Source organism: Pseudomonas putida, assembly GCF_050990305.1.
Lineage (GTDB): Bacteria > Pseudomonadota > Gammaproteobacteria > Pseudomonadales > Pseudomonadaceae > Aquipseudomonas > Aquipseudomonas putida_AH.
The window spans coordinates 6,401,031-6,458,343 of sequence record NZ_CP158817.1 but is presented as its reverse complement, the minus strand read 5'-3'; the positions used below and the strand labels follow the sequence as shown (position 1 = coordinate 6,458,343).

The window sequence follows — 57,313 nt, the reverse complement described above, 5'->3', positions numbered from 1 at the left end:
CGTCACTCATCGAGGCGCAGTCGCCCGCGAGGCACAATGCATAACGATCAGTGCCAGGCAAACCGGTCACTTGGCCGTCGGCCTGGAACTGCACGGTATTGCCTTCGCCGGGGCCATTGATGACTTTCCAGCTACCGCCCATGTAGGCCGAATACAGTGCGCGTTCGAAGCTGGCACCGATCGGTGCGCCATCCGGCACCGGGATCGACGCGCGGTGGAAGACCTGAGCGGGTTCGTTCTCGCTTGCGACCTGGCTCAACTGTTTGCCGTTGCGCTTCAGCTCACTGCCGGAACTGCCATAAAAGTCGACTTTCCAGGCGCCGGATTTTTCACCCGACAGCTTGCCATCGACATTTTCAAAACCATTGGTGTAACGGGCCTGACCGGCTTTGGTATTGACGTCCCATTCCAGGTTCGGGCCATAGGCCTGGAGCGCTTCACGCAGGGGGACGCCCTTGGATGCGGCATCGATCGCCACCTGATTGATCCAGGTGCCGCTGATATCACGGTCGGCAGGGTCGCTGGCACAACCGCCCAAAAGCAGGGCGAGCAGCGAGAGAGCAAGCGCTTTGCGCATGGTGGAATCCTTTCAAGCTTTCTTTACAGCAGAGCAGTCGGCGCAGCCCAAGGCTGCGCCGGACGCATTACTCGATGACCAGGATGGCATCCATTTCAACCTGCGAACCCTTTGGCAGGGCCGCAACGCCGATGGCGGCGCGGGCTGGGTAAGGCTGGTCGAAGTACTTGCCCATGATCTCGTTGACCTTGGCGAAATGGCTCAGGTCGGTGAGGAAGATGTTCAGCTTGACGATGTCCTTGAACGAACCGCCGGCGGCTTCAGCCACGGCTTTGAGGTTTTCGAAAACCTGGACGGTCTGGGCTTCGAAGCCTTCGACCAGTTCCATGGTTTTTGGGTCCAGAGGAATCTGACCCGACATGTAAACGGTGTTGCCAGCCTTGATCGCCTGGGAGTAAGTGCCGATGGCGGCCGGGGCCTTGTCGCTGGTGATAACAGTCTTGGTCATGTATGACTCCTTGTAAGGGATGGATGGCTACGCGCGCATGCGAGTGATGCGAATCACACCGGTCAGGGCGCGCAGTTTCTTGATCACGCGGGCCAGGTGCACGCGGTCGTGCACGCTGACCACCAGTTGGACGACGCTGATGCGACCATCGCGTTCGTCCATGCTGATTTTTTCGATGTTGCCATCGGCTGCGTTGACACTGCTGGCCAGCAGGGCGATCAGGCCGCGTTGGTGTTCCAGCTCGACGCGCAGTTCGACATTGAATTCGCCGGTGACATCCTTGGCCCAAGAGAGCTGGATGCATTTTTCCGGGTTATGGCGGATTTCGCTGATGTTGCGGCAGTTGTCCAGGTGCACAACCATGCCTTTGCCGGCGGAAAGATGGCCGACAATCGGATCGCCAGGGATCGGTGTGCAACATTTGGCGTAGCTGAGCACCAGGCCCTCGGTGCCGCGAATCGCCAATGGGCCTTCCGGGCTCGGCAACTGTTCGCCTTCGCCGAGCAGTCGGCGCGCCACCACATAAGCCATGCGATTGCCCAGACCGATGTCTTCCAGCAAGTCTTCGGTCAGTTCAAGACGATATTCGGTGAGCATGGCCTTGACGCGTTCAGCTGGAATTTTCTCCAGCGCGCTGTCGAAGCCGTTGAGGACTTTGTTCAGCAGGCGTTCGCCCAGGCTGATGGACTCTGACCGGCGTTGCAGTTTCAGCGCGTGGCGAATGTGCGTACGCGCCTTGCCGGTGACCACGAAGTTGAGCCAGGCCGGGTTCGGCCGCGCACCTGGAGCGCTGACGATCTCGACTGTGGAGCCGCTTTGCAGCGGTTCGGACAGCGGCGCGAGGCGGCGATTGATTCGACAGGCAATGCAGCTGTTGCCCACGTCGGTGTGCACCGCGTAAGCAAAGTCGACCGCCGTGGAGCCCTTGGGAAGCTCCATGATCCGGCCTTTGGGCGTGAACACATAGACCTCGTCCGGGAACAGGTCGATCTTCACGCTTTCGATGAATTCCAGCGAGTTGCCGGCGCGTTGCTGCATTTCCAGCACGCCTTTGACCCACTGGCGGGCGCGGGCGTGGGTGCCTTTTGGTTGCTCGTCGCCGCTGGATTTGTACAGCCAATGGGCGGCGATGCCGTTGTTGGCCATCTCTTCCATTTCACGGGTGCGGATCTGGATCTCGATCGGTACACCGTGCATGCCGAACAATGTGGTGTGCAGCGACTGATAGCCGTTGGCCTTGGGGATCGCGATGTAATCCTTGAAGCGCCCCGGCAACGGTTTGTACAAATTATGAACAGCACCCAGCACGCGGTAACAGGTATCGACCTTGTCGACGATGATGCGGAACGCGTAGACGTCCATGATCTCGTTGAAAGCCCGACGCTTGCCGCGCATTTTCTTGTAGATGCCGTAGAGGTGTTTCTGGCGACCGCTCACCTCGCCCTGAATGCCGTCGATGGCCAGGCAGTGGCTGAGGGATTCTTCGATTTTGTTGACGATTTCCTTGCGGTTGCCCCGGGCGCGCTTGACGGCCTGGTAGATCCGCGCGGAACGCATCGGGTGCATGGCCTTGAAGCCGAGGTCTTCGAATTCTATGCGGATAGCGTGCATGCCCAGCCGGTTGGCGATGGGCGCATAGATTTCCAGGGTTTCCTTGGCGATGCGTCGGCGTTTTTCGCCGGACAGCACTTCCAGAGTGCGCATGTTGTGCAGGCGGTCGGCCAGCTTAACCAGGATCACGCGAATGTCGCGCGCCATGGCCATGGCCATTTTCTGGAAGTTTTCAGCCTGGGCTTCGGCCTTGGTCTCGAAGTTCATCTGGGTCAGTTTGCTGACCCCGTCGACCAGTTCGGCCACGGTCTCGCCGAACTGCGCTTGCAGCGCTTCCTTGGCAATCCCGGTGTCTTCGATCACGTCATGCAGCATCGCAGCCATCAGGCTCTGATGGTCCATGTGCATGTCGGCAAGAATATTCGCCACGGCAAGAGGATGCGTGACGTACGCCTCGCCGCTACGGCGGCGTTGGCCGTCGTGGGCTTGTTCGGCGTAGAAATACGCTCGGCGGACCAGGTTGACCTGGTCTTTGCCGAGGTAGGTCGATAAGCGATCGGCGAGGGCGTCTATGCTCGGCATGATGTCTCCTGCCAAAAGCTGTGATCCCGCGCCGTGCTACGTCGACCAGGCATAGGCTTAGACGGCCTCGTTGGACTCGTCCTCGAATGCAGCGAAAAGCGGTTCATCTTCAACGATTTCGGCTTCGGCGATAGCTGCGTAGTCGATCAGGCCTTCAGCGATTTCGCGCAGGGCAACAACGGTAGGCTTGTCGTTTTCCCATGCTACTTTCGGCTCTTTGCCGCCGGTGGCCAGTTGACGGGCACGCTTGGTAGAGAGCATGACCAGCTCAAAGCGGTTATCCACGTGTTCTAGGCAGTCTTCAACGGTTACGCGGGCCATGGTCTTCCTCGTAGCAAATGCGATATGCGCGCTGCCCGGATGGGCAAGCGGACTCAACAGTTTAAAAAATCACCAGCGATTAGGGAAGCGCTGATTTTTTGATCAAGCCCTTCGACGCGCTGTAAGTGCCAATGTAAAGCCCTTGCAGCGGTTTTGGGAAGAGCGAATCAACCCAACAGTTCAGCCAGCAATTTGCCGTGACGCTGCTGCTGGCGCTTCTGAATCAGCTGATTGGCGCGGAAAATCGCCTTCAGATCGTGCAGCGCGTGGGCGAAATCGTCGTTGATGATCAGGTAGTCGTAGTCGACGTAGTGGCTCATTTCGCTGACGGCTTCACGCATCCGGCCGTCAATGATCTCGTCACTGTCCTGGCCGCGATTGGTCAGGCGCTGGTGCAAGGCTTGCAGTGACGGCGGCAAAATGAAGATCGAGCGCGCCTGGGGCATCAGTTTGCGCACTTGCTCGGCGCCTTGCCAGTCGATTTCCAGGATCAGGTCGTGGCCTTCGTCCAGGGTCTGCTGCAGGTGGCTTTGCGAGGTGCCGTAGAGATTGCCGAATACTTCGGCGCGCTCCAGGAAGTCCCCGTGTTCGATCATCTTCACGAACTCGCTGCGGTCGACGAAGTGATAGTTCACGCCATTCACTTCACCGGGACGCATGGCGCGGGTGGTGTGGGAAACCGAGACGCGGATCTCCGGATTGGCGTCGGTCAGGGCCTTGACCAGGCTGCTCTTGCCCGCGCCCGATGGGGCGGAAATGATGTACAGGGTGCCGGTGCTGTGGGTCATGTCGGGTATGCCTTACTCAATATTCTGCACTTGTTCGCGCATCTGTTCGATCAACACCTTTAGGTTGACCGCCGCCTGGGTGCTGCGCGGGTCGAAGGCTTTGGAGCCCAGTGTGTTGGCTTCGCGGTTGAGCTCCTGCATCAGAAAGTCCAGGCGTCGCCCGGCAGCGCCACCGGATTTGAGTACCCGGCGAACTTCGATGATGTGAGTGCTCAGGCGATCCAGTTCTTCGGCGACGTCGCTTTTTTGCGCGAGCATGACCATTTCCTGCTCCAGGCGCTGCGGGTCCATCTCGGCCTTCATGTCGGCAAAGCGGTCGAGCACTTTCTGGCGCTGGGTGGCGAGCATCTGTGGAACCAGTTCGCGCAGGGTCACCACGTCTTCTTCAATCGAGGTCAGGCGATCGTTGATCAACCGCGCCAGCTCCGCGCCTTCGCGCTCGCGGCCGGCCTTGAGCTCTTTCAGGCCCTGATTGAACAGCGCCAGCGCTTCGGCGTTCAAGGCTTGCGGGTCATTGGCATCGCCGACCAGCACGCCAGGCCAGGCCAGCACTTCAAGCGGGTTCAGCGCTGACGGATTTTTGATCAGCCCGGCGATGGTCTCGGCGGCGGCGACCAGTTGTGCCGCGCGGTCCTGGTCTACCTGTAACGCTTTACCGGTGTTTTCCTCGGTGAAGCGCAGGGTGCATTCGAGCTTGCCCCGGGACACGCCCTGGCGCAGCGCTTCGCGGACAGCACCTTCGAGGTCGCGAAACGACTCCGGCAGGCGCAGGTGGGGTTCCAGGTAGCGGCTGTTGACCGAGCGCAGTTCCCAGCTCAGGGTGCCCTGGACGCCGGCTTTCTCGACGCGGGCGAAGGCGGTCATGCTGTGCACCATGGAGGTACCTCGCAATGCAGATCGGCCCGGAACTGAGGTTCCGGCATTCCGATATCAATGAATATAAGCCGACTGGCAGCAAAGGCGCAGGATTGTAGCGCAGTGCGGCTAGTGCGCCCAAACACACGGTGTGACAAAGGGCGGTAGGCCGTCGGCGACGGGCAGTTCAGAGCCTTCGGTCGTCGGAGGAATTTTTTAGAAGTGCCCAGTCGTGGCCGGCGGCTCTATAATGCTCCGCAGTTTTCCGTCCCCGTACAGGTATCCCTTATGAAACGTCCAAGTGGTCGCGCTGCCGATCAGCTCCGCTCGATCCGCATCACCCGCAACTACACCAAACACGCCGAGGGTTCTGTACTGGTCGAGTTCGGTGATACCAAAGTCATCTGCACCGTCAGTGTCGAAAACGGCGTGCCGCGTTTCCTCAAGGGGCAAGGTCAAGGTTGGTTGACCGCCGAGTACGGCATGCTGCCACGCGCCACCGGCGAGCGTAACCAGCGTGAAGCGAGCCGCGGCAAGCAGGGCGGGCGCACGCTGGAGATCCAGCGTCTGATCGGTCGTTCTCTGCGCGCTGCACTGGACATGTCCAAGCTGGGTGACGTTACCCTGTACGTCGATTGTGACGTGATCCAGGCCGATGGCGGGACCCGTACCGCGTCCATCACCGGCGCCATGGTTGCGCTGGTCGATGCCCTGAAAGTGATCAAGAAGCGTGGGGGCCTGAAAGGCGGCGATCCGCTCAAGCAAATGATCGGTGCCGTTTCGGTCGGCATGTACCAGGGTGAACCAGTGCTCGACCTGGACTACTTGGAAGACTCGGCTGCCGAGACTGACCTGAACGTGGTGATGACCAGCACTGGCGGCTTCATTGAAGTCCAGGGCACCGCCGAAGGCGCGCCGTTCCAGCCTGAAGAGCTGAACGCCATGCTGGAACTGGCGAAAAAAGGCATGAACGAAATCTTCGATCTGCAAAAGGCTGCACTGGCTGACTGATTGGATGACCGCAGGCAAGGAGGGCGCCATGAGTGACGAGCAACAACTGCTTCCCACCCCGAGCAGAGAGGTTCGGCAGTGGGCGATGTTTTGTCACTTGTCCGCCTTGCTCGGGATCTGGATTCCGTTCGGTACGCTGATCGGCCCGCTGATTCTGTGGCAAATGAAGCGCGAGATGGATCCGTTCATCGATGCCCAAGGCAAGGAAGCGTTGAATTTTCAGATTACCGTCGCGATCGCTTCGGCAATCAGCCTCCTGCTGATGGTGGTGATCATCGGGTTTTTCCTGTTTGGCCTGATTGCCATTGGCGCGCTGGTGCTGACGATTATCGCTGGGGTGAAAGCCAATGAAGGTTTTCCGTACCGTTATCCTTTCACGTGGCGTTTGATCAAATAGCGTTCAATCAAAACGCTCGTGTTTGAAAAATAGTTTCGAAAATTCAAAAACTAAAAAGCCCGACTTGTCGGGCTTTTTAGCAACTAAATTAATCTTCAGAATATGTAGGATTAATCTGCCTACGACGAATGACATGGAGATATTTTGTATATATGTCGTCATTACATTTTTAGTCACAACTGTGAGGTCTTGGTGCTGCCCATATCCTTGGCAGCAAGACTTTGTGGTTGGTAAAGTCCCCGCACGAAATATTCATTCGAAAATATTTCCATATGTTCAAGCCATCGAAGGTTTTTGAATTTCACTGTAGTCAGCGTTGAGATAATCAGCCGGTTCAAATAGCGGACATAGGGAAAAGTTCGCTTACGAATATATAGTCAAGAATAATCCAAATGATTCAGCTCGATTTTTATGGCACGCTCGTGGCCGCTTCCCTGGTACTACTTCTGGGACGTGGCCTTATTGCTCGTGTTGGTGTTCTACGTAATTTCAATATCCCTGAACCTGTCGCTGGCGGCCTGCTGGTTGCTCTGGCTCTTTTGGTGTTGCGAGCGCTTGATATTGAAGTCCGTTTCGATACTTCGCTGCAAACTCCCTTGATGCTGGCGTTTTTTGCCACTATCGGTTTGAGTGCAGACTTCGCCAGCCTTAAGAAAGGCGGTCGCGTAGTAGGAATATTTCTATTGGCTGTTACAGGGCTTCTGGTGCTGCAGAACGCCATGGGCATCGGGCTGGCAACAATGCTGGGGCTCGATCCGCTGATGGGGTTGTTGACGGGCTCCATTACCCTGGCAGGCGGTCACGGAACTGGCGCTGCATGGGGAACTGTATTCAATGAGAAATACGGTCTGGCTTCCGCCTCTGAACTGGCGATGGCCTCCGCGACCTTCGGTCTGGTGTTGGGTGGATTGATCGGTGGTCCGGTTGCGCGCTTGCTCATTAAGCGTGTGGAGGTTCCCGGTTGCAACATGCAGGAGGCGCCGCGTCTGCCTAAGGGTTTTGAGCAGCCGAACAAAGAGCGCTCAATCACACCTTTTACATTTATCGAAACCCTGGCTTTGATCGCAGTCAGCCTGTTGGTTGGCAATCTTTTGAATGGCCTGCTGCACGGAACGGCGTTTGAGTTGCCGACATTCGTTTGTGTGCTTTTCGTAGGCGTATTGCTGCGCAACGGTCTTTCAGCACTTGGCTTGTATCAGGTATTCGAGCGTGAAGTCTCAGTGCTGGGAAATGTCAGTCTGTCGCTGTTTCTTGCCATCGCGCTGATGTCGCTCAAGCTGTGGGATCTGGCGGCGCTGGCTTTGCCGATTTTCATCATCCTGGCTGTGCAGGCGTTGGTCATGGCGTTTTTCGCGATTTTCGTGACGTTCAGAATGATGGGCTGCAACTACGATGCGGCGGTGTTGGCGGCAGGGCACTGTGGTTTCGGGCTGGGTGCAACGCCAACGGCTGTCGCTAACATGCAAGCGGTGACGCAACGCTATGGGCCTTCGCAGATTGCGTTTCTGGTAGTATCAATGGTGGGCGCGTTCTTTATCGACATTATCAATGTCATCGTCATCAAGTTGTACTTGGCCCTGCCGTTTATTGCTGCAGCCTAAGTCGTGTAACTGGCCCGAACCGGCGCATAAAAAATGCCCGTATCTCGCGATACGGGCATTTTTTATGGCGAAACGACGCTTAGATTGTCAGCGTCCAGTCGTAGTCCACGATCAGCGGCGCGTGTTGCGAGAATCGCGGCTGACGTGGAAGGCGTGCGCTGCGTACGAAGCGGCGCAGGCCCGGAGTCAACAACTGATAGTCGAAGCGCCAGCCGAGGTTGAGCATTTCGGCTTGCTCGTTATCCGGCCACCAGCTGTACTGGTCGCCTTCACGGCTGACTTCGCGCAGCGCGTCGACATAACCCATGTTGCCGACAATCTCGTCCATCCAGGCACGTTCAGGTGCCAGGAAGCCCGGAGATTGCTGGCTGTCGCGCCAGTTCTTGATGTCCAGCTTTTGCTGCGCCACGTACAGCGAGCCACAATAAATGTACTCGCGGCGTTTGCGCCGTTGCTTGTCCAGGTACTTGGCAAAGTCGTCCATGAGCTTGAACTTCTGGTTCAAGTCCTCATCGCCGTTCATACCCGACGGTAGCAGCAACGTTGCAATGCTGACTTTGTCGAAATCGGCTTGCAGGTAGCGCCCGTAGCGGTCGGCCGTCTCGAAACCGAGACCGCTGATGACAGCCTTCGGTTGCAACCGCGAATACAAAGCCACGCCGCCTTGGGCGGGAACTTCGGCATCGCAGGCATAAAGGAAGTATCCATCCAGTTGGAAGGCTGGATCGTCCAGTTCAAAGGCGGAGGCACGGGTGTCCTGCAGGCAGATGACGTCGGCATTCTGTGCCTGCAGCCAACTGAGCAAACCTCGCTCGACTGCAGCCTGAATACCATTGACGTTCACACTGATGATCCGCATAAATGGCCCCAAAAATCGCGTGCGTGTATGATACACGGCGTCAAGCTAATTAGCTAAATCCGTGGTATTTGGGGTTTTTTTCATGCAAGCGTATCAGCGCGATTTCATTCGTTTTGCCATCGATCGCGGCGTTTTGCGCTTCGGTGAGTTCACCCTGAAGTCCGGGCGCACCAGTCCTTACTTCTTCAATGCCGGCCTGTTCAATTCGGGTTCGGCCCTGGCGCAGCTGGGTCGTTTCTACGCTGCAGCCATTGCCGAAAGCGGCATTCCCTTCGATGTTCTGTTCGGTCCGGCCTACAAGGGCATCCCTTTGGCGGCGACCACTGCCGTGGCATTGGCCGAGCACCACAATCGTGACCTGCCATGGTGTTTCAACCGCAAGGAAGCCAAGGCCCACGGCGAAGGCGGCAGTCTGGTTGGCGCGCCGCTGACGGGCGATGTGCTGATCATTGACGACGTGATCACCGCCGGCACCGCTATCCGCGAAGTGATGCAAATCATCGCCTCCCAGGACGGCGCGAAGGCAGCCGGCGTGTTGATCGCCCTGAACCGTCAGGAGCGCGGTAACGGCGAGCTGTCGGCAATCCAGGAAGTGGAGCGCGACTTTGGCATTCCGGTGATCAGCATTGTTTCGCTGAACCAGGTGCTCGAGTTCCTGGCTGACGATCCACAGCTCAAGCAACACTTGCCTGCCGTGGAAGCGTACCGCGCCCAGTTCGGCGTTTGACATAATCCCAATGTAGGAGCTGCCGCAGGCTGCGATCTTTTGACTTTGGCTCTTGAAGCAAGATCAAAAGATCGCAGCCTGCGGCAGCTCCTACAGGGATCGCGGGCAAAAAAAGACCCCGCTCAGCCAGGCTGAGCGGGGTCTTTTTGTATGCGCTATCGCTTAGTGACGCTTGCGATTGCTGATCAAGGTGCCCACACCGGTGTCGGTGAAGATTTCCAGCAAGATTGCATTCGGCACACGACCGTCGATGATCAGCGAGCTGCCGACGCCACCCTGAACCGCTTCCAGGGCGCAGCGGATCTTCGGCAGCATGCCGCCGTAGATAGTGCCGTCGGCGATCAGGTCGTCGACCTGCTGAGTGCTCAGGCCGGTCAGGACCTTGCCCGACTTGTCCATCAGACCGGCGATGTTAGTCAGCAGCATCAGCTTTTCGGCTTTCAGCGCTTCGGCCACCTTACCGGCTACCAGGTCAGCATTGATGTTGTACGACTCGCCGTTTTCGCCAACGCCAATCGGCGCGATCACCGGGATGAAATCGCCTTTGACCAGCAGGTTCAGCAGATCGGTGTTGATCCCAACCACTTCGCCGACGTGACCGATGTCGATGATTTCCGGCTGGGTCATCTCCGGGGTCTGGCGGGTGACGGTGAGTTTCTTCGCACGAATCAGCTCGGCGTCTTTACCGGTCAGGCCGATGGCGCTGCCGCCGTGACGGTTGATCAGGTTGACGATGTCCTTGTTGACCTGGCCGCCGAGGACCATTTCCACCACGTCCATGGTCGCGGCGTCGGTGACGCGCATGCCATCGACGAAGTGGCTCTCGATCGACAGGCGCTTGAGCAGATCACCGATTTGCGGGCCGCCGCCGTGAACCACGACCGGGTTGATGCCGACGGCCTTCATCAGCACGATGTCGCGGGCGAAGCCGGTTTTCAGCTCCTCGCTTTCCATCGCGTTGCCGCCGTATTTGATCACCAGTGTCTTGCCGACATAGCGGCGAATGTAAGGCAGCGCTTCGGACAGGACCTTGGCGGTGTTGGCGGCGGCTTCGCGTTCGAGGGTCATTCAGGGCTCCGGGTGAATCAGAACGGTAGTTGGAGATCAGGTGCAACACGCTTCAACTGGACATGGAAGACGTCCTTGATGCGCGAAAGTTCTGCCTCGTCATCGGCCTCGAAACGCAGTACCAGCACCGGCGTGGTGTTGGAGGCGCGAACCAGGCCCCAGCCTTTGGCATAGTCGACTCGCACGCCGTCAATGGTGGTCAGGTCAGCGCCTGCGCCCCACTGCGCGTCATGCAATCCATCAATGATGCTGAATTTGCTCTCTTCGGTCACATGGATATTGATTTCCGGCGTAGAAATATCGTTCGGGAAGGTAGCGAACAGCTCTTCCGCACTGGATTTTTCCTTGCTGAGGATCTCCAGCAACCGTGCGGCGCTGTAAATGCCGTCGTCGAAACCGAACCAGCGCTCCTTGAAGAAGATGTGCCCGCTCATTTCGCCGGCCAACAGGGCGCCGGATTGTTTCATTTTCTTTTTGATCAACGAATGCCCGGTCTTCCACATGAGCGGACGACCGCCGTATTCCTTGATCAGTGGGATCAGGCGACGGGTGCATTTGACGTCGAAGATGATTTCCGCATCTGGGTTGCGTGCCACGACATCGCGGGCGAACAGCATCAGCAGGCGGTCTGGATAAACGATGCTGCCGGTGTTGGTTACGACGCCGACGCGGTCGCCGTCGCCGTCGAAGGCCAGGCCGATGTCGGCGTTGGTTTCCTTGACCTTGGCGATCAGGTCGACGAGGTTTTCAGGCTTGCCCGGGTCCGGGTGGTGATTCGGGAAGTTGCCGTCGACCTCGCAGAACAGCGGGATGACTTCGCAGTTCAGCGCCTCGATCAGTTGCGGGGCAATCACGCCGGCTGCGCCGTTGCCGCAGTCCACCACGACTTTCAGGCGACGGGCCAGCTTGATGTCCTGGACGATTTCGGTGGTGTAGCGGTCGAGGATCTCGACTTTGGTGATGCTGCCCTTGCCGCTGCTCAGGTTGTTGTTCTTGAGGCGGTCGTGCAGGGCCTGGATCTGTTCGTTGGCCAGGGTGTCGCCGGCAATGACGATCTTGAAGCCGTTGTAATTCGACGGGTTGTGGCTGCCGGTGAGCATCACACCGGATTTGCCGGCCAGTACGTTGGCGGCGTAATACAGGGCGGGGGTTGGCACAAGGCCAACGTCGCTGACGTGGCAGCCGCTGTCGGCCAACCCTTGAATCAATTGCTCCACCAGTTCCGGGCCGGAAAGACGGCCGTCACGGCCGACGGAAATATTCGGTTCGTTCTGGGCCAGCGTCTGGGCACCGATGGCGCGACCGAGCCAGTAAGCCGTTTCAGCATTCAGAAACTCCGGCACGGTGCCACGGATATCGTAGGCGCGGAAAATGCTGTCGGGGAACTTTGGGGCGATGCGGGTTGGGGTGCTCATCTGTGGAAATGCTCCATCTCGAAAGTGGCTGGACCTGCCGGCGAATCTTTCACCCGCAGGCTCAAACTGGAAGGTATGACGGCGTTTTTCACAGAGAGTTCGTGGTGCGAAAAGGCCATGCCAGCAAAGTCGACAGCTTTTGGACCCGTCAATGAGGCTCCCTGTAGGAGCTGCCGAAGGCTGCGATCTTTTGCTTTTAAACGATCAAGATCAAAAGATCGCAGCCTGCGGCAGCTCCTACAGGAGTGTCACATATCAGATCAATGGCTGCCGGAGTGGCCGAAGCCGCCAGTGCCGCGCTGGGTCTCGACGAACTCTTCGACCATCTCGAAATGTGCCTGTACCACCGGTACCAGCACCAGCTGCGCCAGGCGCTCGCCAACGACCATGGTGAAATCGGTCTGGCCGCGGTTCCAGCACGAAACCATCAGTGGGCCCTGGTAGTCGGAATCGATCAGGCCGACCAGGTTACCCAGCACGATCCCGTGCTTATGGCCCAGGCCCGAGCGAGGCAGAATCAGCGCCGCGAGGTTCGGGTCGCCGATATAGACCGACAGACCGGTAGGGATCAGCACGGTTTCACCCGGCTTGATCACGATGTCTTTTTCCAGCATGGCGCGCAGGTCGAGGCCGGCGGAGCCAGGGGTGGCGTACTGCGGCAGCGGGAATTCGGTACCGATGCGAGGGTCGAGGATCTTGGCTTGCAAAGCGTGCATGTAAATTAAACCTGGTTCAGTCGTTCAGCGATGAAAGTGATCAGTTGGCGAGCAATCTTGCTCTTGCTGGTCTGGGCGAAAAGTGTGGCGTGAAGGTCGCGGTCGATCACGCTGCAGGCGTTTTCTTCGCTGTTGAAGCCAATGCTCGGGTTGGCCACGTCGTTGGCGACGATCAAATCGAGATTCTTGTCTTTCAACTTGCGGGCAGCGTAGTCGAGCAGGTGTTCGGTTTCAGCGGCGAAACCGACACTGAACGGGCGGTCGGGGCGGGTGGCAATGCTGGCCAGGATGTCCGGGTTGCGCACCATTTGTAGCAACAAGCCGTCGCCGTTCGTAGGATCTTTCTTGAGTTTCTGTGGTGCAACGACTTCCGGGCGGTAATCCGCGACTGCTGCCGAAGCAATGAACAGGTCGCAGGGGATCGCCGCCTCACAGGCCGCGAGCATGTCGCGGGCGCTGACCACGTCGATGCGGGTGACGCGATCCGGGGTCGGCAGGTGCACCGGGCCGGTGATCAGGGTCACGCGGGCGCCGGCTTCCACTGCGGCTTCGGCCAGGGCAAAGCCCATTTTGCCGGAGCTGTGGTTGGTGATGTAGCGCACCGGGTCGATGTTTTCCTGGGTTGGGCCGGCGGTAATCAGCACGTGTTTACCGGTCAGCGCCTGACGCTGGAAGCAGTCAGCGGCAAGCTGGGCGAGGTCGGTGGCCTCAAGCATGCGACCCAGTCCCACATCGCCACAGGCCTGGCTTCCGGAGGCCGGGCCGAAGACTTTCAGGTCACGACTTTCAAGGGTTCGCAGGTTGGCCTGGGTGGCCGGGTCGCGCCACATGGCCTGGTTCATCGCCGGGGCAACGGCGACTACCGCGTCGGTGGCCAGCACCAGCGTGGTCAGCAGGTCATCGGCAATGCCTTGGGCCAGCCGGGCGATCAGGTCGGCGGTGGCCGGGGCGATCAGCACCAGGTCGGCCCATTTGGCCAGCTCGATGTGACCCATGGCCGCTTCGGCCGCCGGGTCCAGCAGGTCCAGGTGCACAGGGTGCCCGGACAGGGCCTGCATGGTCAGTGGGGTGATGAATTCGGCACCGCCACGGGTCATGACCACGCGCACTTCGGCGCCTTGGTCCATCAGGCGGCGAACCAGATCGGCGCTCTTGTAGGCAGCAATACCGCCGCCGACGCCCAGAACAATGCGTTTCCGATACAGCCGCTGCATAGATCTGCCTTTCATTTCGTTGGTGACAAGCGTGGCGAAACCCCCTCCCCAGGGTGAATTCGCCCGCAAAAAAGATGGGCTACGATATCACAGCGCCCGCTACGGAACAGCGGCGCCCACAGACAAGGAGGTGCTATGAGTATTCGCGATTGGCCGGCGGCGGAGCGGCCGCGGGAGAAGCTTCTTGAACAGGGATCGGCAAGCCTTTCGGATGCCGAATTGCTGGCAATCTTTTTACGAACCGGCGTGTCGGGCAAAAGCGCCGTTGACCTGGCGCGGCATCTGCTGAGTCGGTTTGGCAGTTTGCGGTCGCTATTGGAGGCAGATCTCACGGCGTTCAGCATGCAATTGGGGCTGGGGCCGGCAAAGTTCGCACAATTGCAGGCTGTGCTGGAGATGAGCCGACGGCATCTGGCGGAGCGATTGCGCCAGAAACCGGCGCTGGAAAATCCACACGCGGTGCGTGATTACCTCAAGGCGATGCTGCGCCATGAGCCTCACGAAGTGTTTGGCTGCCTGTTTCTGGATTCAAAACACCAGGTGCTGACCTTTGAGGCGCTGTTTCGCGGCTCCATCGACAACACCAGTGTTCATCCGCGAGAGGTGGTCAAGCGTGCGTTGGCGCACAACGCTGCGGCACTGATCCTGTGCCATAACCATCCGTCGGGCAATTCCAGCCCCAGTCAGGCTGACCGGCAACTGACCAAGCGTTTGCAAAAGGCGCTTGAGTTGATAGACGTGCGGGTGCTTGATCACTTCATCATCGGAGATGGCGATCCGCTTTCGATGGCCGAGTATGGCTGGATGTAGGTCTGGCGGGAGAATGCAAAACCCTGTGGGAGCGGGCTTGCCCGCGATAGCGTCAGTACATTCAGCATTGTTGTTGAATGTGCCGGCCTAATCGCGGGCAAGCCCGCTCCCACAGGGAAGTGTGTCGTCGCGGATTACTTGATGTTGACCTTGGAGTAGTCCTGACGCCCGAACGGGCTCACCGAGTAACCCTCCACGTCCTTGCGTGTCAGGGCGAAAGCCGTCGGGTGGGCCAGGGGTAGCCACAGCGCCTGTTGCTGGATCTGCGTCTGGGCCTGTTCGTAGAGCTTGCTGCGCACACCTTGTTCGCCGGTGGTCTTGCCAGCACTGATCAGCTTGTCCAAGTCCTGGTTGCAGTAGCGGGCGAAGTTGGTGCCGGATTTGACCGCAGCGCAGGAAAATTGCGGCGTGAGGAAGTTGTCCGGGTCGCCGTTGTCACCGGCCCAGCCCATGAACAGCAAGTCGTGCTCGCCTGCCTTGGCACGTCGAATCAGTTCGCCCCATTCGATCACGCGGATTTCGGCCTGGATGCCGATTTCAGCGAGATCAGATTGAAGAAGTTGGGCGCCCAGGCTCGGGTTCGGATTCAGCAGGCTGCCCGACGGGCGGGTCCAGATGGTGGTCTGGAAGCCATCCTTCAGCCCAGCCTTGGCCATCAAAGCCTTGGCTTTCGCCACGTCATGGGGATAACCCGGCAGGTTTTTGGCGTAGCTCCAGGTATTGGGCGGGTAGGGGCCGTTGGCGGGTTCGGCGGTGTCTTCGAACACTGCTTTGACGTAATTAGCCTTGTCGAATGCAAGGTTGATCGCCTGTCGCACTTCAGGCTTGTCCAGTGGTGGATGCTGGCTGTTGATGCCGACGAATGCGGTCATGAACGCTTCCGTCTTTTCCACTTTCAGGGTTGGTTCTTTCAGGGCGGCCTGCACGTCCAGGGGCTTGGGCGACAGGGCGATCTGGCATTCGTTGCGACGCAGCTTTTGCAGGCGTACGTTGGCGTCCGGGGTGATGGCGAAGATCAGCGGGTCTACCGATGGCTTGCCGCCGAAGTAGTCCGGGTTTGCCTTGTAGCGGATCGAGGCGTCTTTCTGAAAGCGCGTGAACACGAACGGGCCGCTGCCGATAGGCTGGCTGTTGAGCTTTTCCGGAGTGCCCGCCTTCAGCAATTTATCGGCGTACTCGGCCGAGTAGATCGAGGCGAAGCCCATGCTCAAAGTCGCGAGGAAGGTCGAGTCGGCGTGATCAAGGGTAAAACGCACGGTCAGTGGGTCGAGGGCGTCGATTTTCTTGATCAGTGCAGGCAACTGCATCGATTGTGCATGCGGGAAGCCGCTTTGGGCGACCTTGTGCCACGGATTGGCCGGATCGAGCATACGGTCGAAGCTGAACTTCACGTCTTCAGCCGTCATTTCCCGCGTCGGGCTGAAATACTCGGTGCGGTGGAATTTCACCTGCGGGTGCAGTTTGAACACATAGACCAGGCCGTCGGGGCTGACTTCCCAGCTGTCGGCGAGGCTGGCGACCACTTTGCCGCTGGCAGTGTCGAAGTCCACCAGGCGGTTCATCAGCACATCGGCCGAGGCGTTGGTGGTGGTCAGTGAGTTGTACTGCACGACATCGAACCCTTCGGGGCTGGCCTCGGTGCAGACGCTCAGGGCGGCCGCCTGGGCCAGTGGGCTCAGTAGAAGAGGGGCGAGCAACAGCGGTAGGGCAGCGAGGCGCATGGTCGGATTCCTTTACAGATCGAAGGCCCATCTGCAAGTGCAGTCTGGAAAAGGCTTACCCTAGTGGGCTCCTTTGCAAATGACTATCCCCTTTTGCATTTTGAGTGGACTATAAGCGCCTGATTTTGCTTTGGTGGGGTGGGAAAACGTCGGGATGGTGACGTCGGGCAGATTCTCGCGACGAGTGGTCGAAATCGGCGACAGCCCTTATCCAAAGCGCTTGAAGCGTGAAAAACCGGGTTTTTCTCCATTCACGGCACACCGAATGTTGTTGCACCCCAGTCTTTCTGGTATAAAGCAGCGCTCTTTTCTAGGGGCCCGGTTCCTTCACTGTAGGTGTAGCCGGTAAGACCTCTAAAGAATCGCGGCGCCTGGCGCCACAATGACTAGAGATTAAGCGGCCAACCCATGCCGGGTTGGGCATGTGGTTTTAGAGGGCTGAGGCATGTCTAGAGTATGTCAAGTTACCGGTAAGGGTCCGGTGACTGGGAACAACATTTCCCACGCAAACAACAAAACCCGTCGTCGTTTCCTGCCGAACCTGCAGCATCACCGCTTCTGGGTTGAAGAAGAGAAACGTTTCGTACGTCTGCGCGTATCTGCCAAAGGCATGCGCATCATCGACAAGCGTGGCATCAGTGTCGTGCTGGCCGAACTTCGTCGCGATGGCAAGGTTTAAGGGAGCTAATCATGCGTGAATTGATTCGTTTGATTTCGAGCGCCGGTACTGGTCACTTCTACACTACCGACAAGAACAAGCGTACTACTCCGGACAAAATCGAGATCAAGAAATATGATCCGGTTGTTCGCAAGCACGTGATCTACAAGGAAGGCAAAATCAAGTAATTGATTTTTCCTGACTTACGAAAAAGGCCCGTATCGCGAGATACGGGCCTTTTTTGTTGCCTATTGGTTTTTGCGTTGCCTATCAGGGCCCCATCGCGGGCAAGCCCGCTCCCACAGGGATTTTGGTCGATCACAAAACCTGTGGGAGCGGGCTTGCTCGCGAAGGCGTCAGTCCGGACGACGAATAAATTCAGGCCTTCTGCTCAAACGCCACATAGATCTTGCGGCAAGGCTCCAGCACTTCCCAAGTGCCCCGGAAGCCCGCCGGGATCACGAAGCGATCACCGACCCGCAGGGTCTTGGCATTGCCATCCAGGTCGCGCAGTACGGAAACACCCTGCACGATCTCGCAGTATTCGTGTTCCGTGAAGTTCACCGTCCATTGACCCACAGCCCCTTCCCACACTCCCGCGTTCAACTGGCCGCAAGGGCTGTTGTAATGGTTGTACACCGCTTGCTCGGGGTCGCCCTTCAGCACTTTGGCCGGGTCTGGGCGATAACGTTCGGCAGCAGTGGTGGCCTGGCTGAAGTCGACGATGTTCTGGATGCTCATTGTTGTATTCCCCCGTCATTGCGGTGCGAGTGGTAGGTGTTCTTAAAGTCTATGTTTATTAAAATGAACATCGCAAGGCCGTTTGCCGGCGTTATGTCAAATATATTGAAACTTCCCCTGCCGCTGGTTTAGGGTGGTGGGTGCCTAAGGCCGATTTTCAGGCTGGCCGGGCAGAATTCCTGACAGCGCCCGCGAAGAATGCGGGCGTCGTATTCAATAAGAGGAGGACACTCGAATGACCACCCTGACTCGTGCCGACTGGGAACAACGGGCTCGCGACCTGAAAATCGAAGGCCGCGCTTACCTCAATGGCGAATACACCGATGCTGTCTCCGGCGAGACCTTCGAGTGCATCAGCCCAGTCGATGGCCGTCTGCTCGGCAAAATCGCCAGCTGTGACGCCGCCGATGCCCAGCGCGCCGTGGAAAACGCTCGCGCTACCTTCAACTCCGGCGTGTGGTCGCGCCTGGCGCCGACCAAACGCAAATCCGCCATGATCCGTTTCGCCGGCCTGCTGAAAAAGCACGCCGAGGAGCTGGCACTGCTTGAAACCCTGGACATGGGCAAGCCGATCAGCGATTCCCTGTACATCGACGTTCCTGGCGCGGCGCAAGCGCTGAGCTGGAGCGGCGAAGCCATCGACAAAATCTACGACGAAGTGGCGGCTACCCCGCACGATCAATTGGGTCTGGTGACCCGTGAGCCAGTCGGTGTAGTTGCCGCCATCGTGCCGTGGAACTTCCCGCTGATGATGGCCTGCTGGAAACTGGGCCCGGCGCTGTCCACCGGTAACTCGGTGATCCTCAAGCCTTCGGAAAAATCCCCGCTGACCGCCATCCGCATTGCGGCACTGGCTGTCGAGGCCGGCATTCCGAAAGGCGTGTTGAACGTGTTGCCGGGTTACGGCCACACCGTCGGCAAGGCCCTGGGCCTGCACAACGATGTCGACACCCTGGTGTTCACCGGTTCGACCAAGATCGCCAAGCAACTGATGATCTACGCGGGCGAGTCGAACATGAAGCGCGTGTGGCTGGAAGCCGGCGGCAAGAGCCCGAACATCGTCTTCGCCGATGCGCCGAACCTGCAAGAAGCAGCCGAATCTGCTGCGGGTGCCATCGCCTTCAACCAGGGCGAAGTCTGCACCGCTGGCTCGCGCCTGCTGGTGGAGCGTTCGATCAAGGATAAATTCCTGCCATTGGTGATTGAGGCCCTGAAAACCTGGAAGCCGGGCAACCCGCTGGACCCCGCCACCAATGTTGGTGCACTGGTGGATACCCAGCAGATGAACACCGTGTTGTCCTACATCGAATCCGGTCATGCCGACGGTGCCAAATTGGTGGCCGGTGGCAAGCGTACCCTTCAGGAAACTGGCGGAACCTACGTTGAACCAACCATTTTCGATGGCGTGAGCAACGCGATGAAAATCGCCCAGGAAGAAATCTTCGGCCCGGTACTGTCGGTCATCGAATTCGACACCGCCGAAGAGGCCATCAATATCGCCAACGACACGCCATACGGCCTGGCGGCAGCGGTGTGGACGGCTGACATTTCCAAGGCTCACCTGACCGCCAAGGCACTGCGCGCCGGTAGCGTCTGGGTCAACCAGTACGACGGCGGCGACATGACGGCACCGTTCGGTGGCTTCAAGCAGTCCGGCAACGGTCGCGACAAGTCGCTGCACGCGTTCGACAAGTACACCGAACTGAAGGCGACCTGGATCAAGTTGTAAGCCAGTGAAGGAGCCCGGTGGTAAATCAGGACTCCTGAACAACGCAGATCCCTTGTGGGAGCGGATCTTTGTGGTGAGGGGATTTATCCCCGTTCGGCTGCGCAGCAGTCGCAAAACCGGTATGCGCGGTGTAACTGATACTCCGCTGTTGCAGGTTTTGGGGTCGCTACGCGACCCAACGGGGATAAATCCCCTCGCCACAAAAGCCCGCTCCCACATTTGTTTGTGTTGCCAGTAAAAAACAAATATCCACAGGAGCGTGGAACATGCGTTGGGCGACGTATTTCGCCGTGTTGGCGTCTGTCTTGAGTGTCGGTCTGGCCCTGGGCGTCAGCATGCCGCTGGTGTCGTTTCGCCTGGAAAGCTGGGGGTACGGCTCATTTGCCATCGGTGTGATGGCGGCGATGCCGGCCATTGGTGTACTGCTGGGCGCGAAGATCTCCAGTCACCTGGCGGCGCGTCTTGGCACAGCCAATCTGATGCGTCTGTGCCTGTGGGGTGGGGCGGTGTCCATCGGTTTGCTGGCGCTATTGCCCAGCTACCCGATCTGGCTGGTGCTGCGCTTGATGATCGGTGTGGTGCTGACCCTGGTGTTCATCCTCGGTGAAAGCTGGATCAATCAACTGGTGGTCGAGGAGTGGCGTGGGCGGCTGGTGGCGCTGTATGGCAGCAGCTACGCCTTGAGCCAGCTGGCCGGGCCGATTCTGTTGGGCGTACTGGGCACCGAACATGATTACGGCTTCTGGGTCGGTGTCGGATTATTGGTGGCGGCGCCGTTGCTGTTGTTGGGCCGCAGTGGTGCACCCAGCAGTGAATCTTGCAGTGTGACCTTTGGCGATCTGCTGACCTTCTGTCGCGGTTTGCCGGCGATTGCCTGGGGCGTGTCGCTGTTTGCGGCGTTCGAAGCGATGATCCTGACGTTGTTGCCGGTGTATTGCCTGCGCCAGGGCTTCACCACGGAAATCGCCCTGGCGATGGTCAGTACTGTGGTGGTGGGGGATGCCTTGCTGCAATTGCCGATTGGCGCGCTGGCGGATCGTGTATCGCGGCGTACGCTGTTTACAGGCTGTGCGATGGTCCTGCTGGTGTCGAGCCTGGCGATCCCGTTGCTGATCGATACGCTGCTGATCTGGCCGCTGTGGGTGCTGTTCGGCGCGAGTGCCGGCGGTTTGTTTACCTTGTCCCTGATCCTGATTGGCGAGCGTTATCGCGATGATGCGCTGGTGCGGGCCAATGCGCACATCGCGCAACTATGGGGGATCGGTTGCCTGCTTGGGCCGTTGATCGCCGGTGCGGGCAGCCAGTGGATCAGCGGGCATGCACTGCCGTTGCTGATGGCGGCGGGGGCGTTTGGGTTGGTGATTCTGGTATCGCGCCAGGGGGCGTTTGGCGCGGCACAGCCGGCATAGAATCAAAAGATCGCAGCCTTCGGCAGCTCCTACAGTTGGAATGCAATCTTCTGTAGGAGCTGCCGAAGGCTGCGATCTTTCAAAGCATCCGCTCAAGCCCGATCGTATTGCTGAACCAGGCGTTGAAGCGCCGCCACCAACTGCCCGGCTCCCGGGTCAAGGTATGCATTTTGCCGTCGTCTTCGGTGACCCAGACGATCTGGCCATTGACCAGTTTCACCTGATAGCTCAAGGCTGGCGCCATGCCCTGTAGCGCCAGTTCGCGGGCGCGGGCCGCAAGTTCCGGGCTGTCCACCAGCACGCCGACTTCGGTGTTCCACAGTACCGAGCGCGGGTCGAAGTTGAACGAGCCGATGAAAGACTTCTGCTGGTCGAAAATGATCGCCTTGCTGTGCAGGCTGGAGTCGGAGTCGCCATAGGATCTGCTGTAAAACAGGCGAGGGCCGCTACCGTTCGCTTCGCCGGGTTGGCGGCGCAATTCGAACAACTGCACACCATGCTCCAGCAGCGCCTTGCGATACGGCGCGTAGCCGCCATGAACCGCCGGTACGTCCGTGGCCTCCAGTGCGTTGGTCAGCAGCCGTACCGACACGCCGGCATCGGCACGCCCGGTCAAATACACCAGTCCCGGTTGGCCGGGCACGAAGTAGGCGGAGATCATCACCAGCTCTTTATTGACGCCATCGAGTTCAGGCGCCAATTGGGTGGTGAGCAGTAGCTGCGGGTCCGGCTCACCGTCGGCCAGCACCTTGCTTGGCGCATCCCACAGCGCCTGGTTCCAGGCCCAGATCAGCTCCTGGCGCCAGATATCCAGGCGCGGCTGGGTTTTGAAAGCCATCAGTTGCTGATAGAGCGCATGATTCTGCTTGCGCGATTCCTCCAGGGATTTTTCCAGCCGGGTCCGGGTGTTTTCCAGGTCTTTGGCGGTCGGTTTACGGGAGACAAACGTATCGATCGGTTTGCTCAGGGCGCTGTTCCAGTATTGGTCGAAACTATGCCCGAGCTGCTCTGCGACCGGGCCGACGCCGAGGATGTCGATGTCGGTGAAATTCAGTTTGGGTTCGGCATCGAAATACTCGTCTCCCAGATTGCGTCCGCCGACGATAGCCATGCTGTTGTCGGCCAGCCACAGCTTGTTGTGCATGCGCCGATGCTGCTGCGAGAGATTGAACAGTCGCCCCATGGTCCGCGTTACGCCGGTGCTGCGCCCAAGATGCAGGGGGTTGAACACGCGAATCTGGATCTGTGGATGCGCCGCCAGCGTGGCGATGGTGACGTCTTGGCCATCGCTGGTGGTGTCGTCGAGCAAGATGCGCACGCGCACGCCACGATCGGCGGCCTTGAGCAGTTCTTCCACCAGCATGCGCGTGCTGATGCCGTCATGGACGATGTAGTACTGCAAATCGAGGCTGCTTTGGGCGTTGCGAATCAGCTCGGCGCGGGCGGTGAAGGCCTCGGTGCTATCGGACAACAAGCGAAAGCCTGACTTTCCTTCATGGGGGGCCGCCTGGACCTGGACGGAGCGACCGAATGCCGAAGCACTGGCTGGCAACGCCTGGCTCGGCTCGCGCTGTACGTCAAAATTGGCGCAGCCGCCGAGGAACGAAGCAAGTAACACCAGAGCAAGCAGGGGCTGTCTGACTCTCACGTGGGACCGTTCCGATTGGCGGCGGTTGTTGGCATATGGACGCTGGACTCCGCAGAAAGGTCAGTTGGTCAGCCCGTCGGTCTGCGCCAGCAATTTGATGGCGGCGGCACCGACTTTGCGCACAGCTTCTTCAATCTGTGCCGTTGGTTTGGCAGCGTAGTTCATGCGCAAGCAATTGCGGTACTTGCCCGAGGCGGAAAAGATGCTGCCGACGGCAATCTGTACGCCTTGATCATGCAAGGCACGATTCAGTTTCAGGGTGTCGAAGCCCTCCGGCAGCTCGACCCACAGCATGAAGCTGCCTTGAGGGCGGCTGGCACGGGTGCCGGCAGGGAAGTAGCGGGTGACCCAATCGATCATCATGTCGCGATTGCGCTGGTATTGCGTGCGCATCCGCCGCAAATGCGGTTCGAAATGGCCGCTCTTGATGAATTCCGCGATGGCGATCTGCGGTTGCGGCGCAGTGGAGCCGGTGCTGATGTATTTCATGTGCAGCACCCGTTCCAGGTAGCGACCGGGTGCGACCCAGCCAATGCGCAGGCCTGGGGCGAGGGTCTTGGAAAATGAACTGCACAGCAGGACGCGGCCGTCTTCGTCGAAGGATTTGATCGTGCGTGGGCGCGGATAGGTGTAGGACAGTTCGCCATACACATCGTCTTCGATGATCGCCACGTCGAAACGTTGTGCGAGCAGCAACAGCGAGCGTTTGCGCGACTCTGGCATGATGTAGCCCAGCGGGTTATTGCAGTTGGGGGTCAACTGTATGGCCTTGATTGGCCATTGCTCCAGGGCCAGTTCCAAGGCTTCCAGGCTGATGCCGGTGATGGGGTCGGTGGGAATTTCCAGGGCTTTCATGCCCAGGCCCTTGAGGGTCTGCATGGCACCGTGAAAGCTCGGCGAGTCCACGGCCACGATGTCTCCCGGCTCGCAAATTGAGCGAATGCTGGTGGACAGCGCCTCGTGGCAGCCAGTGGTCACCACCAGATCGCCAGGGCCCAGCTGACAGCCGGAATCGAGCATCAGCCGGGCGATCTGCTCGCGCAGCTCGAGGTGCCCGTGAATGTTGTCGTAATACAGGCCGGGCATGTCCTGCCGGCGGCTGAGCTGCGCCAGGCCGCGCAGCAGTGGCTTGAGGGTCGGGGTGGTGATGTCTGGCATGCCACGGCCTAACTGCACCACATCCTTGCGCGGTACCGCGCGGATCAACTCCAGCACCTGATCCCATTGCGAGATATCCACAGGCCGTTGCGCCGGTCGCCCAACCGCTGGCAGCTCCGGTAGCTCGCGACTGACGGGCACGAAATACCCGGACTTGGGCCTTGGCGTGGCCAGTCCGCTGTCTTCCAACACGCGATATGCCTGCTGCACCGTGCTCAGGCTAACCCCGTGTTCGATGCTCAGGGCCCGCACCGACGGCAATCGGTCGCCGGGGCGATAGAAGCCCTGTTCGATACGCGTGCCCAGCAGTTCGGCGAGGTTGACGTAGAGGGTCATGGCGCAGTCTCGATAATGATTGTTCGGTTGACCAGTACAGATGGGGCGAAAAATCAGGATTCAGAGGCCGGATCGGCAAATCTGTATGGAAATAATACAGATGCTTTGGATCTGTAATGGTTTTCGCCGTCCACGCATCATGGAATCTCTGGCTACCCAAGTAAACAGGAGCAATCAAAATGAACGGCTTGAGCGATGTGCGGCTGACGTTACGCAGTCAGGAACTGGAGATCGGGCATGAAAGCGGTGCGCGCGAGGTGAACCGGCGCAATGTACCGCGCGGCCTGAGTCGCTGGGACCTGTTCTGGCATCGTCTGCACACGCGCAAGGCGTTGCTGTCACTGACACCCGATCAGCTCAAGGATATCGGGCTGACCCGTGAGCAGGCGCGGGAGGAGGGGCTCAAGCCGTTCTGGAGGATCTAAGTATTGTGTCTTTTTGCGGGCCTCATCGCGGGCAAGCCCGCTCCCACAGTGGTTGCTGGTGCTCACAAATATTGTGCTCACCACGAAACCTGTGGGAGCGGGCTTGCCCGCGATGAGGGCCTTAAAACGCAAATAAACGTCAGACCAACTCTTTAAACCGATGCCACAACATCCCCAACGCCAACAGCGGCGACCGCAAATGCCGGCCCCCCGGAAAGGTCATGTGCGGCACCTTGGCAAACAGATCGAACCCGTTGCTCTGCTGCCCACTGATGGCCTCGGCCAGCAGCTTGCCCGCCAGGTGCGTGGCATTCACCCCATGACCGGAATAGGCCTGGGCGAAGTACACATTGGGCTGGTCCTTGAGCCGACCGATCTGCGGCAGGCGGTTGGCGCCGATGCCGATCATGCCGCCCCATTGATAATCGATCCTCACATCACCCAACTGCGGGAAGACCTCCAGCATCTTCGGTCGCATGTAGGCGGCGATGTCTTTTGGGTCGCGCCCCGAGTAATGACAGGCACCGCCGAACAGCAAGCGGCGGTCGGCCGAGAGCCGGTAATAATCCAGCGCTACCCGTTGATCGCAGACCGCCATGTTTTGCGGCAATAGCGAGTGCGCCAGCTCTTCGCTCAGGGGCTCGGTGGCAATGATGTAACTGCCTGCGGGCAGTACTTTGCCGCTGAGTTCCGGATTGAGTTCATTGAGGTAGGCATTACAGCCCAGTACCAGCGTTTTGGCGCGGACCGCGCCCTGGGCGGCATGTACCTTGATCTCTGGACCGTAATCGATGTGGGTGACGGCTGATTGTTCGAACAGTTTGACGCCCAGTTGTTGCGCCGCGGCCGCTTCGCCCAGCGCCAGATTCAGTGGGTGTAAATGCCCGGAACCCATGTCGATCAGACCACCCACATAGCGGTCGGAACCCACCACCGTGCGCATCTCGTTGGACTGTAGCAGGCGGGTTTCGTAGCGATAGCCGAGGCTGCGCAGCTCTTCGGCGTCTTCGGCAAACCCCTTGAGGTCGCGGGGCTTGTTGGCCAGGTCGCAGTAGCCCCAAGTCAGGTCGCAAGGGATCTGAAAACGCTCGACTCGCTGTCGGACGATTTCCACGGCTTCCAGGCCCATGAGTTTCATCTGGCGAACGCCGTCGGCGCCGATGATGTTGGTGAACTGATCAAGGCCATGGCCAACTCCTCGAATCAGCTGCCCGCCGTTGCGCCCGCTGGCGCCCCAGCCGATCTTGCGGGCTTCAAGCAGCACCACGCTGAGGCCGCGCTCGGCCAGCTCCAGCGCCGTGTTCAATCCCGAAAACCCGCCACCGACCACGCACACATCGGCCAGCACTTCACCTTTGAGTACCGGATAATCCGGCTGCGGCAGGCTACTGGCGGCGTAGTAGGAGGCAGCGTGCTGGGCTCCGGCATTCATGGGCGTCATCCTGGATCGTGTGTTTAGAAAACTTGACGGAGCATAAGCCGGACCTTTGCGCACGGGCAACATTGGTCGGTTACCACTGTCTGGATTGCGGCTTTTGCCTCAGACTTACGGGCTATCCCGTTATCGGTCGACACCCCAATGAGCTGCAACAGCCAGAAAATTCGCACACTGCGCGAGCAGATTCCCTCGTTCGAGTGCGTGCCCGGCTGCCATGACTGCTGCGGCCCGGTGACCACCTCGCCGGAGGAAATGTCGCGGCTACCGCGCAAGACCCGAGCCGAGCAGGAAGCGGCGATGGATGAGCTCAATTGCGTACACCTGGGGCCCAATGGCTGCACCGTTTATGACGAACGGCCACTGATCTGCCGATTGTTCGGTACCACCCAGACGCTGCCTTGCCCCAACGGGCGGCGGCCGGTGGAGCTGATTCATCCAAGGGTCGAGAAGCAGATATTCGAGTACATGGCCTCGAACCGGCAGGTTCTCGTTTAAAAATCAGACCGAATTGCCTGCCTTCGCGAGCAGGCTCGCTCCCACAATGGAATCGTGTCGTGCACAGAATTTGTTGCCACTGAAGATCAACTGTGGGAGCGAGCCTGCTCGCGAAGACGGCCGAACAGGCGCCACAAATCTTCAATCCGGAATCGGCAAGTTCAAGCTCTCTTTCACCTCTTCCATCACGATATAGCTCTTGGATTCGCGCACATGGGGCAGTTTGAGCAGGATGTCGCCCAGCAGTTTGCGGTACGACGCCATCTCGGAAATCCGTGCCTTCACCAGGTAGTCGAAATCCCCTGACACCAGGTGGCATTCCAGTACGTGGGGCAATTTCAGCACCGCGCGTCGGAACTCTTCGAAGGTATCGCCGGATTTGTAGTCGAGGCTGATCTCGACGAACACCAGCAGGCTGCCCTTGAGGTGCTGCGGGTTGAGCCGTGCGTTGTAGCCCATGATGATCCCTTCGCGCTCCAGGCGCCGGACCCGCTCGGTGCAGGGCGTGGTCGAGAGCCCGACCTTTTCCCCAAGCTCGGTGAAAGAGATGCGCCCGTCCGCTTGCAGGATCCGCAGGATGTTGCGGTCGATCTTGTCCAGCTCACGTTTGGTTTGAGTGTTGGTACGCATAGGGGATGCGCCTCCGTAAAAAGGTATTTTGCCGAGAATTGTCGCCAAATATAGGCGCTTATATAGTGAAAATCACTGGGAAATCTTTTTTACACTGCGCGCATCTAAAGCTCTGAACTACACACGTCAGCGGTCAGCCGCGATGAGGGATATAAAAATGCGCGTTATGGTCTTGGGTAGCGGCGTCATCGGTACCACCAGTGCTTATTATCTGGCCCGTGCCGGGTTTGAAGTGGTGGTGGTCGACCGGCAGCCAGCCGCTGCCATGGAGACCAGTTTCGCCAACGCCGGGCAAGTGTCGCCAGGTTATGCCTCGCCGTGGGCCGCACCGGGCGTGCCGCTCAAGGCCATGAAGTGGCTGTTGCAGCGCCACGCACCACTGGCGATCAAGGCCACTGGCGACATCGACCAGTACCTGTGGATGGCACAGATGCTGCGCAACTGCACCGCCAGCCGTTATGCGGTGAACAAGGAGCGCATGGTCCGTCTGTCCGAGTACAGCCGTGATTGCCTCGACGAATTGCGCGCCGAAACCGGCATTGCCTACGAAGGCCGCAGCCTCGGCACCACCCAACTGTTCCGCACCCAGGCTCAACTCGACGGCGCCGCGAAAGACATCGCCGTATTGAAAGAGTCCGGTGTACCGTTCGAATTGCTCGACCGCGAAGGCATTGCCCGCGTTGAGCCTGCCTTGGCCAGCGTCACCAATATCCTCGCCGGTGCCCTGCGCCTGCCGAACGACCAGACTGGCGACTGCCAGATGTTCACCACCAAGCTCGCAGAAATGGCTGCGAAACTGGGTGTGCAATTCCGTTTCGGCCAGGACATTCAGCGCCTGGACTTCGCCGGTGATCGCATCAACGGCGTGTGGATCGATGGCAAGCTGGAAACCGCTGACCGCTACGTGCTGGCGCTGGGCAGCTACTCGCCGCAACTGCTCAAGCCGCTGGGCATCAAGGCCCCGGTGTACCCACTCAAGGGTTACTCCCTGACCGTGCCGATCACCAACCCGGCGATGGCCCCGACCTCGACCATTCTCGACGAGACCTACAAGGTCGCGATCACCCGTTTCGACAACCGCATCCGCGTCGGCGGCATGGCGGAGATTGCCGGTTTTGACCTGTCGCTGAACCCACGTCGGCGTGAAACCCTGGAGATGATCGTCAACGACCTTTATCCTCAGGGCGGCAACCTGGCCGAGGCCAGTTTCTGGACCGGCCTGCGTCCGACCACGCCGGACGGCACCCCGATTGTCGGAGCTACACCGTTCAAGAACCTGTTCCTGAACACCGGCCACGGCACACTCGGCTGGACCATGGCCTGTGGCTCGGGTCGTTTGCTGGCTGACCTGATGGCGAAGAAAAAGCCGCAGATCAGCGCCGAAGGCCTCGATATTTCTCGTTATGGCAGCCAGCGCCCGGAGTCGGCCAAGCATGTCAACCCGGCGCCGGCTCACCAGTGAGTTGTCGGCTGTAGCCGTTTTGCCCTAAGCAACAGCGTAAGATCCCTCTCCCGGTGTTACTGGCGGTTTCGCCGCCCGCAGCACCGGTTTTTCTTCCCAACGACCGACCAGAAGTCTGCCGCCATGCGTCCTGCCCGTGCCCTGATCGACCTTCAAGCCCTTCGTCACAACTACCAGATCGCCCGTGAAGTTACGGGTGCCCGTGCCCTCGCGGTGATCAAGGCCGATGCCTATGGTCATGGCGCGGTGCGTTGCGCCCAGGCACTCGAAGCCGAAGCGGATGGTTTTGCCGTGGCCTGCATCGAAGAAGCCCTGGAGCTGCGTGCCGCCGGCATTCGCGCGCCGGTGTTGCTGCTGGAAGGTTTTTTCGAAGCCGATGAGCTGGCGCTGATCGTAGAACATGATTTCTGGTGCGTGGTGCATTCGCTGTGGCAGCTTGAAGCCATCGAGAAAGCGGCATTGAGCAAACCAATTGTGGTCTGGCTCAAGCTCGATTCGGGCATGCACCGCGTCGGTTTGCACCCCAAGGACTATCAAGACGCTTATCAACGCCTGCTGGCCAGCGGCAAAGTGGCGAAGATCGTACTGATGAGTCACTTCGCCCGTGCCGACGAACTGAACTGCCAAGCCAGTGCCGAGCAGGTCGCAGTGTTTGAAGCGGCGCGTCAGGGCTTGTCGGCCGAGGTCAGCCTGCGCAACTCGCCGGCGGTGCTGGGTTGGCCGCAGATTCCGAGTGATTGGGTACGTCCGGGCATCATGCTGTACGGCGCCACGCCGTTCGAAGAAGCCAACGCCGTGGCCTCGCGCCTGCAACCGGTGATGACCCTGGAGTCGAAGGTGATCAGCGTCCGTGAACTGCCCGCCGGCGAGCCGATCGGCTACGGCGCTAAATTCATCACCCAGAAGCCGATGCGCGTGGGCGTGGTGGCCATGGGGTATGCCGATGGCTATCCGCGCCTGGCGCCGACCGGAACGCCGGTGCTGGTTGCAGGGCAGCGCAGCCAGTTGATCGGCCGGGTGTCGATGGACATGTTGTGCATCGATCTGACTGACATTCCACAAGCCGGTTTGGGTTCGACCGTCGAGTTGTGGGGCAAGAACATCCTCGCCAGCGATGTGGCCATCGCGGCGGGCACGATTCCTTATCAGATTTTCTGCAACCTGCGTCGAGTGCCAATGCTCTATTCCGGGAGCTGACGCCGGGCGGTACGAACCAGAAGTCGCCTCACTGAACGGGATTCAGGTCGAGGTGTTGTAAATACTGAACGCTGTCGCCATGATAACGATCAATATTTCAACAACCTTGACTCCTGGAGGCGCAAGCTTTGGACGTCGGTGAACGACTGCAATCGATCCGTAAGCTCAAAGGGCTTTCCCAGCGTGAACTCGCCAAACGCGCGGGCGTGACCAACAGCACCATTTCGATGATCGAAAAGAACAGCGTCAGCCCCTCGATCAGCTCGCTGCGCAAGGTGTTGGGCGGGATTCCCATGTCCATGGTCGAGTTCTTTTCCGAGGAGATCCTGCAGGAAAAGCCGACTCAGATCGTTTACAAGGCCAACGAACTGATCGACATTTCCGACGGCGCCGTGACCATGAAACTGGTCGGCCGGGCTCACCCAAGCCGGGCTATCGCATTCCTCAATGAAATCTATCCGCCAGGCGCCGACACCGGTGACGAAATGCTCACCCACGAGGGTGAGGAGACCGGCATTCTGGTGGAGGGTCGGCTTGAATTGGTGGTCGGGCTTGAAACTTTTGTGCTCGAAGCCGGCGATAGCTACTACTTTGAAAGTACCAAGCCGCATCGTTTCCGTAATCCGTTCGATGCGCCGGCGCGACTAATCAGCGCAGCGACACCGGCGAACTTTTAACAAAAGAGGCGCCCTGCCAGCACGGCCGAGGTACCCGAGCTGTTTTTCCGTTGCGCAACAAAACCCCTTCGACTTTGGGGTTGTTTCAGTGTCGCGGGCTTACCGCTATACTTGCGCCCGCCTGCGAACCGTGGCCGTAGGCGTGACTAGCCACCATTGAGGGTGAACGCGTGAACCTAATTATGAAAATGCTGGCCGTACCAGCAACCGTATTGGCCCTCTGGGCTGCCAGCGCACAAGCTGCGACCAATGACGAAATCGCCAAGCGCCTTGAGCCGGTCGGCCAGGTTTGTGTTCAGGGCAAAGAGTGCAAGGGGATGGAAGTGGCCGCTGCTGCGGGCGGCGGTGGTGGTGCCAAGACCCCTGACGAAGTGATTGCAAAACATTGCAACGCTTGCCACGGTTCCGGCCTGCTGGGTGCACCGAAAATCGGTGATGCCGCGGCCTGGAAAGACCGTGCCGATCACCAGGGCGGCCTCGACGGCATCCTGGCCAAAGCCATTACCGGTATCAATTCGATGCCGCCTAAAGGCACCTGCGCCGACTGCTCCGATGCAGAGCTCAAAGGCGCTATCCAGAAGATGTCCGGCCTGAAATAAGCCTGAGTCTTCTCGCTGAAAAGCCGCTTTCGAGCGGCTTTTTTGTGCCTGCCGTTTTCCCCTGTAGGAGCGAGCACGCTCGCGATGGTCGTCAACGATAACGCGGGTTTTCTGTTCGCCCGCGGTGTCTGGTCATTCTTCGCGAGCATGCTCGCTCCTACAGGGGGGGCGGTGGTGGTCGATTGGTTTCAACAGGCTGTTCATTGCAGCAAAGACCCGGCAAGCTCGGTCCAACCCCAAGTCATGGAATGTAAGGGAGGACCTGATGGTGCAGCTGTGTTCTATCGAGCAAGCGGTCGATGAGGTGCTGGCGCGGTTGCCGGTCCACATTCACATGGGCCTGCCCTTGGGCCTGGGCAAACCCAATCATTTCGTCAACGCACTGTACCGGCGCATCACACAGCTGCCAGAGAGGCGGCTGACGATCTACACCGCGCTGTGCCTGGGCCGTCCTCCATTGGGGGACGGATTGCAAAAAAGCTTCCTGGAACCCTTTATCGAGCGAGTGTTCGGCGATTATCCCGAACTGGATTTTCTCGCTGACCTGCGTCGCGACCAACTGCCGGGCAATATTCATATCCAGCAATTCTTCATGCAGCCCGGCAGTCTGCTCAACAGCGCGGCGGCGCAGCAGGACTACGTCAGCAGCAACTACAGTCATGCAGCCCGTGACATTAATGCTGCCGGGTTGAACCTGGTGGCGCAGTTGGTGGCCAGCCATGCCGAACAGCCTGATCGCTTGAGCCTGAGCTGCAACCCGGACATCACACTCGACCTGTTGCCGATGATCGCCCAGCGCCGGGCCGTCGGGGAGACGATCCTGATGGTTGGCCAAGTCCACAATGACTTGCCCTACATGCCCGGCGACGCAGACGTCGGCATCGACACCTTCGACCTGCTGATCGACGAGAAGGACAGCACCACGCTGTTCTCCACGCCGAACATGCCGGTGGGTTTGCAGGATCATTTCATTGGATTGCATGCCAGTACCCTGGTGCGCGATGGCGGCACCTTGCAGATCGGTATCGGCTCCATGGGCGATGCGCTGACGGCGGCGTTACTGGCGCGCCAGGCCGATAGCGATAACTACAAGTCGCTCCTGGCGCAGGTGAACCTGAGCCCATGGGCGCAGTTGATCGAGCGCGAAGGCGGCCTCGAACCCTTCGCCCGGGGCCTGTACGGTTGCAGCGAAATGTTCGTCAACGGCCTGCTGGTGCTGGCCGATGCCGGGATCGTGCGGCGCAAGGTCTACCCGGATGTGTCGACTCAACAGCGGGCGAATGCCGGCACTCTGGATGAAGCAGCGCAGCCCGATGGCATCTCGGTGCACGGCGGTTTCTTCCTCGGGCCGCGCAGTTTCTATGAGCGGTTGCGCGACTTGCCGCAAAGCAAGCGGCTCGAATTCAACATGACCCGCATCAGCTACATCAACGAGTTATACGGTCAGGAAGAGCTCAAGCGTTTGCAGCGTCTCGATGCGCGATTCATCAACACCGCGTTCACCGTGACCTTGCTCGGTGCCGGCGTGGCGGATCAGCTTGAAGACGGACGGGTGCTCAGTGGTGTCGGTGGGCAATACAACTTCGTGGTGCAGGGGCATGCACTGCAAGGGGCGCGTTCGGTGTTGCTGCTGCGCAGCTGGCGCGAGTCGGGCGGCGAGGTCAGTTCCAACATTGTCTGGGAGTACGGCCACTGCACGATCCCGCGACACCTGCGGGACATCGTGGTCACTGAGTACGGCATCGCCGATCTGCGCGGCAAGACTGATGCGGCGGTGATCGAAGCCCTGCTGAATATCACCGACTCGCGTTTTCAGTCGGGGTTGATCGAGCAGGCGCAGAGGGTCGGCAAGCTGCCCAAGGATTTCTGCCTCGATCCAAGGTTTACCGACAACTTCCCACAGCGTTTGCAGGGGATTCAGGCACGACATGCCCAGCTATTTCCGGAGTATCCGTTGGGGTGTGATTTCACGGCGGTGGAACGGGATCTGTTGCGGGCGCTGAACTGGCTCAAGTGCAAGTTCAAACTGAGCGAGATAGTGGAATTGGGCAAGGCTGCGCTGGATGCGCCGCCGGCTGCGGAATTTCCCGAGCACCTGGAGCGGATGCAGCTGACCAGTCCGCAAGGGTTGAAAGAAGAGCTGTTTCAGCGGTTGCTGCTCACTGGCCTGAAGGCCACTGCGCTGTAACAGTCGACCTAAAACCTGTAGGAGCCGAGCTTGCTCGCGATGGCGGCCGGACAGTCGACATTGATGTTGAATGTGATGGCCTCATCGCGAGCGAGCTCAGCTCCTACAGGGGTCTGTGGTGTGGCGTTATTCGATGAAGGTGACCACACCATCGGCCAACGACTTGACGCGAGCCAGCGATTCAACACGATAACCCTGCGCATCCAGCTCCGCACGACCACCCTGGAACGATTTCTCGATCACGATACCCAGGCCCGCCACGGTGGCGCCGGCTTGTTTGATGATCGAGATCAGGGCCTGGGACGCCTTACCGTTGGCCAGGAAGTCGTCGATGATCAGCACGCGGTCGCTGCTGGTCAGGTGGCGCGGGGAAATGGCCACGGTGCTTTCGGTCTGCTTGGTGAACGAGTACACGGTCGCCGACAGCAGGTTTTCGGTCAGGGTCAGGGATTGGTGCTTGCGGGCGAAGATCACCGGCACGCCCAGGTTCAGGCCAGTCATGATCGCAGGCGCGATGCCCGACGCTTCGATGGTGACGATCTTGGTGATGCCCGAGTCCTTGAACAGCGTGGCGAATTCGTCGCCGATCAGCTTCATCAGGGCCGGGTCGATCTGGTGGTTCAGAAAGGCGTCGACTTTCAGGACCTGGTCGGAAAGCACGATGCCTTCTTCGCGGATTTTTTTGTGCAGGGCTTCCATGAAGCTGTCCTCAATTGGCGCCGTTGGCGCCGAAGGTCTAAATAAAGTGGTCAATTCTAGCGCTTTAACATCGCGCGTATATCCGCCAATGCGTTATTACCGCGAACGGCTTTGACTTCGGTCGGGGTGTCATCGTTGCCTTCCCAGGCCAAGTCGTCCGGTGGCAGTTCATCAAGGAAGCGGCTGGGTGCGCAGTCGATGATCTCGCCGTACTGCTTGCGCTTGGCGGCGAAGGTGAAGGCCAGGGTCTGACGCGCACGGGTGATGCCCACGTAGGCCAGGCGCCGTTCCTCTTCGATGGTGTCGGCTTCGATGCTGGAGCGGTGCGGGAGGATTTCCTCTTCCATGCCCATGATGAACACGTAGGGGAACTCCAGGCCCTTGGAGGCATGCAAGGTCATCATCTGCACGCCTTCGGCACCGTCTTCCTCTTCCTGCTGGCGCTCCAGCATGTCGCGCAAGACCAGTTTGCCGATGGCGTCTTCGACGGTCATTTCGCCGTCTTCGTCTTTTTCCAGGGTGTTCTTCAAGGCTTCGATCAGGAACCAGACGTTGCTCATCCGGTAATCGGCCGCCTTGTCGCTGGAGCTGTTGGTGCGCAGCCAGTTCTCGTAGTCGATGTCCATGACCATGCTGCGCAGGGCCGAGATCGGATCTTCACCGGCGCACTGCTCGCGGACCTTGTCCATGAAGCGCTTGAAACGCGACAAGCGATCGGTGAAGCGCGAGTCCAGATGCTCGCCCAGGCCGATTTCGTCGGTGGCGGCGTACATCGAGATTTTACGTTCGGTGGCGTAGTTGCCCAGCTTTTCCAGCGTGGTCGAGCCGATTTCCCGGCGTGGGACGTTGATCACCCGCAGGAAGGCGTTGTCGTCGTCCGGGTTCACGATCAGGCGGAAGTAGGCCATCAGGTCCTTCACTTCCTGGCGTCCGAAGAAGCTGTTGCCGCCGGACAGGCGATACGGCACCTGGTGGTGCTGCAACTTCAGCTCGATCAGCTTGGCCTGATAGTTACCGCGATAGAGGATCGCGAAATCGCTGTACGGGCGGTCGGTACGCAGGTGCAGGCTGAGGATTTCCATGGCCACGCGCTCGGCTTCGGCGTCTTCGTTGCGGCAGCGGATCACGCGGATCTCGTCGCCGTGGCCCATTTCACTCCACAGCTGCTTTTCGAATTCGTGGGGGTTGTTGGAGATCAGCACGTTGGCGCAACGCAGGATGCGGCTGGTGGAGCGGTAGTTTTGCTCCAGCATCACCACTTTCAAGGACGGATAGTCTTCCTTGAGCAGCATCAGGTTTTCCGGGCGGGCGCCACGCCAGGCGTAGATCGACTGGTCATCGTCGCCCACCACGGTGAACTGGTTGCGTTTGCCGATGAGCATTTTCACCAGCAGGTATTGGCTGGCGTTGGTGTCCTGGTATTCGTCCACCAGCAGGTAGCGCACCTTGTTCTGCCACTTCTCCAGAATGTCGGCGTGTTCTTCGAACAGCTTCACCGGCAGCAGGATCAGGTCGTCGAAGTCCACCGCGTTGAACGCCTTGAGCGTGCGCTGATAGTGGGTGTAGACGATGGCGGCGGTCTGTTCCTTGGGGTTGCGGGCGTTTTCCAGGGCCTGGGCTGGCAGGATCAGGTCGTTTTTCCAGGCACCGATCATGTTCTTGATCTCGTCGACACCGTCGTCGCCCGAGTATTCCTTCTGCATGATGTCGGTCATCAAGGCCTTGACGTCGGTCTCGTCAAAGATCGAGAAGCCCGGCTTGTAGCCCAGGCGCACGTGTTCCTTGCGGATGATGTTCAGGCCCAGGTTGTGGAAGGTGCAGACCGTCAGGCCGCGACCTTCACCGGCGCGCAGCAGGGTCCCGACCCGTTCCTTCATCTCCCGCGCGGCCTTGTTGGTGAAGGTCATGGCGACGATGTACTGGGCGCGGATGCCGCAGCTTTGGATCAGGTGGGCGATCTTGCGCGTGATCACGCTGGTCTTGCCGGAGCCAGCACCGGCGAGCACCAAAAGAGGGCCGCCGACGTAGCTCACGGCTTCTTGCTGCCGGGGATTGAGTCGGGACATAGCTAAATTCAGGGGTCAGTCACGAAATGGGCCGGCATTTTAACAGGCTCAGCGAATTGTGCTGCTCTGTCCGACTTGTGACGCACAACGCGATCTCTAATTGCCGGTTTTGATACTTTCACGCAGGATGCGTAACGGATTTGGGGTTAATGTTCGTAATTCCGGATACAAAGGCTTCGTTTTGATAACTGATGTCATTGGTTATTAGGTATCGCCTCGGCATAATGCCCGTCGCCTACATCTTTGCAGAGTCTAGGGAGCTAGCTTGTCTACGCCTGTCGAACCCTTGCGTTTGCTGCTACTGGCCGAAGAGCCAGCGTGGACAGCGTTGTTGCGCGAGTGTCTGGCTCCGATGGGGAGCTCGGCCGTGCTCATCAGCGCGCCGAGTTGGGAGTCGGTCAGCAGTCTGTTCGATGACAACCGCAACGCGGTGTTGTTGACGATCCCGGCACTTCAGCCGGCGCCGGGCCGTTGCTGCTTGCCGACGGTGTTGCTGCTCGAACATGAGCCGCTGCTCCCGCCCGACGGTGTAAGCGATTGGTTGGTGCGCGACCACCTCGACCCCGGCATGCTGCGTCGCTGCTTGCGCCATGTGCGTGAACGAGGCGTTTTGGAAAACACGCTGCAACGCCTGGCCGAGCAAGACCCGCTGACGGGCATCGCCAATCGCCAGGGTTTCCAGACTTTGCTGACGGCGCGATTGGCGGAAAGCGACGGGCGCGGCCTGGCGCTGGGTCACCTCGATCTCGACAACTTCCGCCACGCCAACGATGCCCTCGGCCACCAGGCTGGCGACCGGCTGATCCTGCAAGTGGTCGCGCGGCTCAAGAGCCAGCTTGAGGCCGGCGATCAACTGGCGCGGCTGGGCAGCGATGAATTCGCCTTGCTGATCGACACCCGTCGCGCACCGCAGCGCGCCGAATGGATGGCCGAACGCATCACCGAAGCCCTGGCCGAACCTTATTGGGTCGATGGCGAAAGCCTGTTGATCGGCTCCAGCCTGGGCATTGCCCACGCCCGGGCCCAAGCAGGTGCTGACCCGCTGATGTGGCACGCGCACATCGCCATGCAGCAGGCCAAGAGCACCCAAGGCTGCACCTTCCACATCTTCAACGAACGTATCAACCGTAATGCCCGCAGCGTTGCCGACCTCGAAACCGAGCTGCGTCGGGCATTACGCCGTGATGAATTGGAGCTGCATTACCAGCCGCGGTTGAATCTCGACGACGGGCAAATCGTCGGCCTTGAAGCACTGGTGCGCTGGCGTCATACCGAGCGCGGCTTGCTGCCACCGAGCGAGTTTGTGCCGCTGGCCGAGCAAAGCGGATTGATCGTACCGCTCGGCTACTGGGTCATTTCCCGGGCCTTGCGCGATATGCAGGCCTTGCGCGAGCGCGGTTTGCCGCCGCTGCACATGGCGATCAACCTGTCGTTCCGCCAGTTTCAGGACAGCCAGTTGCTCTCGACCCTGAGCCGGCTGATTGCCGAGCGTGGTGTCGAGGCGCAATGGCTGGAGTTCGAATTGACTGAAACCGCGGTCATGCGCCGCAGCGATCTGGTCAAGCAGACCATGGATGCCCTGGGGCGTCTGGGCGTGCGTTTCTCCCTCGACGATTTCGGCACCGGGTTTTCATCGTTCGTGCACCTCAACAGCCTGCCGATCACTTTGCTGAAGATAGACAGGAGTTTTGTCGGCGGCATGGAGCAGCGCGAAGAGAACCGCAAGCTGGTCCACGCTATGATCAACCTGGCGCATAACCTCAATCTGGAAGTTGTGGCAGAAGGGGTGGAAACCCCGGAGCAACTGGACCTGTTGCGCGGATTCGATTGCGATCAGGTGCAGGGGTATCTGATCAGCAAGCCGTTGGCACTGGCGGATCTGGTGGAGTATTTGACGTTTGGCTCAAGCCAGCAGCCTGCACTGGAAGTCATGGTTTAACACCCCGTAGGAGCGAGGCTTGCCCGCGAATGCCGTTACGCGGTGTATCAAAAAAACGCGTAACGGCGTTCGCGGGCAAGCCTCGCTCCTACAGCGATCTCATTCGGCCTGGATGGCATCGAACTGCCGTGCCGCCGGCTCTTGCCGAATCATCCGCTTCATCTTCCACTCAAATGCCAGCGTCAAACTCACCGCCGCGCAGGCCAGGCCCAGCGCCAATCCCCACCAGACGCCCGTCGGCCCCCAGTGCAAATGGAACGCCATCCACCACGCCGCTGGCGCGCCGATCAGCCAATAGCAACCCAGACCGACCAGGAACGTGGTCTTGGCGTCCTTGAGTCCGCGAATGCAGCCCATGGCGATGGTTTGCGTGCCGTCGAACAGCTCGAACCAAGCCGCCACTGCGAGCAGGCTGACGGCCAGGTTGATGACATCGCGGAACGCCGGGTCGTTTTGGTCGAGGAACAGCCCGACCAACTGGTTTGGCAGCAGCCAGAACACCATCGCAAAACACAGCATCGCCACCGCACCGAAGGCGATGCCGACCCGTCCGGCCAGCCGCGCATCGAGCAGTTGACCGGCGCCGTAGTGCTGGCCGATGCGCATGGTGATCGCATAGGAAATCCCTGCCGGGACCATAAAAGCCACCGACACGATTTGCAGGGCGATCTGGTGCGCGCCCAATTGCGTGCTGCCCATGGTGCCCATGCACAGCGCGGCGAACGCAAACAGCCCGACCTCCACCGCATAGGTGCCGCCAATCGGCAGGCCCAGGCGCCACAGTTCCTTCAGGTACTGACGGTTTAGCTTCAGCAAACCATGCCGCAACGGGTAGGCGTCATAGGCCGGGTGCCGGCGAATGTGCCATGCCAGCGCCAGCGCCATGAGGTTGGCGACAATCGCAGTGACCAGGCCGATGCCCATCAAGCCCAGCTTTGGCAGGCCGAACATCCCGGTAATCAACGCGTAGTTGAGCAGGAAGTTGGCCACCGTGCCACCCAGGCTGATGACCATTACTGGCGTCGCCCGGCCGATGGCACTGGTGAAGCCACGCAAGGCCATGAACGTCAGGTAGCCGGGCAGAGCGAAGGGCAAAAACACTAGAAACTGCCCGGCGGCCTGAGCGTTGCTTTCGGTCTGGCCGAACAACAGCAGCACTGGCTTGAGATTCCACAGCAGTAACCCGCCCCCCAGTGCCATCAAGCACGCCAGCCACACTCCCGCCTGGGTCAGCCGGGCGGCGCCGAGAATGTCGCCCGCGCCCTGGCGGATCGCCACCAGGGTGCCGACTGCGGCAATCACGCCAATGCAGAAAATCGACACGAACGAGTAACTGGCCGCACCCAGCGAACCACCGGCTAGCGCCTCGGGACTCAGGCGCGCCATCATCAGGGTGTCGGTGAGAACCATCAGCATGTGCGCCAACTGCGAGGCGATCAACGGCCCCGCCAGCCGCAGGATGGCCCAGAGTTCAATACGCGCTGGATGCTGCATGGTCATCACGCTCGATTATCAAGAGAACAGGAAAGCACCGATTCTCGGCGCTCTGCGGGGTTTGCACAAAGGGATAAAAAGGATGGATGGCATGATTCAAACTCATGCTGGAGAGTTTCTGCTAGGGTGACCGAATCCCCGTGTAGGAGCTTTCCCAATGTCACGTCGTCTTCCTCCCTTGTATGCCCTGCGCGCATTCGAAGCGGCGGCGCGGCACAGTTCGTTCACCCGAGCCGCCGAAGAGTTGTCGATCACCCAAAGTGCGGTCAGCCGACATATTCGTACGCTTGAAGAGCATTTTGCCTGCCGCTTGTTTCACCGCAGTGGTCGCCACCTGCAACTGACCGAATCGGCTCGCTTGTTGTTGCCGGGGATTCGCGAAGGCTTCACCGCCCTGGAGCGGGCCTGCAATACCTTGCGCGCCGAGGACGACATTCTGCGGATGAAAGCCCCGTCGACCCTGACCATGCGTTGGTTGCTGGCGCGTCTGAGTCGCTTTCGCCATTTGCAGCCGGGTAACGAGGTGCAACTGACCAGTGCCTGGATGGACGTGGATTCGGTGGATTTCAACGACGAGCCGTTCGACTGCGCGGTGTTGCTGAGCAACGGACATTTTCCGCCGGACTGGGAGGCGAGTTACCTGTTCCCCGAGGAGTTGATTCCGGTGGGCGCGCCGAACCTGCCGGGTGATCAGCCTTGGGATGTCACGCGTCTGGCCAATACCGAATTGCTGCACCCGACGCCGGATCGGCGGGACTGGCGCAATTGGCTGGAGCGCATGGGCCTGGCCGAGCAAGTGTCGCTCAAGGGCGGGCAGGTGTTCGATACATTGGAACTGGGCATGATCGCTGCCGCCCGGGGCTACGGCGTGTCCATGGGCGATCTGTTGATGGTGGCCGAGGATGTGGCGCAAGGACGGTTGAGCTTGCCGTGGCCGACAGCCGTGGCCAGTGGTGAGAAATATTACCTGGTCTGGCCGAAAACCCGCCCCGGCGGTGAGCGCATGCGCCGGCTCAGTGACTTTCTGCAAAGTGAAGTTCGCGCTATGGAATTGCCGGATGTCGTGCACCTGAGCTGAAACGTTGAAGCCATGCTCAGCAGTAACCTGCAAAGCATTGCCTTGGCGAACAGTGAACAGCGGGAAGTGGTGTCCAACCTGGCGGTCACGGCTAAAGAGTTGGAGAAGTTGGCGGCGGATTTGCGGTCCGAGGTTGACCGGTTTCGGTGAGGTGCCTTTGAACTAGTCATCGCGGGCAAGCCAGGCTCACACAGGGTACCGGCGTCGAAACGACGCAAATCCTGTGGGAGCCGGCTGGCGAATGGGCTCACCTCAATTCAGCATCTTTCCCAGGCTAATTGCACTTGGCGTTGCTGGATACTTCCTTGGCTGCCTGTTTCAGCAGGCTACCCAACTCGGCCGCATTGGTGCTGTTGTACACCCGGCCGCCGGTGTTCTCGGCGATACAGCGTGACGGGCCGCCAGCACCGATTTTCACCACGTTGACCCGCAGGCGCGGTTGTTCCCTGGCGATTCGACGGGAAACTGCGCAAACGTCCTTCCTGCAGCCGTCTTCACCGTCGACAAACATCACGATCACCGCATCGTTATTACGCCCGTCGACCTTGCTCGCCGCGTAGGCCAGGCTGTCGGCCAGCGGTGTGCCGTCGTCGGGAACCAGGCTTCGAATCCCGTTGATCAGCCGCGGGCGGTCGCCGAGCTTGAACATGCCCTGGTCCGGTGTTCTTTCGCAGCCGGCGAAGGTGATCAGGCGTGTGTCGATCTTCGGGTCCAGCGCATTGATCATGCCGGCCAGCGAATCCTTGGCGACGTCCATGCGGGTGGGTCTGGCGGTGAGCCGCATGGTGCGGTTCGGGTCCAGGAGCTTGTTGAGGTCACTGCCGAAGAACCAGTCCTCGTCGGATTTCACTGCCTTGATGTTCAAGTTCATCGAACCTGAGGTGTCGAGCACCACCACGAACTGCGGGGTCTCTGACTTTGGCGCATCTTTACGGCAGGCGAAGTTGTCCAGCGTCGGGGCGGGTGGCGGGGCAGCCACTACCGGTTTTGGTGGCGGAACCGGTTTGGGTTCCGGCGCCGGCTTGGGTGGCGGAACCGGTTTTGGTGGCGGAACCGGCTTGGGCTCCGGTGCCGGTTTGGGTGGCGGGGTCGGCTCCGGTACCGGTTCTGGCTTGGGCTCTGGCACTGGAGCAGGTTCCGGTTCCGGCTCCGGTTTCACGACAGGCTCGGGGACAGGCTCAACCGGTTTCTCAACCGGCGCCACCACTGGCGGCACAGGCGCTACAGGCGGAGCCACGACAACCGGCTCACGATGCAGGTACCACCAGAGCCACAGTGCCAGAAGCAGCAACAGCAGAGCGAGCAATGCCGCCGCGATCCACCAGCCACGACGCGATGGCGGCACCACTGGTACCACTGGCGGCACTGGCGGCACGATCGGTTTGGGCGGGCGCTGGTTCCAGCGCACCACCAATGGCTCACCATTGAGGCTGTAGAGTTTGTCCAGCTCAGGCGTGCCGAGCAGGCTGCGCAGGTCATCCGCTACGGTCGGCTGGCCGCGTTGTTGCAGTTCATCCGCCAGCTGTCCGAGGGACGTCTGACGTGCTTCATAGGTTTGCAGTAAACGTCGTTGCGCGTCCTCGTTGAGGTCGGCATAGGGCGTGGGTTGGCCACCCAGTTCGGTCCACCACTCCAGCACGTCGCCGCTGCCCATCCGCGGGATAGCAAACAGACTGGCGACGGTCGGCGGAAAGTGTTTCTGGATGAGTGCGACTTTGGCTTGTAGCGCACTCATTCCCTCCGATGTAGCTTGCGCATCCCTGGTGACCCGCTGCATGACGACGATTCCTGAAAAAAGTGCAGGCATCCATCGGGATGCTGCGGGGTGAAAATTTACTCTTCGTAGCCGAGGCTGAATTGCAGCTGATTGACCTTCTTCTGCAACGCTTGGAGCTCTTGCTGCTTGGCCGCCAACGCCGCTGGCGTTGATTTGACCGTGGGTGCCGCTTGCGAAGCCTTGAGCTGCTTTTCGAGGTCGGCAATCTGCTTCTGCACCGAGGCTTCATTGCCACGCCGGGCCTTGAGCGAGGTCAGCAGTTGCGACAGCGACTGATTCAGCGCCGCCTGGGATTTCTGCTGGCTGGCCAGATCGGCCTTGGTGCTGAGCTGCTGGGCCTGAATGTTCTCGTACACCTGACGGAACATTGCGTTTTGCCGTCGGGACTCGCTCAGGGCCTGTTCCTTCTGCTTGACCTGATCGCTGTAACCGCCGGAGTAGTCACAGTTCATCTTGGTCAGCATGCTGCTGTCGCGATTGGTCGCATCGCATTCGCCAGGAGCGGTCGCGCAACCGCTCAGGGCCAGGATGGCAGTGATGACCATCAATTGTCTTAGCGTCATGTGCTTAGCCCAGAGTGATTGCGGAGCGTTGGCTGTACAGAGCGTCGACTTCCTTCTGCAGGCTGACGACTTTCTGGTTCATTCTCTGAATGTTCATGTCCACCTGCCTGATCTCATCGGTGGCGCCTTGTGCACGCTCGGCGTTTGCCACTTTGCTGTACTCGGTGACTTTGACACGCATGTTGGCAAGGTCTTTACGCAGGCGTGCGATGTCCGAATCGATCCTGGCAATTTGCGCCTGAGCCCTGCTCTTGTCGACTTTCTTATTGGCGATGTCCCTTTTGATCTGGGCAATTTGCGCCTGATCATCCTTGATCACTTGCTGAGCGGTTGCGGTCCGGGCAATCACGTTCTGGGTGTCTTGTTCGACATCGCTGTTCATCTTCGCCAAACGGGTGGTGGTGTCAGCGTATTGGCTGCGACGTTGGTCCAGGTAGTAGTTAGCGCCCATGGCCACGCCACAGGCGGTAATACCGGCGGCGATGACGCACACGGTCTTGTTGTTGCTGTTGGACAGCGCGCAAGCGAGGATGCCGACGCCGGCGCCGACGGCGCAGGCCTGGTATCCGGACTTGCTGAAAAACTCTGCGTCATTGCCCTGGGTCAGACGCGGGTCCGCACCGTCGCCATCGTCGAGCATGGAGCTGCCGGTGTTGGCGCAACCGGTCATTAGCAGGCAGCCGGCGACAACGATAGCGATCTGTAGCTTGAAGCGAGTCCAAAGGCTGCGCGACATGGTGAAACTCCTAGGTAACGGTGTTGGCGCGTTGTTATTGAGTGACCGTTTTGCAACTGGTCAGCCAGGCTTCAGTGTCGATTTTCTGCTTTTGCAGGAACGTCTTCTGATTGGCCCAATGGGTGCGCAAGTAAGGTTTGAGGTCTTGCAGCTGTTTGTTGCGGGTGATGATTTCTTCCATCACCGGCACTTGCGCTTCAAGCAGTGGCTGGCCGTACAAGGTAGCCGATTCCACCAGGCTGCTGGCGTAGTAACGGCTGAGTTTGTGCAGGCGATCCTTTTGCTCTTCGAGCTTGCCTTTACGCATGTCGCAACTGGCATCTTTGTCTGCGCTTTCGCAGTTGAGCTTGTAGTTCTTTTGCAGGAATTCCACGTACTGGCCGTCGTCGAGCATCTTGGTGCACAGGAACGCACCCAGGTTGAGGCTGGCGCGGATCGCCTGATCGCGGGTCTCTTCCTGCTGCTGGTTGCTGGCCCGCAGCTTGTTCTCCAGGGCTTGCAGCTTTTCCTTGAGCGCTTTGTCTTCGACGCCCGAGGCGAGGTTGTTCAGCGATTGCACGGTGCCTTTGTCGGCGGATTCGGTTTCCTTGCTGCCGGTGCCGAGTTTCTTCCAGCTGCTTTCGATGCTGGCGACCCGTTCGCGAGAGGTGAGGGTCGGGGAGACCAGCACCAGTCGCAGGCCGGTGGTCTTGTTTTTCACCGGGCCTTCAGCGTTGTAATACGGCTCTTCCTTGCGCAATGCCGTATGCAGGTCGGCCTGCGCGGTCAGGTAGTTTCCGCCCCGCACGACATAGCCGCCGGCCTGACCGTGCTGGCGGTCGAGTTTGTTCAGGCGAAACGGCTCGAACATCATTTCGTCGACGTTACCCAGCATGTCATGCAGGCCCAGCGGGTTGGGCTTTTGCAGCCCCGTCAATTGTACTTTGCCGTTGGATGATTGCGCTCCGGCAAACCATTCGTAGGCGTTGATGCCTTCTGGCATCGGGTAGTGCGTGTCGCGAAATTCAGCGGCACTGACTTCCAGTCCGCCGCGCGCGGCGAACTCCCATTCGACTTCGGTTGGCAGGCGCAGAAAGCCTTGCGCGCCGTCTTCCTTGGGCAGCTTGCCGGCGGCGTTTTTGCGCAGCCACAGGTTGTACTTGTCGGCGGCTTCGATGGCTTGCACCCAGCTCACTGCCGTTTGCGGCAAGCGCATGTTGGTCGTGGCGGTGGGGCAGGTTGCTTCGGTCAGTGCGGCGTATTGCAGCTGACTCATCTCGTACTTGGCCATCAGGTAGTAGCGGGATTTGTCGTTCTTGGCCCCGGTGAAACTGCCGGCGATAAAGGTCGGACGGGTCTGTTCGACATAGCCGTATTCCGCACCGTCCTGACCGATGTTGATGGGGTAGTCATCCAGGGGACCTGCGACCGGAATGAACACCTTGCGAAACACCATCGAGCCTTCGCAGGGCATCGGCAGCACGACGTCGCCAGCCTCGGGCATGGGGTTGTAATACTTCTCTTCCCAGCCCGCCGCCGAAGCGTCGAGCAAGTAGCCGAGGCTCAGGGGCAACAGCAAGCCGAAACGTTTATAGCTCACGCAGACTCTCCGCAGGTTGGATATTGATGGCTCGCAGGGCGCCGATCATAGCCACCAGTGCCGCGACCAAAAAGGTCAGGAGCAGGGCGGCCAGACCATGCCAAACAGTGATGTGGCAAATGAAGGTGCCAGTGGCCCGGCTGCCGCCGAGCAGGTAGTCGAACAAATGACTGCCCACCGCATAACACCCCAGCCCGCCAACGTAGCCGGCCAGGCTCAGCAATAGCGCTTGCAGGACCACGAACCCGCCGACAGACCCGCGTTTGAAACCCAGCAGACGCAGGACCGCCAGGCTTTTGCGTTTACGGTCGATGTTGGCCAGGAATGCGCCGACCATCGACGCCACGCAGCCGATCAATGCCGCCACGGCGATCACACTGAAGATCAACCCCAGCACATGGTTGATGGCTTTGACGTTGTCGATGTCGGCCAGCCGACTCGACGTTTCGATGTGTTGTTCGTTGAGCCAGTGTTCCAGCGGTGCGACCTGTTCGATGTTGCGTGCATAGACGCGGGCGCGGGCATACAGCGGTTGTAAATTATCTTGAGGCTTGCCGGTGGTCACACCGAACTCACTGACCTGATAACCGTCGCGAAAACGCTCCAGATCCAGCAGCAGCGGCGGGGCGACAAAACCGGCAGCGCGACCGAAGCGGGCACCGTCGAGCACGGCCAGTACCGTCAGCGTCATCTCGCCGCGCTCATTGACACCTTCCAGGCGGCGCAAGGCCCGCAACTGCACGCTGTCGCCGACCTTGGCCTGCAGGCGTTGCGCTGCGCTGGCGCTGAGGATCACTTGATTGCCAACAGGGTTGAGTGACGCCAGGTTCAGTTGTGGGTCGCCGGGCTCAGTGGCAATGATTTCCGCGCCTTCGACAAACCGTTGCATGCCCATCAGCAGATCAGCCTGGGTATTGAGCGAGCGGGTCTGTCCGAGGGCAAAACCGGTCTCGGGACGCTGGCGCAAACGCTCGATCCAGGCTGTGTCGTAGTTGCCGTTGCTGAGCATCTTCACTTCAAGGTTGCGCGGGTCGCGCAGCAGTTCGTCCTGCAACTGGCTGACCACCCCGTGTTTGAGCCCGAACAGCAGCAGCAACGGCGCGATTACCGCCACCAGGGAGGCGGCGATGCACAGCGAGACCTTGCGGTCGTGCCAGAGGTCTTGCAGCGCCAGTGAGCCCAGCAGGCGCAAGCGATCAGTCCATCGGTTCAAACCGAGTCTCCCCCTGATGGCTGATAGCGCCGAGCCGCGGCAAGCCGAAATCCTTCAACAAAGCCCAGTCATGGGACACAACGAGCGCACTCAGGCCCATGTTCGACACCAGGCTCAGCAGCAACTCGAACAAACGCCTGGCACCGTGAGGGTCGAGCGCGGCGGTCGGCTCGTCGGCCAACAGCAGCAGCGGTTCATGGGCAATGGCCCGAACGCAGGCCGCGCGCTGGCGTTCGCCGATCGACAAGGCCTGGGGTTGTTTGTCCAGCAACCCTTGCAGGCGCAACACCTCAACGGCGTGGTCGATGTGTTCGCTTTTTGCGGACATCCCGAGCAAACGGCGCGGCAGGCTGATGTTGTCCCGCACGCTCAGGAACGGCAGCAAGCCGCCGCTCTGCAAAATGAATCCCAAATGCTGTGAGCGCACCGCTGCAAGAGCAGGCTGGTCGTCATTGGCCAGCAATTGGGCGATATCTTGAGCGTGCGTCGGGCCCAGCCGAAAGCGCTCGAGCTCCACCGGCGCGAGCAACAGGCCGATGGCTTCGAGTAACGTGCTTTTGCCACTGCCGCTCTCGCCGGTGATGGCGAGGATTTCCCCGGCGCCGACCTGCAAGTGCGGCAGTCGCACGTGATGGGCCTGTACGCCTTCACCACGGCGCACCAGCAGGTTCTTGATATCGAGCATCGGCGTCTCTTTAAGGCATCATTTCCAGTGGCACGGGGTAGACGTTATCCCGCGCATCACTGTCTTTGGCTAAAGCTACCCAACGGTCTACATCGGCGTTGTAACGCTGGTAATGCCGCAGTTTGGTGTTCAGCGTGCGGATGAATTTTTCTTGTGCCAGACCATCCCAGCTTTTCCAGGTCTCTTCATCCAGGTTCAGTACTTCACTCTGATAGGGCAGGCCTTCGAGGTATTCACCAAGCACACCCATGTCCGCCAGTTTGGCATTGCTGTTCTGTTTGAGCTGATTGGGATCGGCGCCCATGGTCGCCGCCACCGCACGCAGGCGATCGAACATTTCCGTCGGCGAAATCAGGCCTTCGTTGGCGGCATCGAGAATCTTCTTCATTACGTCGCTCAAGTCGCTGAGCTGTGACTTGGTCAGCAGTACCCGCACGTCGGTGGTCGGGATGTTCTGCTTGATCAGGTCGCGGTCGGTGATCCATGCCTTGAACACGGGCGGGGCTTTGCTGTTGGTCTTCTCGCCGAGATAGGCCAATTGCATGGCGTGGCCGATCAGCGCCGCGTCTTCGAGCATCTTTTTATCGCCCGGGTCCTGCTTGGCGTTCGCCGCACTTCCGATCGCTTCCTCTCCCATGTAGGCGGCTTTGACCTGTGTCGTGATCGCCCCGGCCAGTGCGTCGACCTTGCGTCCGAATTCCTGCACATCGCCAGCGTTCACCGGGTAGTACAGCGAGGTGTTGGTGCCCGGGTAGGTCGACAGGTTTTGGTACTGCGCCTCGGCCTTGGCGTGGTCCTTGGCGCCGGCCGGGGTTTTCAGGTGCAGGGTATAAATCGCCACGCCCGGGTTGGCGGCTTCCATACGCACCTGCGCGGCGCTCAAACCGGTTTTCGACAGCTTGTCGTCGCCTTCGATGGCGCCGGCATCGGTAATCAGCACCACATAGCGTGCGCCGAACTGGCTCCAGTCGACCTTGTCGATGCTCTCCATGACGCCGGCAAACGAGTCTTCATCGAAGCTGCTGCTCGATACGGTGGCCTGTTTGAGGTCGGCGATTTTGGCGAAAAAGTCGGCGCTGTCTTTCACCTGCGTCGGGTCGGCGTACATCTTGGTGGTGTATTCCAGCCCCGGTACCGCCTGGGTGTTGGAGCGGAAAGCCACCAGGCCGAACTTGACCTGCTTGCCGAGGTTCTGCGCTTCGATCTTCTGGTAAACCTTGCGGATCGCCTCGCGGGTGCGGTCGATGTAGGGGTCCATCGAGATCGTCGAGTCGATGACAAACACCACGGCCGCGCTGAATTCCTTCAGCTGGTTGGCCTTTTTCCCTTCGGCTTCCTTACCGGCGGCGCTGTTTGCAGCACCACCCTTGGCGTTCTTGTCATCGGCCTTACTGACGGAGGCGACGTTGAGCAGGCGCGTGCGGAAACCGCTTTCGGTCATGACTTCTTCACCACTGAGCACTGGCAGCAGGTAGAACTGCTTTTGCAGGTCGACGAAGTATTCAGGTTCTTCAGCCAATACGCCCGGTGCTTGCTGGCCCTTTTTCAGCGTGGCCCGCAGCGGCGCAACTTTGCTGACCGGGTCCGGTGAGTTAAGAATGCCTTCGACAGTGGTGCGGTCCTTGAAGAACAGCAGCCGGTCGCGGTTGGCTGGGTTGGTGAAGGCCAGCGTCAGCTGCATCTTCCAGTCGGTGGTGCAGTTGGCAGGCAGCCAGCCAATGGTTTTGCCGTAGCTGTCGGGGCCGACTTTCAACCACTCGGCGTTGTTTGCTTGCGCGCGCTCGTACACATAAAAACGGCTGAAGACCGGTTGTGCGTCGCCTTCGGCACCACCCGCCGTCGGGCTGATTTTGCAGCCCGGCGTGGTCAGTACGCGTTGGAACAGGGTCTTTTTACCGTCCTGTATCAACGGTTTGTCAGCGGCCTGGGACAGCGGGCTGATGCACAGCGCCAGCAATGCGGCGCCGCTCAGCAGGAATTGACTCAGGGGTGAGCGCATCACTTCTGCAACTCCTCAAAACGCTGCTTGGCTTCGGCGTTATTCGGGTCCTGGGTGAGGATGGTTTCATACCAGTAGGCGGCGGTGGCGTTGTCCGCAGCCGGGAAGCAATCGCTGGCCTTCAGGTATTTAGGGTCGTATTCACGGGCATAGGCGTTGGCGATCAGTGCGTCACCGGCCTGGGCACGGTTGGCGTACAGGCGCTGGGCGACGCCGCAGTGCTTGCTGGCCTTGGCCTGATTGATGATCTCCAGCAACTTGGCACTGTCCGGCGCCGCTTTGATACAGGTCTGGACAAAGGTCAGCTCGGGCAGGCTGTTCATGCTGTCGAGGGTACAGGCTTGTGCGTCGGCACCGGCAGGTGCAGGTGCAGCGGCAGGTGCAGTGGCAGCGGCTGTGGCAGCCGAGGCTGGCGCGGCGGGGCGTTGGTAGAGCCAGAACCCGGCGCCAGCTGCCAGCAGCAACACCACAATCAATAGTCCGATCAGGCCTTTGTTGCTTTTCTTCACCGGTGCCGGAGGCGGTGTATAGGCAGGCTCGGTGAGTACCGACTCCAATTCCACTTCTGGCTCGATGGTGGACAGCGTCAATTCAGGCAGATCCGGGATTTCCGGGATCTCAGGTGCGGGTTCGCTCGGCGTCGTCAGTTCGGCAGCGCCGTAAGTCGAGCGTGTCTGGCCGCCGGCCGTGGACGGCAGCAAGCCGACGCCTGGGCGAACCACGCCTTTGTCAGCGTGGCCCAGGCTCTGTTCGCGCAGTTCGATCTGGAATTGCGAGTTGGCACTGCCTTCCAACAGCGGGTCGATCACGCTCGGGCCGACCTGCGTTTCCAATGCTTCGCCGTTGGCCGTCAGGTTGAAACGCGAAACCTTGAACCAGAATGGGTTGCTGCTCCACGCCTTTTGGTCCTGAAGGTAAAAACCGTCCTGGTTGCGCTGAATGGAAAACTCCAGCTGTTGCTCGCCACCCTGCCATTTCTTCACAGTGAGGCGGGCCTGGCCAGGCACATTGGGTTCTAACGTGAGCAGGTCGACACGAATTGGCATTGCTTATCTCGCTGCGAAGGCTGTGAGCACTTTGCCCAGCCGTTCGTTCTGTTCAGGGGTGATTTCACGTCCGGCGCCATGGCCGGCATTGTCTTGCGTGATGTAGGCCAGGCCCGAAAGCCAGTCGCCGAGATACAGCTGTGCCTGATTGGACGGTTGCGCCGGCAACACGGGCACTTGCCCCGGGCCAATGTCGGTGTAGAACGAAAATAATGGCGCCTTGGCTCCGGCGCGGCTATTGGGGCGCTCGTTCACCGGCTTCTGGAGGTAGCCGAACCAGGACACGAAATCACGCAGCACACGCTGCACTTCCAATACCTGGCGCTCGACCAATTGATCGCGCCGCGCGCCACTTTGTGCACGCTTGAGGACGGCGCGGCTCAATTGCCCCGGCAAGTCCTGGCGGTAACCGGCGGTAATCAGTTCATCGACCACCGCTTCCACCAAGGACTTTTCCAGCCCCAGCAAGTTGAGCAGGCTTTGCCGGGTGGTCAGTTCACGCAGGTGCGCGATCCAGGCCTTGAAGGCCGCTTTGGCAAAACGGTGCTCGTTACTTTGCAGCTCGGGCGCCGGGGTGCCGGTCTTGCTGCTGACTGGTGCGTCGTGACTCAGGTCGTCACCGAAATCGAAATCGAAACCGGCGTCGTTCCCGTAGAGGCTCTGGCTCGGTGTCGGGGCGACCGGTTCTTCGCTCACGGCCGGCTCGTCATCGGTCGTGTATACGCCGCTGAGGTACAGGTCACGCACCTCTTCGCTTGGCATGTCGAGTTGATCGATCAATTCGCCAAGTACCGCCGGCCGACGGCCCAGGCCTGTCAGAATCATTTGCGCCTTGGCTTTCTTGGCGGCTGCGGCGCCATCGTCGTCAGCGTGATACCAGGTGCTCAGGCCGTGAGTGGTCAGGCCTTCGAGGCACTCGCTCAATTGCTCGCGGATACGCTGCAATTTGAATTCGATATTGGCCACGCCATTGAAACTGCTGCTGAAGTGGCTGATGCCACCGTCATCCTGGCGCAGCATTTCTGTCCAGGCGTTGACCGGGTTCTTGATGTGTTTGCACACCAGCGCGTTGTTGGCGAAGCTGGTGCCCAGCGCGTTGACGCGTTCCTGATAGTTGGCATTGAGGCCGGTTTCCGCACCGGTTTCGTCTTGCCCAATGAAGGCCGCGTCCATGCGCGGTTTGCGCACCAGGTAGGTATTCTGGAAGGGTGTGCCGGCCCAGTCGTTCATCCAGCTCAGGCTGCCGAAACGCTCCAGCATGGTCAGCTTGACCATGCCGTTCCAGCTCTCGTCGTACTGATCAGGTGTCAGGCTCAGGGAGTTGGTAATGCGCAGGTCAAGCATGGTCAGCGCCCAGATCAGGCCGGTATCACGCTTGCTGCGCGCGGCCGAGTCGGCGCCCTGGGTTTTTTCGATCCAGCGGGTCAGCACTGGGCCCACGTCGTTGACGTCGCTTTGCTTGGTCGAGCTTGTGCAGACCACCAGCGCGTTCATTTCCTGGTTGTCGGTGTAGCGTTCGAACAGGTAGGCGACCTTGCCGCGCAGGATCAACTGGGAAACTGAGTTGTCCTTGTGGGTGGATTGCGGGTCGTTGGAATCGGCGATCTCGTGCAGTTTCTGGCGCCCGCGATAACCGGGGAAATCCAGCAGGTCGACCTGGTTGACGATGTCATCCACTGGCGACTCGATCAGGCGGAAAGTCATTTCGGCGGTCAGTGCCGCCAGTTGCGCGACCGCAACCGCTTGACTGTTTTGCAGGCGATCGCCAACCAGTGGTCGAACATCGATCGGCAAGTCCAGTGGGCTGCCGAAGCGTTCGAGGATGTCGACGTTCATGATGCTGTCGCGCTGGCTGTAGGTGTCGTTTTCGAAAGTCACCAAGGCCTTCAACGGTGCGAACACGGTCTCGGGCAGACCCAGCTTGTGCAGTGTGCCAGCCAGTTGCTGGTACACGCGCGTCAACTCGCGTTGCTCACCCCAGAGAATTGAAAACAGCTCGGCTCGTTCCTGGAAACTCAGGCGTGGCGCCAATTGCAGCGCTTTGGGCCAGTACAGGTGCTCAAGTTTTTTCACCGAGTTGCGGAAGTTGTCGCGCAGGTAATCCCACAGCGACACCAGATCGTCAGCATTGACCCCCGGTTGTATCGGGCCGGTCTCGCGACCTTCGAACGGTTTGAGCACGCGCTGGATGCGCTCTTCGTCGATCTCGTAGGAAATCCGTTCAAGGTCGAAATCCTTGAACCAGGCGTTGGCGAGAATCTTCGCCAGCTCGATTTCCTTGAACAGCGACAGTTCTACCGGGAAGTCTTTGTCCTGACTGACCGTCGCCCGTCGGCTGAAGCGCGTTACCAGGCCGGTGGCTTCCTTGCCACCACCCACCGGGTTGATGTGCTTGATGAAGTCCAGGCGATGGTCACCGAATTCGGTTTCCAACTTGCCGTTCTGACCGGCGGCGAGGGCCGAAATCAGGTAGGACTTGCCGGCCTGGGACAAGCCGAAAAAGCCAATGGTCATCGGCGTGCAGGCCACGCGGCCGAGGCTTTGAGCCAGGTTGCGGGCGCGGTGCAGGCGGATGTTCAGGTTGTCGGCTTCGCTGTCCAGGCGCGGCGCATTGCCACGTGTCTGGTCAATCCAGTCCAGCGCCTGACCGGCGCCTTCATAAACAGCGGCCCAACTGGCAGAGAGCTGAGTTTGATCGGGGGTCAGGTCGTTCATTTGCGTTTCACACTTCCACTGTCGAGCCAGTACTTGGTCTCGCTCAGGCCGGCGTCGAGCATGGTGTTGAGCTCCAGCTCGAGGTCGCTGCGCGGGTTGAAGTTGACATTGTTGCAGTTGGATTCAATGTCGCGAACCGAGAGGCGGTCGCTGACCAGATCCTGCTTGCGTGTGTATTTGTCCGCCGGTTTGACCTCAAACCGCACCTTGAGCAGCGGTGCGCTGCCGTTTTCACCGATTGCCCGGGAAAACTTCTCCCGACCTGCTTTGGTGAACCGCAAGGTATACAGCGGTGAAGCGGCCCAGCGGTCAGCGGCCAACTGTCGGAAACCGAGACGCAGATCACCGCGCATTTCCAGCTGTGGCGTGTCGGCTGCGTCGCCAACGCCAATTTCCGGTAGCTTGATTTTGTAGTCTTCGGACTGGATGTCGCGGTACAGCACGTCGGCATCCTTGATCACGTTGTTCAGGTCGATGACGCCGATGTGCTTGACCGTCGAATACGGTTTAAGTGCCGATGCCCGGAAGTAGAAGTTCGGCACGCTGTGGTTGGCGCACAACAGGCAAAGCATGGCGCCGACCGAGGCAGTGCTTTTCGGGTCGTCGATCCGGCCGTTCTTGTGAAACGGATACCAGCCGCCGGTGCGGTAGTTTTGTAGCGCCAGAATACGCCCCGGTGGCAGCGGCAACACCTTGCGGATGAACGCCTGGATGCCCGGCAGGCGCGAAGGGCGGCCGGTCAGCAGCAAGACATCACAGGGGTATTGCGCGGCCACTTCACACAGCGCGCCAAGGACCTTGGTGATGTTGATCTGGTCGTTGAGGAACGCGGCGTGGAGCTTTTGCAGGTCGAAGCTGATCGGCGCGGCATACAGGTCGAAACCGCTCTGGCCGCCGACATCGCGACGCACGGCAGCATTGACGTAGTCGAGCACGGTCTGGCTGATGGCGTTGTCACCGAGCAATTGGCGGTAGCTTTGCGGGATGACTTCTTGCGGGACCTGTGGATCGTAATGCTCGTACGCCTTGAGCAGCGCCAGGCCCAGCGGGGCGAACACCTGGAGGTTCAATTGCTGACGCAGGATCATGTCCTGGGCGCTGACCGATTCATCGCCACACAGTCGTGACATCAGCGAATCCGCGGCTTTTACACCAGCGTTCTGCAAGGCTTTTTCGAAGCTCGGCAGGATGAAGTCCTGAATCACGTCCAGCAGGATGTCGTCGCCGGCCACTTTGAAGCCATCGCGAAAACGCTGCTCGGGCACGATGTGCACGTTGCTGCCGCTGCCGGTATTTCCCGCGCGGTCGAGGCGATAGTCGGTGATCACAAGGTCAGTGGTGCCGCCGCCGATGTCGATGGTTGCGAGGGTGATGCGCTGGCGGTCGGTCTTGTCCGGCCGGGCGATGGTGTCAAAAAACTCTTCCGGGTGACCGGCGAAGTTCTCGTTGACCTCGGTGTACAGATACACCAACTGGCCGCAGGACGCTTCGTCCCATTCCACGCGGATACTCGGGATCGGCGTGCGCGGGCTGACGGTCTGATCCTGATGTGGATCTTCCTCGCCGGCATGCCAGCCGAGGCTTTTCCACACCAGGCCGATGGCTTGCAGCATGCGCTCGTTGAGGATGCTGCGCTCGGCCTGCGGCATGCCCGGCGGCACGGTCAGGGTAATGCTGTTGAGCTGGCGCGGCACGCGGGTGTGACCCTGGCGCGAGCGTTGGGCCGGGCTGTTGATTTGCGACAACGCCTGGGCCAGCACTTCGGCGAGCATGAAAGTCATTAGCGAGCTGCGTGAATAACGCGGCATGAACACCGGCAGGCGATCGTCTTCTTCGAGGCTGTATAACGCTTCGCCGGTTTCGTTGATCAGGTGCGAGAACGGCGAGGCGGTGGCGTACGGCTCGTTATCGGTCTTGATGTACGAACAGTTGAACCGCCAGCCGTGGCCATAGGCGTTTTCGTCCCACAGATAGCGTTTCGGGCTGGACAGGCCAGTGGAGCCTTCGGTGCCGCGACGACGGCTGGCCAGACGACTGGCTTCATTACCGACACGGGCAATCGTCGCCCATTGGAACGCATCGTGACGACCGCTCTTGACCGAGCAGTGGTCCTTGCCGAAGTACGCCTGGGCGAACTCCACGCGGCTTTCGAACGGCAGGTTATAGGTGTGTTCGGGAGTGATCAGGTCGCGCAGTTCCAGCACGTAGTTCTGCTTCAGCCCGGAACCGGCCTGACCGTGATTTTCGATCAGGATGCCGCAGGTGCGCGAGTTGCCGACGTCCAGCACCAAGTCCACCGGAATCGGTTTGACCAAGCCATTGCTGTCGTTGGCAACCACTTTCAGTTCGGGGATTTCAACTTTCGCCCGGGCCTTCGATTGCTGGGCGGTTGAAGGTTTGCTCAACAGGCTGAGCAAATTGAGGTAGTGCGCCAGGTGGTAGTTGTTGCGGATATCGCTGTCCAACTCTGCGCGCGAGCGGTGGGCATTGCCCTCATTGAACACCTCCAGCAACCACTCGTTGACCCACGGCTGCGCCAGAAACCAGCGGGTTTCGCTCGCCTTGATCGCCAGCCTGAAAGACACGCCGGAGCTGATGTCTTCTTCGTTTGGCGCCAGATAGGCAGTGCCATCACGTTTGGGCATCACACGGCTGTCGAACGCCATCGTCAGGCGGTGGGTGTTACCGTCGATGTCGGGATTCGCCAGTCTCACCAAGCGCATGCGCGACCAGTTGGTTGGGCCTTCATCGAAGCGATGTGGCGGCATGAAGCGGAAAAACGGGATTGGCAGCCAGATACCGTCGAGCAAATCGAGGCTGCTTTTCATGTCGACGCTGAACGCAGGTTTGGCTTTTTCGATCTTTTCCGGTTCAGGCTCGTAGAAAAAGAAGTCTTTCTCTTCGTTGTACGTCAGGCGACAGATCAGCCCGCTGATCATCGGTGCGAACTCGCCCGCCGGTTCCTTGCGGGGGTCCAGGCGCAGGGCGAAATCCATGAACTGGATGCCGGTGTCGCTGACCAGCGTGACGGTGTCTTCGAATTGAGTGACTTCAGGCAACATGTCGGGTTATTCCGTTTTATTCGGCCACTTGCCGCATGGACATAGGGAATTGGTCTTTTCCGTAACCGCCGGTGCAGTCCGCGATCGTGGTCGCCCCTTTACGGCAACTGATCTTGGGCATCTCGTAAGTGCTGCCATCGGCGCAAACGGCCTGGCCCTGGCTGTCGATGGCCAAGCTGCCACCCTTCATAGTAGCGCTCACTGGCCCGCTGCATTTCGAACCGTCGGCCTGGTGTACGGTGACTTGGCCCTTACCGTCCTTGAGTTGGTATTCCAGACGCAGTGGTTTGCCGGTCCGGCGGTCCTGTATCCCGGCGCCTGCGTTGTACTGACCGTCGAGGAACTTGGCGGCACCGTCGGCGGCGTCTGGCGGGATGGTCAGGGGAGGGCCGGGTTTTTTTGCGGCGGATTTGTCTGCCTCGGGCGATGTGATATCCGGTGGCGCGGTTTTGTTTTCCGGTGGCGCGGTTGGGGATTCAGCGTCCGGCTCTTTGGCTTTGTCTTTGTCTGCCGAGTCTTTGGCTGTGTCCTTGGCTGTGTCTGCGGCCTGGTCGGCCGGTGCTGCATCGGCCTCGTTGCCTTCGACTGCCGGCGTCTCCTCGTCAGGGGTTCCGGTCACGGCGGTACCGGTGCCGTTGGTGGTGCCTACGACGGTGCCGTTCACGGGGACGCCATTGATCGTCGTGACATTACCGGTCAGTGGCGGCTCTTCCAGCTGTTTTTCCACCGGCACAAGGCCTTTGGGTAGCAAATCTACCGCCACCAGCGGAATCGGGACGCATCCTCGCAGGCCGAGCAACAGCCACAAAAGCAGCAGCAGTAACGGCAACAGCAACCACCACCACCAGCGACGCCACCATGGGCGAGTCGCCGCCACGACGGGCGCCACAACAGGCGCTTCGGCGACGGGAGGCAGCGTGAACGCGGGCGGAACTTGATAGAGGCAGTGCAGGGGATCGCTATTGGCATTACCGGCATGTTCGAAACCCCAAAAGGTCAGCACCGGTTTGCCTTGCACCAGATAGACGAAATTTTCGTCGGGGAAATGAATCACACGCTTGAGCAGTTTGCCAAATACGGCTTTGTCGCCTTGCTGCTGTTCGGCCGGATCAGTGCCCAGGAAACGCTGGCTCAATTCTTCGAGCGCGGTCTTGAGGGCTTCTAGCTGGCGACGGGCAGGGGCGCGTTCTTCTTCGGTCGCGCTGGTCCAC

The 57,313-nt window shown here is 59.8% G+C and carries 48 protein-coding genes and 2 pseudogenes (2 of these 50 only partly in view); 19 read left to right on the top strand and 31 right to left on the bottom strand.

The genetic code is table 11. The features are described 5' to 3' along the window. From ABTV22_RS29430 to ABTV22_RS29405, 6 genes are all read right to left on the bottom strand, one after another. Positions 1 to 577, bottom strand: the 5' portion of a protein-coding gene (locus tag ABTV22_RS29430) for a hypothetical protein (protein WP_433737846.1). The gene continues 164 nt to the left of window position 1, outside the view; the window shows 577 of its 741 coding nt (coding positions 1–577); the start codon lies at positions 575 to 577; its stop codon lies beyond the left edge, outside the window. A 67-nt stretch (positions 578 to 644) separates the two neighbouring features. Further along, positions 645 to 1,025, bottom strand: coding sequence for a RidA family protein (locus ABTV22_RS29425; protein ID WP_003229509.1), 381 nt, complete (start codon positions 1,023 to 1,025; stop codon positions 645 to 647). Positions 1,026 to 1,052: 27 nt separating this feature from the next. Further along, positions 1,053 to 3,158: a bifunctional GTP diphosphokinase/guanosine-3',5'-bis pyrophosphate 3'-pyrophosphohydrolase gene (gene spoT / locus ABTV22_RS29420; protein ID WP_433737845.1), complete on the bottom strand. Its 2,106-nt coding sequence runs from the start codon at positions 3,156 to 3,158 to the stop codon at positions 1,053 to 1,055. A gap of 57 nt (positions 3,159 to 3,215) precedes the next feature. Then, on the bottom strand, positions 3,216 to 3,479 hold the full coding sequence (rpoZ, locus tag ABTV22_RS29415) for a DNA-directed RNA polymerase subunit omega (RefSeq protein ID WP_007921129.1): 264 nt from the start codon (positions 3,477 to 3,479) through the stop codon (positions 3,216 to 3,218). A gap of 167 nt (positions 3,480 to 3,646) precedes the next feature. Then, on the bottom strand, positions 3,647 to 4,267 hold the full coding sequence (gene gmk, locus ABTV22_RS29410; RefSeq protein ID WP_433737844.1) for a guanylate kinase: 621 nt from the start codon (positions 4,265 to 4,267) through the stop codon (positions 3,647 to 3,649). 12 nt (positions 4,268 to 4,279) lie between these two features. After that, the gene (locus tag ABTV22_RS29405; RefSeq protein ID WP_433737843.1) at positions 4,280 to 5,143 is read right to left on the bottom strand and encodes a YicC/YloC family endoribonuclease; all 864 of its coding nucleotides are present in this window, start codon (positions 5,141 to 5,143) and stop codon (positions 4,280 to 4,282) included. Positions 5,144 to 5,410: 267 nt separating this feature from the next. On the opposite strand from ABTV22_RS29405, the gene rph reads away from it, so the two are divergent. The 3 genes from rph (at position 5,411) to gltS (ending at position 8,131) form a co-directional block, all read left to right on the top strand. Further along, the gene (rph, locus tag ABTV22_RS29400; RefSeq protein ID WP_047535109.1) at positions 5,411 to 6,133 is read left to right on the top strand and encodes a ribonuclease PH; all 723 of its coding nucleotides are present in this window, start codon (positions 5,411 to 5,413) and stop codon (positions 6,131 to 6,133) included. Between the two features lie 28 nt (positions 6,134 to 6,161). Beyond that, positions 6,162 to 6,530 carry a DUF4870 domain-containing protein gene (locus ABTV22_RS29395; RefSeq protein WP_433737842.1) on the top strand — a complete coding sequence of 123 codons (369 nt, stop codon included), beginning with the start codon at positions 6,162 to 6,164 and terminating at the stop codon, positions 6,528 to 6,530. Between the two features lie 392 nt (positions 6,531 to 6,922). Continuing rightward, positions 6,923 to 8,131: a sodium/glutamate symporter gene (gltS, locus tag ABTV22_RS29390; RefSeq protein ID WP_433737840.1), complete on the top strand. Its 1,209-nt coding sequence runs from the start codon at positions 6,923 to 6,925 to the stop codon at positions 8,129 to 8,131. Positions 8,132 to 8,210: 79 nt separating this feature from the next. Here gltS and ABTV22_RS29385 read toward each other — a convergent pair whose 3' ends face one another. Next, the gene (locus tag ABTV22_RS29385; RefSeq protein WP_053163881.1) at positions 8,211 to 8,990 is read right to left on the bottom strand and encodes an exodeoxyribonuclease III; all 780 of its coding nucleotides are present in this window, start codon (positions 8,988 to 8,990) and stop codon (positions 8,211 to 8,213) included. A gap of 82 nt (positions 8,991 to 9,072) precedes the next feature. Here ABTV22_RS29385 and pyrE point away from each other — a divergent pair, with 82 nt between their 5' ends. Continuing rightward, a complete protein-coding gene (gene pyrE, locus ABTV22_RS29380; RefSeq protein ID WP_011336558.1) occupies positions 9,073 to 9,717 on the top strand; it encodes an orotate phosphoribosyltransferase in 645 nt (214 codons plus the stop codon). Positions 9,718 to 9,879: 162 nt separating this feature from the next. Here the strand turns inward: pyrE and argB are convergent, their stop codons facing one another. The 4 genes and pseudogenes from argB to coaBC all read right to left on the bottom strand — a co-directional run bounded on the left by argB (position 9,880) and on the right by coaBC (position 14,130). Then, on the bottom strand, positions 9,880 to 10,785 hold the full coding sequence (gene argB, locus ABTV22_RS29375) for an acetylglutamate kinase (protein ID WP_110965528.1): 906 nt from the start codon (positions 10,783 to 10,785) through the stop codon (positions 9,880 to 9,882). A gap of 17 nt (positions 10,786 to 10,802) precedes the next feature. Next, positions 10,803 to 12,206: pseudogene (locus tag ABTV22_RS29370) on the bottom strand (phosphomannomutase/phosphoglucomutase); the annotation flags it as partial. A 254-nt stretch (positions 12,207 to 12,460) separates the two neighbouring features. Then, positions 12,461 to 12,916, bottom strand: coding sequence for a dUTP diphosphatase (gene dut / locus ABTV22_RS29365; protein ID WP_137807175.1), 456 nt, complete (start codon positions 12,914 to 12,916; stop codon positions 12,461 to 12,463). A gap of 5 nt (positions 12,917 to 12,921) precedes the next feature. After that, positions 12,922 to 14,130, bottom strand: a complete 1,209-nt coding sequence (gene coaBC, locus ABTV22_RS29360; RefSeq protein WP_433737839.1) for a bifunctional phosphopantothenoylcysteine decarboxylase/phosphopantothenate--cysteine ligase CoaBC — start codon at positions 14,128 to 14,130, stop codon at positions 12,922 to 12,924. 135 nt (positions 14,131 to 14,265) lie between these two features. Here coaBC and radC point away from each other — a divergent pair, with 135 nt between their 5' ends. Next, entirely contained in the window at positions 14,266 to 14,940 is a 675-nt protein-coding gene (gene radC, locus ABTV22_RS29355) for a RadC family protein (RefSeq protein WP_433737838.1), read from the top strand. Between the two features lie 134 nt (positions 14,941 to 15,074). On the opposite strand, the gene ABTV22_RS29350 is transcribed toward radC, so the two are convergent. Continuing rightward, a complete protein-coding gene (locus tag ABTV22_RS29350; protein WP_433737837.1) occupies positions 15,075 to 16,661 on the bottom strand; it encodes an ABC transporter substrate-binding protein in 1,587 nt (528 codons plus the stop codon). A 445-nt stretch (positions 16,662 to 17,106) separates the two neighbouring features. Here ABTV22_RS29350 and rpmB point away from each other — a divergent pair, with 445 nt between their 5' ends. Both rpmB and rpmG read left to right on the top strand, forming a co-directional pair. Continuing rightward, positions 17,107 to 17,340, top strand: a complete 234-nt coding sequence (rpmB, locus tag ABTV22_RS29345; RefSeq protein WP_003177273.1) for a 50S ribosomal protein L28 — start codon at positions 17,107 to 17,109, stop codon at positions 17,338 to 17,340. Between the two features lie 11 nt (positions 17,341 to 17,351). Continuing rightward, positions 17,352 to 17,507, top strand: coding sequence for a 50S ribosomal protein L33 (rpmG, locus tag ABTV22_RS29340; RefSeq protein ID WP_003177274.1), 156 nt, complete (start codon positions 17,352 to 17,354; stop codon positions 17,505 to 17,507). Positions 17,508 to 17,697: 190 nt separating this feature from the next. Here the strand turns inward: rpmG and ABTV22_RS29335 are convergent, their stop codons facing one another. Beyond that, positions 17,698 to 18,060 (bottom strand): cupin domain-containing protein, encoded by a 363-nt coding sequence (locus ABTV22_RS29335; RefSeq protein WP_110965522.1) that lies wholly within the window; start codon positions 18,058 to 18,060, stop codon positions 17,698 to 17,700. 235 nt (positions 18,061 to 18,295) lie between these two features. On the opposite strand from ABTV22_RS29335, the gene ABTV22_RS29330 reads away from it, so the two are divergent. Both ABTV22_RS29330 and ABTV22_RS29325 read left to right on the top strand, forming a co-directional pair. Continuing rightward, the gene (locus ABTV22_RS29330; RefSeq protein ID WP_433737836.1) at positions 18,296 to 19,789 is read left to right on the top strand and encodes an aldehyde dehydrogenase; all 1,494 of its coding nucleotides are present in this window, start codon (positions 18,296 to 18,298) and stop codon (positions 19,787 to 19,789) included. 266 nt (positions 19,790 to 20,055) lie between these two features. After that, the gene (locus ABTV22_RS29325; RefSeq protein WP_433737835.1) at positions 20,056 to 21,198 is read left to right on the top strand and encodes an MFS transporter; all 1,143 of its coding nucleotides are present in this window, start codon (positions 20,056 to 20,058) and stop codon (positions 21,196 to 21,198) included. A 79-nt stretch (positions 21,199 to 21,277) separates the two neighbouring features. Here the strand turns inward: ABTV22_RS29325 and ABTV22_RS29320 are convergent, their stop codons facing one another. Then, on the bottom strand, positions 21,278 to 22,846 hold the full coding sequence (locus tag ABTV22_RS29320; protein ID WP_433737834.1) for a phospholipase D family protein: 1,569 nt from the start codon (positions 22,844 to 22,846) through the stop codon (positions 21,278 to 21,280). A 60-nt stretch (positions 22,847 to 22,906) separates the two neighbouring features. Next, the gene (locus tag ABTV22_RS29315) at positions 22,907 to 24,340 is read right to left on the bottom strand and encodes a PLP-dependent aminotransferase family protein (RefSeq protein ID WP_433737833.1); all 1,434 of its coding nucleotides are present in this window, start codon (positions 24,338 to 24,340) and stop codon (positions 22,907 to 22,909) included. A gap of 179 nt (positions 24,341 to 24,519) precedes the next feature. On the opposite strand from ABTV22_RS29315, the gene ABTV22_RS29310 reads away from it, so the two are divergent. Beyond that, positions 24,520 to 24,765, top strand: coding sequence for a DUF1127 domain-containing protein (locus ABTV22_RS29310; RefSeq protein WP_433737831.1), 246 nt, complete (start codon positions 24,520 to 24,522; stop codon positions 24,763 to 24,765). A 139-nt stretch (positions 24,766 to 24,904) separates the two neighbouring features. Here ABTV22_RS29310 and ABTV22_RS29305 read toward each other — a convergent pair whose 3' ends face one another. Then, positions 24,905 to 26,197 (bottom strand): NAD(P)/FAD-dependent oxidoreductase, encoded by a 1,293-nt coding sequence (locus ABTV22_RS29305; protein ID WP_433737830.1) that lies wholly within the window; start codon positions 26,195 to 26,197, stop codon positions 24,905 to 24,907. Positions 26,198 to 26,344: 147 nt separating this feature from the next. Here ABTV22_RS29305 and ABTV22_RS29300 point away from each other — a divergent pair, with 147 nt between their 5' ends. Continuing rightward, on the top strand, positions 26,345 to 26,698 hold the full coding sequence (locus ABTV22_RS29300) for a YkgJ family cysteine cluster protein (protein ID WP_433737829.1): 354 nt from the start codon (positions 26,345 to 26,347) through the stop codon (positions 26,696 to 26,698). A gap of 141 nt (positions 26,699 to 26,839) precedes the next feature. Here the strand turns inward: ABTV22_RS29300 and ABTV22_RS29295 are convergent, their stop codons facing one another. After that, a complete protein-coding gene (locus ABTV22_RS29295) occupies positions 26,840 to 27,328 on the bottom strand; it encodes an Lrp/AsnC ligand binding domain-containing protein (protein WP_003206849.1) in 489 nt (162 codons plus the stop codon). A 157-nt stretch (positions 27,329 to 27,485) separates the two neighbouring features. Here ABTV22_RS29295 and dadA point away from each other — a divergent pair, with 157 nt between their 5' ends. From dadA to ABTV22_RS29270, 5 genes are all read left to right on the top strand, one after another. Beyond that, on the top strand, positions 27,486 to 28,790 hold the full coding sequence (dadA, locus tag ABTV22_RS29290; RefSeq protein WP_433737828.1) for a D-amino acid dehydrogenase: 1,305 nt from the start codon (positions 27,486 to 27,488) through the stop codon (positions 28,788 to 28,790). A gap of 123 nt (positions 28,791 to 28,913) precedes the next feature. Next, positions 28,914 to 29,987: an alanine racemase gene (alr, locus tag ABTV22_RS29285; RefSeq protein ID WP_433737826.1), complete on the top strand. Its 1,074-nt coding sequence runs from the start codon at positions 28,914 to 28,916 to the stop codon at positions 29,985 to 29,987. Between the two features lie 128 nt (positions 29,988 to 30,115). Beyond that, complete coding sequence (locus ABTV22_RS29280) at positions 30,116 to 30,664, top strand: cupin domain-containing protein (protein WP_007947433.1); 549 nt, start codon at positions 30,116 to 30,118, stop codon at positions 30,662 to 30,664. Positions 30,665 to 30,846: 182 nt separating this feature from the next. Beyond that, complete coding sequence (locus tag ABTV22_RS29275; RefSeq protein WP_433741537.1) at positions 30,847 to 31,263, top strand: c-type cytochrome; 417 nt, start codon at positions 30,847 to 30,849, stop codon at positions 31,261 to 31,263. Between the two features lie 265 nt (positions 31,264 to 31,528). Beyond that, on the top strand, positions 31,529 to 33,451 hold the full coding sequence (locus tag ABTV22_RS29270) for an acetyl-CoA hydrolase/transferase C-terminal domain-containing protein (RefSeq protein ID WP_433737825.1): 1,923 nt from the start codon (positions 31,529 to 31,531) through the stop codon (positions 33,449 to 33,451). 126 nt (positions 33,452 to 33,577) lie between these two features. On the opposite strand, the gene ABTV22_RS29265 is transcribed toward ABTV22_RS29270, so the two are convergent. Further along, positions 33,578 to 34,150, bottom strand: a complete 573-nt coding sequence (locus ABTV22_RS29265; RefSeq protein WP_433737823.1) for a xanthine phosphoribosyltransferase — start codon at positions 34,148 to 34,150, stop codon at positions 33,578 to 33,580. A 56-nt stretch (positions 34,151 to 34,206) separates the two neighbouring features. After that, a complete protein-coding gene (gene rep, locus ABTV22_RS29260; RefSeq protein ID WP_085723692.1) occupies positions 34,207 to 36,216 on the bottom strand; it encodes a DNA helicase Rep in 2,010 nt (669 codons plus the stop codon). Between the two features lie 265 nt (positions 36,217 to 36,481). Here rep and ABTV22_RS29255 point away from each other — a divergent pair, with 265 nt between their 5' ends. After that, entirely contained in the window at positions 36,482 to 38,155 is a 1,674-nt protein-coding gene (locus ABTV22_RS29255) for a putative bifunctional diguanylate cyclase/phosphodiesterase (RefSeq protein WP_433737822.1), read from the top strand. Positions 38,156 to 38,254: 99 nt separating this feature from the next. Here the strand turns inward: ABTV22_RS29255 and ABTV22_RS29250 are convergent, their stop codons facing one another. After that, complete coding sequence (locus ABTV22_RS29250; RefSeq protein ID WP_433737821.1) at positions 38,255 to 39,649, bottom strand: NorM family multidrug efflux MATE transporter; 1,395 nt, start codon at positions 39,647 to 39,649, stop codon at positions 38,255 to 38,257. 157 nt (positions 39,650 to 39,806) lie between these two features. On the opposite strand from ABTV22_RS29250, the gene ABTV22_RS29245 reads away from it, so the two are divergent. Together ABTV22_RS29245 and ABTV22_RS29240 are read left to right on the top strand one after the other, a co-directional pair. Next, positions 39,807 to 40,727, top strand: a complete 921-nt coding sequence (locus ABTV22_RS29245) for a LysR substrate-binding domain-containing protein (RefSeq protein WP_433737820.1) — start codon at positions 39,807 to 39,809, stop codon at positions 40,725 to 40,727. Positions 40,728 to 40,739: 12 nt separating this feature from the next. Continuing rightward, a pseudogene (locus ABTV22_RS29240) lies at positions 40,740 to 40,877 on the top strand (hypothetical protein); the annotation flags it as partial. Between the two features lie 124 nt (positions 40,878 to 41,001). Here ABTV22_RS29240 and ABTV22_RS29235 read toward each other — a convergent pair. The 11 genes in view from ABTV22_RS29235 to ABTV22_RS29185 are tightly spaced (at most 56 nt apart) and all read right to left on the bottom strand, a layout consistent with a single transcriptional unit that may run on beyond the window. Next, positions 41,002 to 42,504 (bottom strand): vWA domain-containing protein, encoded by a 1,503-nt coding sequence (locus ABTV22_RS29235; protein WP_433737818.1) that lies wholly within the window; start codon positions 42,502 to 42,504, stop codon positions 41,002 to 41,004. 56 nt (positions 42,505 to 42,560) lie between these two features. Continuing rightward, positions 42,561 to 43,067, bottom strand: a complete 507-nt coding sequence (locus tag ABTV22_RS29230; RefSeq protein WP_433737816.1) for a hypothetical protein — start codon at positions 43,065 to 43,067, stop codon at positions 42,561 to 42,563. Between the two features lie 4 nt (positions 43,068 to 43,071). Next, positions 43,072 to 43,803 carry a hypothetical protein gene (locus tag ABTV22_RS29225; RefSeq protein ID WP_433737815.1) on the bottom strand — a complete coding sequence of 244 codons (732 nt, stop codon included), beginning with the start codon at positions 43,801 to 43,803 and terminating at the stop codon, positions 43,072 to 43,074. Positions 43,804 to 43,837: 34 nt separating this feature from the next. Continuing rightward, entirely contained in the window at positions 43,838 to 45,382 is a 1,545-nt protein-coding gene (locus ABTV22_RS29220; protein ID WP_433737813.1) for an SUMF1/EgtB/PvdO family nonheme iron enzyme, read from the bottom strand. Continuing rightward, on the bottom strand, positions 45,372 to 46,595 hold the full coding sequence (locus ABTV22_RS29215) for an ABC transporter permease (RefSeq protein ID WP_433737812.1): 1,224 nt from the start codon (positions 46,593 to 46,595) through the stop codon (positions 45,372 to 45,374). The genes ABTV22_RS29220 and ABTV22_RS29215 overlap by 11 nt, the downstream gene beginning before the upstream one ends. Then, entirely contained in the window at positions 46,579 to 47,280 is a 702-nt protein-coding gene (locus tag ABTV22_RS29210) for an ABC transporter ATP-binding protein (protein WP_433737811.1), read from the bottom strand. The genes ABTV22_RS29215 and ABTV22_RS29210 overlap by 17 nt, the downstream gene beginning before the upstream one ends. Positions 47,281 to 47,290: 10 nt before the next feature. Then, positions 47,291 to 49,279 carry a vWA domain-containing protein gene (locus tag ABTV22_RS29205; protein ID WP_433737810.1) on the bottom strand — a complete coding sequence of 663 codons (1,989 nt, stop codon included), beginning with the start codon at positions 49,277 to 49,279 and terminating at the stop codon, positions 47,291 to 47,293. Further along, on the bottom strand, positions 49,279 to 50,325 hold the full coding sequence (locus ABTV22_RS29200) for a hypothetical protein (protein ID WP_433737809.1): 1,047 nt from the start codon (positions 50,323 to 50,325) through the stop codon (positions 49,279 to 49,281). The genes ABTV22_RS29205 and ABTV22_RS29200 overlap by 1 nt, the downstream gene beginning before the upstream one ends. 3 nt (positions 50,326 to 50,328) lie before the next feature. Further along, positions 50,329 to 53,040: a putative virulence factor gene (locus tag ABTV22_RS29195; RefSeq protein WP_433737808.1), complete on the bottom strand. Its 2,712-nt coding sequence runs from the start codon at positions 53,038 to 53,040 to the stop codon at positions 50,329 to 50,331. Further along, positions 53,037 to 56,102 carry a virulence factor SrfB gene (locus ABTV22_RS29190; protein WP_433737806.1) on the bottom strand — a complete coding sequence of 1,022 codons (3,066 nt, stop codon included), beginning with the start codon at positions 56,100 to 56,102 and terminating at the stop codon, positions 53,037 to 53,039. Before ABTV22_RS29190 ends, ABTV22_RS29195 begins: the two co-directional genes overlap by 4 nt. Before the next feature lie 16 nt (positions 56,103 to 56,118). Then, a protein-coding gene (locus tag ABTV22_RS29185) for an SrfA family protein (protein WP_433737805.1) crosses the window boundary here: on the bottom strand, positions 56,119 to 57,313 show its 3' portion. Its footprint extends 209 nt past the window's final position; 1,195 of the gene's 1,404 nt are visible here — the last part of the coding sequence; its start codon lies beyond the right edge, outside the window; its stop codon occupies positions 56,119 to 56,121.

Coding starts and splice junctions, on each gene's coding strand:
- ABTV22_RS29425 (WP_003229509.1), bottom strand. CDS start 1,025: ATGACCAAGACTGTTATCACCAGCGACAAGGCCCCGGCCGCCATCGGC.
- spoT (WP_433737845.1), bottom strand. CDS start 3,158: ATGCCGAGCATAGACGCCCTCGCCGATCGCTTATCGACCTACCTCGGC.
- rpoZ (WP_007921129.1), bottom strand. CDS start 3,479: ATGGCCCGCGTAACCGTTGAAGACTGCCTAGAACACGTGGATAACCGC.
- gmk (WP_433737844.1), bottom strand. CDS start 4,267: ATGACCCACAGCACCGGCACCCTGTACATCATTTCCGCCCCATCGGGC.
- ABTV22_RS29405 (WP_433737843.1), bottom strand. CDS start 5,143: ATGGTGCACAGCATGACCGCCTTCGCCCGCGTCGAGAAAGCCGGCGTC.
- rph (WP_047535109.1), top strand. CDS start 5,411: ATGAAACGTCCAAGTGGTCGCGCTGCCGATCAGCTCCGCTCGATCCGC.
- ABTV22_RS29395 (WP_433737842.1), top strand. CDS start 6,162: ATGAGTGACGAGCAACAACTGCTTCCCACCCCGAGCAGAGAGGTTCGG.
- gltS (WP_433737840.1), top strand. CDS start 6,923: ATGATTCAGCTCGATTTTTATGGCACGCTCGTGGCCGCTTCCCTGGTA.
- ABTV22_RS29385 (WP_053163881.1), bottom strand. CDS start 8,990: ATGCGGATCATCAGTGTGAACGTCAATGGTATTCAGGCTGCAGTCGAG.
- pyrE (WP_011336558.1), top strand. CDS start 9,073: ATGCAAGCGTATCAGCGCGATTTCATTCGTTTTGCCATCGATCGCGGC.
- argB (WP_110965528.1), bottom strand. CDS start 10,785: ATGACCCTCGAACGCGAAGCCGCCGCCAACACCGCCAAGGTCCTGTCC.
- dut (WP_137807175.1), bottom strand. CDS start 12,916: ATGCACGCTTTGCAAGCCAAGATCCTCGACCCTCGCATCGGTACCGAA.
- coaBC (WP_433737839.1), bottom strand. CDS start 14,130: ATGCAGCGGCTGTATCGGAAACGCATTGTTCTGGGCGTCGGCGGCGGT.
- radC (WP_433737838.1), top strand. CDS start 14,266: ATGAGTATTCGCGATTGGCCGGCGGCGGAGCGGCCGCGGGAGAAGCTT.
- ABTV22_RS29350 (WP_433737837.1), bottom strand. CDS start 16,661: ATGCGCCTCGCTGCCCTACCGCTGTTGCTCGCCCCTCTTCTACTGAGC.
- rpmB (WP_003177273.1), top strand. CDS start 17,107: ATGTCTAGAGTATGTCAAGTTACCGGTAAGGGTCCGGTGACTGGGAAC.
- rpmG (WP_003177274.1), top strand. CDS start 17,352: ATGCGTGAATTGATTCGTTTGATTTCGAGCGCCGGTACTGGTCACTTC.
- ABTV22_RS29335 (WP_110965522.1), bottom strand. CDS start 18,060: ATGAGCATCCAGAACATCGTCGACTTCAGCCAGGCCACCACTGCTGCC.
- ABTV22_RS29330 (WP_433737836.1), top strand. CDS start 18,296: ATGACCACCCTGACTCGTGCCGACTGGGAACAACGGGCTCGCGACCTG.
- ABTV22_RS29325 (WP_433737835.1), top strand. CDS start 20,056: ATGCGTTGGGCGACGTATTTCGCCGTGTTGGCGTCTGTCTTGAGTGTC.
- ABTV22_RS29315 (WP_433737833.1), bottom strand. CDS start 24,340: ATGACCCTCTACGTCAACCTCGCCGAACTGCTGGGCACGCGTATCGAA.
- ABTV22_RS29310 (WP_433737831.1), top strand. CDS start 24,520: ATGAACGGCTTGAGCGATGTGCGGCTGACGTTACGCAGTCAGGAACTG.
- ABTV22_RS29305 (WP_433737830.1), bottom strand. CDS start 26,197: ATGAATGCCGGAGCCCAGCACGCTGCCTCCTACTACGCCGCCAGTAGC.
- ABTV22_RS29300 (WP_433737829.1), top strand. CDS start 26,345: ATGAGCTGCAACAGCCAGAAAATTCGCACACTGCGCGAGCAGATTCCC.
- ABTV22_RS29295 (WP_003206849.1), bottom strand. CDS start 27,328: ATGCGTACCAACACTCAAACCAAACGTGAGCTGGACAAGATCGACCGC.
- dadA (WP_433737828.1), top strand. CDS start 27,486: ATGCGCGTTATGGTCTTGGGTAGCGGCGTCATCGGTACCACCAGTGCT.
- alr (WP_433737826.1), top strand. CDS start 28,914: ATGCGTCCTGCCCGTGCCCTGATCGACCTTCAAGCCCTTCGTCACAAC.
- ABTV22_RS29275 (WP_433741537.1), top strand. CDS start 30,847: ATGAAAATGCTGGCCGTACCAGCAACCGTATTGGCCCTCTGGGCTGCC.
- ABTV22_RS29270 (WP_433737825.1), top strand. CDS start 31,529: ATGGTGCAGCTGTGTTCTATCGAGCAAGCGGTCGATGAGGTGCTGGCG.
- ABTV22_RS29265 (WP_433737823.1), bottom strand. CDS start 34,150: ATGGAAGCCCTGCACAAAAAAATCCGCGAAGAAGGCATCGTGCTTTCC.
- rep (WP_085723692.1), bottom strand. CDS start 36,216: ATGTCCCGACTCAATCCCCGGCAGCAAGAAGCCGTGAGCTACGTCGGC.
- ABTV22_RS29250 (WP_433737821.1), bottom strand. CDS start 39,649: ATGCAGCATCCAGCGCGTATTGAACTCTGGGCCATCCTGCGGCTGGCG.
- ABTV22_RS29245 (WP_433737820.1), top strand. CDS start 39,807: ATGTCACGTCGTCTTCCTCCCTTGTATGCCCTGCGCGCATTCGAAGCG.
- ABTV22_RS29235 (WP_433737818.1), bottom strand. CDS start 42,504: ATGCAGCGGGTCACCAGGGATGCGCAAGCTACATCGGAGGGAATGAGT.
- ABTV22_RS29230 (WP_433737816.1), bottom strand. CDS start 43,067: ATGACGCTAAGACAATTGATGGTCATCACTGCCATCCTGGCCCTGAGC.
- ABTV22_RS29225 (WP_433737815.1), bottom strand. CDS start 43,803: ATGTCGCGCAGCCTTTGGACTCGCTTCAAGCTACAGATCGCTATCGTT.
- ABTV22_RS29210 (WP_433737811.1), bottom strand. CDS start 47,280: ATGCTCGATATCAAGAACCTGCTGGTGCGCCGTGGTGAAGGCGTACAG.
- ABTV22_RS29205 (WP_433737810.1), bottom strand. CDS start 49,279: ATGCGCTCACCCCTGAGTCAATTCCTGCTGAGCGGCGCCGCATTGCTG.
- ABTV22_RS29200 (WP_433737809.1), bottom strand. CDS start 50,325: ATGCCAATTCGTGTCGACCTGCTCACGTTAGAACCCAATGTGCCTGGC.
- ABTV22_RS29195 (WP_433737808.1), bottom strand. CDS start 53,040: ATGAACGACCTGACCCCCGATCAAACTCAGCTCTCTGCCAGTTGGGCC.
- ABTV22_RS29190 (WP_433737806.1), bottom strand. CDS start 56,102: ATGTTGCCTGAAGTCACTCAATTCGAAGACACCGTCACGCTGGTCAGC.